Source organism: Argonema antarcticum A004/B2, from assembly GCF_023333585.1.
Lineage (GTDB): Bacteria > Cyanobacteriota > Cyanobacteriia > Cyanobacteriales > Aerosakkonemataceae > Argonema > Argonema antarcticum.
Window position 1 is genome coordinate 1 of record NZ_JAIQZN010000015.1, and the last position, 57671, is coordinate 57671.

The window sequence follows — 57671 nt, forward strand, 5'->3', positions numbered from 1 at the left end:
AAGTCTGTTCTGAGGCATTCTTCTGTGATGTTAGAAGCCCACACTATAATCGCTTCGATTTAGTGTGGGTAGTTCACGGATCGATAATAAACTCCCAAATCTGCCCTTGGGAACTGCCAAACTTTAGCTGGATGCCGGTTTCCAAGAGAGCTTCTTGGTAATGAACTTTTCGCCAACCTGAAGCTCCCAAAATGAGAGTGCCGAAACGAGAAAAATCGCGCAGGAAGTATGTCGGCCCAGCTACACTATCTAAAGGATCGCCGCGACAAATAATTTCTGCGTGTCGTTGAGAAACCCACTTTTCGGAGATTACCAAGTCGTTTTCTTGCTGGCGGCGTCCTACTCGCATCAGTCCACCACGAATCCGCCAGATCGTAGTTGTCGATTCTAAGGGACGCAGGAAGGCCGCTCGTTCGCGTCCTATCCAAGTTAGGGAACTTTCTGGTAGCTCAGTGATACTTTCTGCCAAAGGCTGAAGCAATTGGCCGTCAAATTCTGGATGCAAATAGAGAACTGGTAAAGTCCAGGCAGGTTGATTGAACTTATATAGCGTCAACAATTGCTGCCTAGCCACAGCCACAGCCCGATCGATCGGCATCCGCTCCGCTAAAGCGCGGGAAAAAGCCTTGATAAAACTAATTGCTTCCTCGTCAGCAATAGCATCGCGCATTGCCAAAACAGCTGGTACGCCGTGATGAAGCAGCACTTCTGCCAAACTGCTGCGTGCGATCGCGCGATCGTTGTGCCGAGCCGATTGAGCTCCCCAACAAGCGTTAAAAACCGCTAGCGTCACCTGAGTGCGAGTCAGTACCTGCGCCAATTCAGTACCGTTCATAGTCACATCAGGCCCCAAAAACAGCAAGCCTCCGTCTGGTGCCGGTACACCGTGACCGGCATAAAACAGGATGTTGTAAGAGTTACTTTCTAGGCATGAAGTCAGTTCGGCGATAGTTGGCATAACCAGCGTATCTACAAGGCAGGGTACGAGGGTGGCAGTACCGTTAGGACTGACATTGCCGCTATTTTCAAGAATTTTAGCTAGAGCAACAGCCTCCTGTTCTAGTTTTAAAGTGCCATTTCTTGAGGTTTGCGTTGGGGCATTTTGTTGTCCTAAAACCAGCAGGATGTTTAGGTTTTGCTCTGGCTTAAGCGGTGGTAGAGGAGCGATATCGCTGGTAGTCCGACTAAAGAGCAATTGCTGAGAGAGAGAAACTGCCTGTTTCCCAGCTTGGGGTTGCATAATTTCCCAAGGCAGAGTGATTAAGTCTGGGTCGCGAATCTCCAGGCGCAGCCGCAGAGGTTGATTTTGCCCAATCGCGATTCCTTGGCTGTGATCGAGACTGCTTTGAATTGGCCCTTCAAATAGCCACTGCCAGAGTTGAATTCCCAACTGTTGCATCAGACGACCACCATAGCTGGTTGTCGAACCTAAAGGCGAAGATACCACTAAGGTCGTCGGCGCTAAAGCTAGTTGGACTGCTGGCATATTAGGAGAGAAAGACAAGCTTCGCGGGGAAAACATCTCCTGCCAAGCAAGCCAGGTCTGCGTTAAGGTTTCTGGCCAAATGCAGTCGTGGTGGAGATATCCACCGGGATAGGGGGCTTTTAAAACCCAGATGGCAAAGTGTTCTGCCTCAGCAGCTACCAGGCGAGCTACGCTTAAGTTAAGGCAAGGACTCTCAGATGGCGACATTCAGAACCCTTAAACTAAACCTGACTGGAGCAATTTTTTTTAACCTGTTTTCTATCAGTCTATAGTTAAAGGTTGTACGAGGCAAATATGACACTTGCCCACTCCAACCTTTTTGTATCCGTTCATTGTCTAAAAAAGAACACTTAGAAGTGTAACTTTCTTGTATAAGCTTCACGGTGATTTCTGCTAACCGCGCTTTATAATTTAACATTTCGATAAACCTCGCATGAGGTATGGCCACGAAATTTTAAATTGCGTCTGCCCAGATTTATTTCCTGTTTCCATCGATCTTTTTGCCTTTTCCCTAGTGTGCCGATGCGGTTGACTTCCACTTGGGGCTTAGGAAGAGTGGGAGAGGGGGGGAGTGGGGACTGGGGGAGTGGGGACTGGGGGAGGCTGGGACTGTTTTTGTACTCAGCACTCAGCACTTTGCTATAAGTCTTTGCTCGTTAAGAGTTCTCCTTTCCTGTGCCAATTTGAAATCTAAAATTTGAAATTATTTTAATTTGGGGCAACGAGGGGCGTGGAAGTGCTTCCAGGATTACATTTTGGCAGCCCAGCAGAGTCTTGGATGGAATTTTGCCTAATGTATGGTTCAAGATCTGCTTGCCGAATCCATCCTTCTTGGCTTGGTTTAATTAGATTATAGGTTCCCGGAAGCCGATCGGAGCTGATAGCACTGGGAATTGAGCATAATTTAAGCTTTAGCCATCTGTCTTGCTCTATAAGAGCTTTACTTTTGATTTCCAAAACGCTATTTTCTGGAACCATTCCTAGAGCAGTTTGTTTTTGAGGTGCTTCGTACAGCAAAAGGGGAACTTTTGGAATGGCCGAGTTTTTTGGCGATGAACTTCTAACCAGGATAACCGAACCCGGACTTAAGGATGGGACAGAGGCGGAACTCTTAACGGGACTTTCTAAGGATGGACTGTGTGGTTTTGGTTCGGGACTTTGCGCGGGATTCAAGATGGGGCTATCGCCCCATTTACCCAAAGCCAAATAGGCCAATGCCCCTCCCAACACCAACAGGAGAGCGATTCCTCCCAAGAGCGGTAACAAGCTTGGTTTCTGAAGTTGGGTCGGAAGCAGCCGGGTTTTGAGTGGGTGGGGAGTTTCACTCTGAGGGCTAACTGTTGAGCCAGTCCAAAGCAATTCCGCTACAGAAGAAGTTTCTGAAGTTATGCTAGTTGACTCGCCGCCGGTTACCCGGCAGTAAACTAAAGCGACAGTGACATTATCGTGACCGTTTTGGCTGTTGCCAATTTCGATCAGGTTTGCAGCCGCTGTGGGCAGGTCTAGTTTTCCCTCTAAAACTGGCAGAATTTCAGTATCCCAGTATTGCTCTACGCGATCGTTATCGCTTAAACCATCGGAGCAGAGGAGAAAAATACAGTCTTCATCGATGACGAACCTTTGGACTGTGGGATGCAGGCTTTTTGAGGAACTCATCCCCAATGCCTGAACCAAAGACCCAGATCCCAGTTGTTGTAGGGCTTCCCGATATAGAGCGTAGCCCAGCCGCACTTCCCGACTGGCGATATCATCGTCTAAGGTAACTTGATGGCAACCCGTGCGGGTAATCCAGTAGACTCGACTATCCCCAATATGAGCAATGTAGATCTCGTGGGCTCTTGCTGCGGCCATTACTAACGTTGTGCCCATGCGTTGTCTGTCGTATCGCCCTTCGATATCGTTTAATTCGCTGATGCGATCGTTGGCTTCACAGACTGTATGTTCTAATTCTGCTAGAGCATTAAGGTTGCTGCTCTCCAGCAAGAGCGGCTCGTTCTGCCAGCCTTGCGCTTGAGCTACCACTGTTTCTATTGCTAAGTTAGAAGCTACATTACCGCCCTCATGTCCCCCAATGCCGTCGCAGACCACCGCTAGAGCTTGCCCACCGGTGGGGATTTTGGAAAAGCTCTCACTTGACGGGTAGCAGGCATCCTCATTGCGTAATCTGGTGGGGCCTGTGTCTGTGGAGGTGGCGATTTGATAGGTGCCAGATTGCGATCGTCCTATTGTAAACAGGGCTCGATCTAATTGAGCTACCAATTCTTCAGGAAATACTTCTCCTTGGATCGTTTGCTGACATAATTGTTCCAGAAAACCCGCGATCGCAGGTTTTGCCTCTTTTACCCATTGCAACCACATCTGACCCAAATCGCTTAGGGTTGGTTCTTCTCGATCCTGCCGCAATTCCAATAACCGCACTAGAGGCCCTTCTACCCGCAGCAGCTCATCTGACAGCAAGCTAGTCGCCACACCCGCGTTCTTAAAAGGTTGCCACAGTTGGGCAATCTGCCACAACCAATTTAGCTGGCGCATACCGGTTGCGTTTTTCCAAGCAGCCCCTAATTTTGGCATTAAATTAGGCAATGAGCTTTTTCGATCGCCTAAAATGGGAGCTTGCTCTAGCAACAAGATTGCTTCCTTTTGATTTTTCTTATGAGGCGGTAAGAGTCCGTAAACTTGGGGAACTTGGAGCCGATAGGGAAACAGCCGCAAATAAGGTGCGATCGCATCCGTTATATCTTGCGGAAATGATGGTGTAAAGCCCGGTTTGGTATCCAGCAGAATTCTGTCCCGTTTGACTGCGTAGCGCTGGGCCAAAATTTGACCGGGTTTATAGCCTTCTTTGCCAAAGCCCACAGCCCACAAATAGCGTTTTGGTACAGGGGTACCACATTGCTGGCAAAACCTGTTAGTCTCTGGATTGGGAGCCTGACAGTTTGGATTTGGGCAAGTAATTTTAGCAGCGTCTGCCATGAAGATTCTTTCACTCCAAGCCTTCAGGATTTGGCGGGCGATATGCAGCGCCGAGCATTAAAGCTGAGTTGTACTCAAATCGTCAAATCGTTTGACGAGCGGCGATTTGAGGGCCAGACTCTCAACCAGTTTTTAACCCTATCATAAAGCCGATCGTCTACTATCTTGGCTTCTCATTCTTCAACGCTATCAGGTGTAGATTGCAGATACTGAGACGACAGGGGTATGCTGCTGTCTCTCATCAGTTGGGGCCAGATGATTAAAAAGAAGCCCATCCACGTTAACACGGGCAGGGAAATCAGAACGGTGACCCAAATAGTGTTCCATAATAGCCAGCTTGAGCCAATTAGTGCAATACCCGTTAGCAGTATTGACCAAGGCTGGCACCACCAAGGTTTGTATGTCCAGGGGTTCATATCGATTTTCGTTTTTGGATATTGTTCAACCATGCTAAATATGCAGTCACCAACTGAACGCAATCTCGGTAAAGTAGGGGTTTCACCCCGCTTGAGCTAGATCTGTAGAACCTCTAAATTTAAAAATCGTCATCTGCCCATCTTTCAACCGTCGAGCTATCCACCTCCCTGATTTCCGGCTCTTAAAGTGGATCTTAGCGGATAAAGCTTTCATCCTAGAACAAGCAACGATCGTGTTTTCCTGCTTTAGGAGTAGCTCGATATAAGTACAAATACGTTTTTTGGTGATTTTTATGCCCAACCCTATATTCAACCAACCTCTAGATCGAAAAGTCCCGGCTTATGAATCGCCTGCTACACAGGAAATCCATCAACGGCTGGCCAGCTTAAAAAAATCTCAGACTATGCTTTACCGGATGATGAACCTTGAGACTTGGGCAATTGTCGGCACTATGGAGGAATTCGATCCTGGGTTTTGGAATCGCTTTATGACTAATCGTCAACTAGCTTTTAAAAATTTTTTAGCCCAAAAAAAAGCTCAGCGCTCCTAAGTTGCCTCCTCTGTTGTACGACCGATTCCCTTTAACCATCCGCTAGTCCAAATCCCAAACTGCCATCCCCTAAAGGTATATTATCTAAATTACACCATCAGAAGGAGGCGATCGCGCCTCTACTTTTTTAAGATAGCTTTATAAAAGTCAAAAAAACAAGTAATTAGGTATTACATGAATAAGCCAAAAGAAGATACTACCCATCGGGCAACAAATCCAGGGGACAGAATTGCGGACGAGCCACAAACCATTGAAGAAAAATCCCAACAATTAGCTGTAGATGATGTTCCCGACATCACTGGCGATCGCATTACAGTTCCCACTTACTTTGTTGTCGAAGAAGATGGTGAAAAAAAGGCACTACACCATGTAAAAGATGCAGAAGAAATTTCTGATGTAATTAGACAAGCTCGCGTTGACGAAAACGGAAATAGAATTTGGTCGTAAGTAAACCCAAAATATTTTTCTTCGTCTTCCAACGAAAAACCCGGTCACTTTCCCACCTAATTTTATCTTTTATAATTAGATGAAAAACCGGGTTTTCCCAAAGCTCTCCTATTATCAAAAGGAGCCTTGATTAATCATTTTTGGGTGGGGATGGGAGTGGGTGCAACTTGAGGTAATCCCATACTGTAATTGAGGACACGACCGTCAAGATTGTAACTTATTTCGCCTTTTTGGAGAAGCGATCGCACAAGATGTTCCAGATCGGAACCAATCCGACGAAGGTTATATTCGGTCAAGTCTTCTCCGCTATAAGACTCAACTAACTCATCAAATTTCCGATAAACTTTTTGCACAGCTTCATCGTTCCAATTCAATTCATTGTCTGGATCGATATCTAAAGTTAATACGCTGTCACTGGGAACTAGCTCGTTGTTCTCAACTTCAGCGGTAAAGATACGGATGTGGCGGGTTGTAGACTTGAGCAGCATAGTGGCGGTGTTCTAAAGCAAGGACTTTCTTACTTTAATTTTAAACGTTTGTAAAGGCAATTCCTGTTTTAACTCAGATTGGCAGATCCTACAGATCTGATACCTGGTTGGTTTTCAGCGGGGAATCATCCCAGCTTCACGCGCATAAGCAAAAATTCCTCCAGCTTCAATCACCGGGCCTACTTCTCCTATAGGCTTAAGAGTGTATGTTTTGCCTTGGGTGTGGTTGATCAATTGATTTTGGGCGAAGTCGATCGAAACTTCCTGACCCGTTTCAAACAAATCGCACAGCCGCTCGACCGATTCCCACGGGTAAAGTTCGCCTGTAGCCGAGCAGTTGCGGAAAAATATCCTGGCGTATGACTGCGCCACTACAGCTTCGACCCCAGATGCTCCCAAAGCAATAGGTGCGTGTTCCCGTGAAGAACCGCAGCCGAAGTTTTCCCCCGCGACAATTATAGGGTAGCGCGTCTTAATTTCTCCAGTCGCTATAAATTTACTGTAGCGATCGGGTAAGCCTACAAGAGCATAACTGCCCAGCTTTTCGTACTCATCAGGCTTAGAAGGAACCAGAGTCAGATATTCTGCTGGAATGATTTGATCGGTGTCAATATTGTCATCCAAAACAAAGATCGGGCCGCGAATCACTTTGCTCATAATTAATCCCCTCTTTGGCCTCAGCAGTTTGTGACTGAGCTAACTCTACTTCCATAACATCATACCTTAAAAAGCGCCCACTACTTACATTCTAAGTTTACTCTCATTTTTGAGGCAGGATAAAAACTAATTTCTTTCGTCATAGCAGTGGTTAGTTAGACTAATATTTTATCTCTTGTCGAAATGAAAAAACTATATTTACTTTAAGATTGGGAAAGTTCAATTTGGGTATAATGTTCGCGGTCACAAGCCTTGACACTCATCTGAAAAATCCAGGCAAGAACTATAAAATTATACTTAAAACAGTAAAGTATCATTGATAAAAAGTTAAAATTTGTAATTTACTGTGCCTGACTCCTCGATTGAGGTAATATCATAGAAGTTTGTTGCTAAATAGCGATAAATTTCATCAGATCCAACCAGACCCATTCCGATCTTCTATAACTTTTTGGCTGTGGTTTTTAGCTAAATAAGAAGTTATCTGATGTAATGTGTTTTGACGAATGTTGGCTACTCGTTGATGAGCGCGGACTAACTTGTGTCTGGCTTTTGACCAATTTTTTCACGGTTGGCGGTTGGTTAGGCCAGATCGATCGGCTTCACCGCACAATCTTAGCGCCCAGTTGTAGATCCACCGACTGTAACTAGCGTGTCGGGCTATGACAGTGGCTTGCCGGTCGGAAAGCTCAAGTCTGGTTTGAAACGAGCGCAGCATTTTCCTTGTGCTGCCTTGATGTCCAATTTATCCTAAAAAATGGCGATTAGTAATCAGGTCCCCACCTCAATAACTGGAGTGAGTCTCTTGCAGGCTAAAGTCTGTGAAGCAAATATTTTAGCAGAAGCCAGACTTAGCCCTCGGGCAGCACTCCAGGCAGAAGGGATGCTGAATAAGCGTAAAAGCCATGACAAACTAGATATAGCTAACCAGCATCTTTGAAGTAAACCATAACTGACTTACAAAGAAACTTATGAAAGGATCTGCAAACCGTCTAATTTCCGCGCCAGCTGCTTTGATTTCAAAGCTTGTAGGAACAATTTTGATTTTGTCTTTTCTGCTGGACACTGTAACGCTTTTAATTCCCTCTAGCCCACCCTTTAGCCCTCTGGATAGAGGGTGGCAACTGACTGCGACTACCCAGCTAGTTGAGCGAGGATTCATTCCTATGCTGGGTATGGCCTTGCTGTTCCTGGGGTCTTGGATGGACGATCAGGTAGACGGGCAAGGAAGCGGTCAACCGTGGCAATTGGTGAAATTAGGGGCTCTAGTGCTTTCAGGGATTTTGGGGTTGGTCTTTTTGCTAGCAGCTCCGTTACACATTAACAATGTTCGTCTGGCTAGCAATGAGGGGCTCCAGCGAATCCAGCAGCAGGCTACTCAAGCCGAAACTCAGCTTAGCAGTCCAGATTTTAGGGCTCAAGTGGAACAGCGAAGAACCCAAATTAAAACCCAAATCGGCGATTTGCTCAAAGACGACCAGAGGCTAAACCAAGCACTTCAAAGCGGGCAAGTCCCCGACCAACTCAAAACCGTTCTCCAGCAATCTAAGGACAACCCAAGCGTGCTGGACAATTATCTGGAACAGCAAGCCAAAGACTTTAGCAATCAAACGCTCACCCAAGTTCGCGATCGCAAGCAACAACTGGAAAAACAGGCCAAGATGGGAGCATTGAAATCCCAGGTGCAAATTGGCCTTAGCAGTTTGTTCTTGGCGATCGGTTACTTTATCATCACCGGGACTGGATTGAGCGGTGTGCTGTCATCTCCAAAAATCGGGCCTCGGAAAGCGCCCAAGCGTTAGGTGGCTTTTCTTGGATGTGACGCAATTGCCGATCGTCAGGAGAACCTTGGAATGTTTATGTATCCAATGAGATCTCGTTCTTTTCCCTAACTCTTAAGTTTTTCATGTTCTCGATTTATATCCTGACCTACAACGAAGAAATTGATATCGCAGCTTGCATCGAGTCGGCTCTCCTGTCAGACGATGTTATAGTAGTCGATTCTCTCAGCAGCGATCGCACCGTCGAGATTGCCAGCCGCTATCGGGTCCAGACGGTGCAGCACCGTTTTGAAAGCCACGGACTTCAGCGGACTTGGATGCTGCAATCCGTTCCCACCAAACACGAATGGGTCTACATCCTGGAAGCGGATGAGCGGATGACTCAAGAGCTATTTCAAGAATGTCTCAAAGCAATTGAGAGTCAGGAATATATCGGCTACTATGCAGCCGAGCGAGTCATGTTCATGGGTCAGTGGATTCGGCGCTGCACCCAATACCCCCGTTACCAAATGCGCCTCTTCCGCAAGGACAAAGTCTGGTTTACCGATTACGGTCACACAGAACGGGAAGTTTGTGATGGCAAAACGGGCTTTCTGAAAGAAACCTATCCACATTACACCAATAGCAAGGGATTAAGTCGCTGGATAGAGAAGCATAATCGCTACTCCACGGACGAAGCCAGAGAAACCCTGCGCCAGCTGGAGAACGGAAAAGTCAATTGGCGAGAGTTGTTTTTTGGCTCTTCCGAAGTGGAAAAACGGCGAGCCCTCAAAGATTTGTCGCTGCGTTTACCTGGACGACCCCTATTGCGCTTTTTCTATATGTATTTTCTACTGGGCGGCTGTCTGGATGGGCGGGGGGGATTTGCTTGGTGTACTTTGCAAGCTTTCTACGAATATCTGATTTTACTCAAGGTCTGGGAAATGAAGCATCTGCCTACCCCTTACTTAGACCAATCGGGGAAGCTTTCTGCCGATCGAGAAGGTAAAATTATCGATCCGGCTGAGGTTAGTCCTTCAACTTAGGCAAAAAACAGTATGCGGAAAAATGTTAATTCTGATACCATCATCTCCAGCCCCTGTATGCTGTAAGTTTTTCCCAAGCGCCGGATGAAGGAAACTTTCACGTCCGGTTTTGGCTAAGGTGAGGGAGGCGACTCCCTCACCTTAGCCAGCGAGTGTCAACGTAGGGTAAGTTAGGGTAAGGGATAAGGGTCGCTGTGTCGGCTATATAATTTTCCCATCTGGTTAAAAGAGAGTGGGCTATCTGTGATCCAACGCTTGAAGCAGGACTTAAAAAATGACCTGATTGCAGGTCTTTTGGTAGTAATTCCCCTGGCTACCACAATTTGGCTGACGATTACGATCGCGACTTGGGTGATCAATTTTCTCACCCGCATTCCGAAGCAACTCAATCCTTTTGACGATCTCCATCCTATTTTGGTCAACCTGCTGAATCTGGCTGTGGGACTGATGGTACCCCTGCTGTGTATTCTGCTGATTGGCTTGATGGCCAGGAATTTTGCTGGGCGATGGTTGCTAGATGTTGGTGAGAGGATACTGCAAGCAATTCCGTTGGCTGGCTCTGTTTACAAAACCCTCAAACAACTCCTAGAAACCTTACTGAAGGATTCTAACGGGAAGTTTCGCCGCGTAATTTTAGTGGAATACCCACGTCGAGGGATATGGGCTCTAGCCTTTGTCACTGGAGAGCTAAGCAGCGATATGCAGGCTCGCCTATCCAGATCGACGATGATCAGTGTTTTCATCCCAACTACCCCCAACCCCGCCACAGGTTGGTATGCGATCGTTTCAGAAGATGAAGTTGTAGATCTCGCCATCTCTGTGGAAGATGCCTTCAAAGTTATTATCTCTGGTGGTATCGTTAGTCCCAGTCCCTTAACTCCTATGTCATCCCTTCCGCCTTTGCAAGATCGGAAGGTGGAACAGCCTATGCTTGAAGAAAGATGAAGTTCAGAAAGTTCAGCTTGGTAATTGACTAAAGGGAATTTAAAATTGCAGATTTAAAATCGTCAATTCAAAACAAATCTAAAATCTAAAATCTAAAATTCCCCATTCCCCATGATTTATTACAAAAAAAATAATGCAATCTCGACGAATTTCTCGCGAACTGGCGCTTCTAAGCCTCTCTCAGCTATCTGCAAATGCAGAGAAACTTTCCGAACAGCAAATACCCGAACTGATTGTGGCGGCTATCCGCACTTTGAGTACGGAAGTTAAAGATGGTTTGGAAGCTGCGGCTGGGGAACTGCAACGCGGGAGCGATCGCCTCTTAAATAGCGAAACCCGCGCCATAGATGTACAAAGTGCTAGGGCTATGATAAAAGAGGCTATAGAACTGACTCAAACCGCAATCAACCGCGTTGGTGCATCTGTAGAGTTGCCAGAATTTATCCAGCTATCCAATCAAAAAGATGTTCGCCACTACGCGGTGCAAATTATCGGTACAGTTAATGCCGAGAAAGCCGAACTCGATGAGGTCATAACTCAAGCAATGGTCGATTGGCAATTAAATCGTCTAGCTCGGATTGACAGAGATATACTCCGAATCGCAGTATGCGAAATGAAGTATTTAGGGATTCCCGAACCAGTCGCCATTAATGAAGCGGTAGAGCTAGCTAAACGCTACAGTGGTGAGGAAGGCCATCGTTTTATCAACGGGGTTTTACGTCGAGTGAGCGATCGAGTCAAAGTACAATCCCCCTTGAGTTAAAAGCAGCATTTCACCAGTTCTGCCAACCCGTAAAGTAGGTGTTATGGTTTTTAATTGGTTCCGCCGCCAGTATAGCGACAGTAAAGAACAACCGCAGGATAAAGCGGCTTCATCCGCACAGCCAGAACCGCAACCCGAATCAGATACATCCGATCGGCCTGAAGAGCAATCTCAGCAGCAAGTTGCTGAAGACTACTTGGCTTGGGCAAAAGCCGCCTATAAAAATATCCAAGCTAAGCAACAAACACAAACCGCCACAACAGCGATAGAACCTCAGCCAACGGAAGAGATAGAGGGGCAGAGGAGCAGAGAGGCAGAGGAGTCTCAAACAATACCGACGCAACAAGAAACTTCCGAAGTAGAAATTTCGACAACAGTTGCCTTAGACGCTGTAACAGAAGAACTGGAACTCCTTGAGACAGTAGTAGCCGCAGAGGTAGCAACTCCCGACACTGATACGCCTGAAGTAGAAAAAGTGGCTACGGTTACAGAAAACGCAGAGGCAATTGCTCCAGAAACTGCCCTAGAGTCACCGGAAATTCCTCAACCTTCACAGCAGGAAGCCGTCGCCCAGGCGTCACCCGCAGAAGAACAGGTAAATCTTCCAGATTCGTCACCCCAAGAGGCAGACGTTGCAGCCACAGTAGCACCAGTACCTTTTTGGGCGCGGGATGACCGACAAGCACGCTTAGAAAGGCTCAAAGCGACAGCAATTGAAGAATCAGAACCGGAAGTCCAGCCAGTCGTTGCAGTCACTGGGTCTGCAACAGAAGAAGAAATTCCGGGAGTCTTTTTTGATGACGGGTTCCTATGGTCGGCGGAAATTCTCGCTTCCCAAGGTCGTCGCCCTGAAGATGTTTCTGTAGAAGAAATTACCTGGCTCAAGAAGCTGCGACAAGGCTTAGACAAAACTCGCCGTAACCTGATCAATCAGCTAAAAGCGATCGTCGGTCAGGGGCCCCTCAATCAAGATGCGGTCATGGAGATCGAGTCTTTGCTGTTGCAAGCCGATGTCGGCGTAGAAGCAACAGATTATATCATAAAATCGCTACAAAACAAGTTGCGCGAGCAAGCACTACCACCTGATGCAGCGCTTGCCTACCTCAAGCAGATCCTGCGGGATATGCTCAATGCCCCCCTCCATAAATCATCTTATCAAGCCACCTTTGCACCAGAAAAAGAAACTTTCAATATCTGGTTGATTACCGGGGTGAACGGTGCCGGGAAAACTACAACAATTGGCAAAATTGCCCATCTCGCCCAAAAATCTGGCTATAAGTGCCTGATTGGGGCAGCGGATACCTTCCGGGCAGCAGCAGTACAACAGGTGAAGGTATGGGGTCAGCGGAGTGGGGTGGAAGTGGTAGCCAATCCGGGACAAAATACAGACCCAGCCGCTGTGGTATTTGATGCGATCGCAGCAGCCAAAGCGCGGGGCACAGAATTGCTGCTAGTGGATACCGCAGGCCGTCTCCAGAACAAGAAAAACTTGATGGAGGAACTCACCAAGATTCGCCGCATCATTGACAAAAAAGCTCCAGAGGCTCACGTTGAATCTCTCCTGGTTTTAGACGCCACCTTGGGTCAAAACGGTCTGCGCCAAGCCCAAGTTTTCTCAGAAGCAGCAAAACTAAGCGGCGTCGTGCTGACTAAACTGGATGGAACTGCCAAGGGTGGCGTTGCCTTAGCAGTCGTGCAGCAATTGGGTCTCCCCATCCGCTTTATAGGTGCCGGTGAAGGCATTGAAGACTTACGTCCCTTCTCCAGCTATGAGTTTATCGAAGCCCTGCTGAGCGGTTAGCCTACAAGAGTTCTCAGTTGTGAATTAAGAATTATAAAGACTATTGGCACAACAGCTTATTAGCGGTATGATGGCGGCTCTAATACCTAATTTCAGATTTCAGATTTAAAATTCAAACAAATTTGAAATCTAAAATCTGATATTCTTCCTTAGCCCGGTCAGAGGCTCTAATACCTAATTTAAGATTTCAGATTTAAAATTCAAACAAATCTGAAATCTGAAATCTGAAATCTGAAATTCTTCCTATGCTTGATTAATTACTCTTAACCGCCGAGCCAATGACTGCTGTGCCCCTGCCAAGACCTTCCTCTCAATCGTCTGACGACCATAGCGACGCCTCTGGTGAAGTGACACCAGTCTTTGCCCTCAAAGAACTGGTGGCCCGGTTGCATCGGGAACAACACAAAATTCAAGATTTGTTAAGTTCATTAGGGTTTGCGCTGCGAAGTTTTAACAATCTAAATCAGTTTTTGGAATTGATACCCTTGATGGCAATGCGAGTCACAGATGCCGACGGGAGTGCCTTAGTGCTTCTAAAACCGAACGGTCAAGTTAGACTAGAGCAGCTGCATTGCCAAGGTAATCTTCGAGGTGCCGATATACGGAAGGCGATAGAAACAGCAACTAATAAGCTTCGAGAGACCAACCTAAAAACATCGCCGCAGACACCCGCAGCGCTGGCAAACTTTGATGTCAAGGAAACATCCACCCAAGACAGAGGACTGGCTATTCTTGATGAGCAGGTGACCCAGTACTTAGGGCCAGATATACATTTGTTCGGGACGGCAATTTTAATCAAGCAAGTGGAGCGGGGGCGTTTGTATGTTTTCAGTCGAGATCCAGAATACACTTGGACGGAAACGCGACAGAAGTTAGTTCGGTTAGTCGCAGATCAAACAGCGGTAGCGATCGCGAACGATGAACTGACGGTAGAATTACGCAAGAAGGAACGCCTCGATCGCGAACTCGAAATTGGGGCTGAAATCCAACAGAGATTGCTCCCCCGCCAGTGTCCTACAATTCCTGGCATCCAACTAGCCGCTCGCTGCCAACCTGCCAACCGCGTCGGCGGAGACTACTACGACTTTATCCCCACTTCACCTCACCACCTGGCAAGCTTCGATCGGGACGAGCAAAGGGACACAGAAGCAGAGAAGCAAAAGAAACTACCCAGTCAAGAGTCCCTAGTCTCCAATCAAGAGCCTCCAAATGGACGTTGGGCTATAGTCATAGGCGATGTGATGGGCAAAGGCGTCCCGGCTGGGCTGCTGATGACTATGACTAGGGGAATGCTACGGGCAGAAGTGCTAAACGGTCACTCGCCATCTCGCATCCTGCAACATCTCAATCAGGTTATGTATGCCGATCTGGAAAATTCCCATCGGTTTGTGACCCTATTTTATTCAGAATATAATCTTCAAACTCGTATCCTTTATTACAGCAATGCCGCCCACAATCCTCCATTCTTGTGGCAGGCATCAACGCGATCGGTTAAGCGTTTAGATACCTTGGGTATGCTGATTGGCTTGGATGCCAATTCTCAGTATGAGGAGGGTCAGGTGCAGTTGGCTCTGGGCGATACTTTAATTTACTATACAGATGGTTTTACAGAAGCGGCTAACGATCGTGGAGAGCGCTTCGATGAGGAAAACTTGCTCCGCGCTTTTGAGCGCGCCTGTCAGCATTGCCAGGGTTCGCAAACAATTCTAGATTACCTTTTTGAGCAAGTTCAGCAATTTATTGGACTGGGAAATCGCAATGGGGACGATATGACACTCGTGGTAATGCAAATTGTTGCACCTGCTAATAGCTGAGTGGGTATTCTCTCATTTGTGCCATAATCTCTAATTTAGAAGGTAAGCTCAGTACCTATATAATCAAAACTCCCTTTACATGAGGAAAGAATAGCGATGGTCGTTAATGCAATTCAAGCAATGACCAATTGGGGGGCTATCCAGGCTCATTCGATCGATTCTGTATTGGTGTTAGTATCCAAGTTGCCGGTTTCGGTGACATTGTTCGCTCAACAAGTCAGCGACCCAGACCTTTTGGGACAGGCGCAAAGAGCTTGGGGTCATTTCATTCAGTCAGGCCAAATCTGGGCGCTGGTAGTGGGGGTGATTGTGGGCTACTTTATTCGAGGGATGGTATAAAGTTACCTAATCTCTGTTCAAAGGCAAAAGCACTCATCCTAATAATTTGCTACTTTTTATTTTCCAAACACGGCTAGTCCTAGAAAAAAGAGGAAAAGTTGGATACCGAACTCACTCAACAACCAGCTGGCGATCCTACAGCCAAAACCTGGAGCCAGAGGTTTGAATCGGCATTACACCCGGCGATCGCTCGTTTCAATGCTAGTATCGGTTTTGACATAGAACTGATTGAGTACGACATCACCGGCTCCCAAGCTCATGCCAAAATGCTGGCTCGCACGGGCATTATCTCTCCTGAAGATGGCGAACAGCTGGTCGCTGGTTTAGAACAGATTCGTCAAGAATACCGTCAAGGGCAATTTCAACCAGGTATAGACGCTGAGGATGTCCACTTTGCCGTAGAGCGTCGCCTCACGGAAATTGTGGGTGATGTTGGTAAAAAGTTACACACAGCCCGATCGCGCAACGACCAGGTGGGAACAGACACGCGGCTTTATCTGCGCGATCGCATTGACCAAATCCGCAGCCAGTTGCGGGAATTTCAAACCGTGCTGATCGACATAGCAGAGGTTAACGTCGAAACCTTGATTCCCGGCTACACTCATCTTCAACGCGCTCAGCCGGTTAGTTTAGCCCATCACCTCCTAGCCTATTTTGAAATGCTACAGAGGGACTACGAGCGATTGGGCGAAATCCAAAAGCGCGTGAATATATCGCCTTTGGGCTGTGGGGCACTGGCGGGTACTACCTTCCCAATCGATCGACATTACGCAGCTAAGGAGTTGCATTTTGACGGTGTTTATGGTAATAGCTTGGATGGAGTGAGCGATCGCGACTTTGCGATCGAATTCCTCTGCGCCGCCAGTCTCATTATGGTTCACCTCAGCCGTCTGAGCGAGGAAATGATCCTTTGGGCATCCCAGGAATTCGGTTTTATCACCCTAAAAGATAGCTGTGCTACTGGTTCGAGCATCATGCCCCAAAAGAAAAACCCCGACGTTCCAGAACTGGTGCGGGGAAAAGCGGGGCGGGTTTTTGGTCATCTGCAAGCTATGTTGGTGCTGATGAAAGGGCTTCCCCTGGCTTACAACAAAGATTTGCAAGAAGACAAAGAAGCCCTTTTTGATAGCGTTAAAACGGTTAAAGCTTGCTTGGAAGCTATGACTATCCTTATACGGGAAGGACTGGAATTTAAGACCGATCGCCTCCGAGAAGCTGTTTCAGAAGACTTTTCCAATGCCACGGATGTGGCAGATTACCTAGCAGCACGAGGCGTACCTTTCCGCGAAGCTTATAACTTGGTGGGTAAAGTTGTAAAAACCTGCCTCGCGGGGGGCAAATTGCTTAAGGATCTTACTTTAGAAGAATGGAAAGCATTGCACCCAAGCTTCGAGGTAGATATTTATGAAGCGATCGCTCCCCAGCGAGTAGTAGCAGCCCGCAATAGTTATGGCGGTACTGGCTTCGACCAAGTAAATCAAGCACTTCAAACAGCTAAGTCTCGACTCGCCTTAAGCTGAGATGCTGTTAAACTGCGGCACTGGGGAGCACTTATATTACCAAATATTCTGTCTGGACTCGCCATCGCCACAAAATTCACGCCCTAACCGAATCTAATCAATAGATAAGGTGTAGGGCTTCTTTTAGATCGAGCTAAAACTGCCGTTGATCGTCTTTCTCAGCGTCATCATCTTGGGCATCAGTTGAACCTTGATTATTCTTCCCAGTTTTCCAGCGCTGGTTTTTGGAGAAACGACCTGTACTCTGATGTTTGCGAAACTTGCGAGCGTAGGCTTTATTGCGCTGCGCCTTTTCTTTTTTGGGGTTGCGGCGCTTGGACATTTTGACCTCATTAATAAACGACACAAAATTACTTTGGGCATTACAGGATTTATTGCCGATGCGATCGGTGCCCAAACACCTGCGGGATGAAATTATCTGAACTCAACCGCTGCTAAAACTTGCAGCGCCGATTCCTTCAGGGAGCGGCGCGGCGACCGCCCAGCGAGAAGCGGTCTAAGAGCCAGATCTAGGTAAGACCCAGATCGTCCTTCTTCGGTTTTGCTTTGTTAACTCGCAATTGACGGCCCATCAATTCTGCACCATCAAGGGCAGATATAGCTGAGTCTTCGTCATCTGGTTTAACCATTGCCACGAAACGAAAGCCACGGGCTTTACCTGTAGAGACTTCTAAGAAACTAAAGCTTCTAGAAACTTCTCAAAACGTACCGTGACAAAGCGAATCCAAAAGTATAATTCCACAACCAAAAGCCTTTGGCGGTGGAATATCTGCCTTCAGGTGGATGAAAAAACATCAAACTGAGTAACCAAGCCTCAAGGCAGCAGGCCGCTACTGACGTAACCGACATTGTATGCGTTCTGTAGATCATAACAGCCTGCGGCCAAAAATCAAAAAGCTTCACCGAGGGATTTCCACGATCCAGATCGGAGAATGCCCAAAAAGGGAAGTGATAGGCCGGGTGCAGTATAATCAACCGGAAACGATCTAACAGAAAAAGCATTTTTTGATGCTTCAGCTGACAAACTATCGTGGACAGTCCAAGTTCCTTCCAGTTTTGCCGCCACCTACCGTGCCTATGCTTCGATTATGGCAGTTTATCCAAACTGTGTTAGGTATTTTGTTTCACCATCCGATCGCCGGGACGACCATCATCCCGATTTTGCCGGATGGCCGAATTGTGCTGATTCGCCGCCGCGATACCGGACAGTGGGGTTTACCGGGCGGCATTGTAAATTGGGGTGAAGACATTCCGCTGACAGTAGAACGAGAGTTGGCTGAGGAAACAGGTCTGGAACTGGTAAAAATCTGCCGGTTGGTCGGTGTTTATTCTGCACCCGATCGAGACCCCAGAGTTCATTCCATTTCCGTAGTGGTGGAAGTAGAAGCGCAGGGAACTATGGAGGTTCGGGATACACTAGAAATCAGTGAAATCCAGGCTTTTGCGATCGAGTCTCTGCCAAAAGGTCACCTCAGCCACGACCACGATCGACAGTTAAAAGATTATCTTGACGGTGTAACAACCATAGCTTAGGCTTAACATTGGTTTTGGCTCTTTGCACTCTCATGGTTGTTTGTTTGGAATACCAGACTAAAATCGTCAAACGACTACGTTATCGGCAGCATTTAAAAATGCCGCGTCGCGTTTCCTCCACCACTTAAAAGATGGTGGTTTCCACGCTCTTTTGAGGCTTAGATGACTCTACCCTTACGCAATTCCCGGCTGAAGTTGTCTTGCGGGAAAATTTTCTGGCGTGAAGTTGGTAAAGGGCCAACTTTGGTGTTTCTACACGGTTCTTGGAGCGATGGCAATCAGTGGCTACCAGTAATTGAGCGTTTGAGTCTGGAATACCATTGCTTAGCACCAGATTTACTGGGGTTTGGGGAATCGGAACAACCAGATGTTCACTATTCGATCGAGCTACAGCTAGAGTTTCTGGCTGAGTACTTGAAGGCGTTGAACTTACAACGGGTTTATTTAGTCGGTCATTCCCTTGGGGGCTGGATTGCTGCCAGCTATGCTCTGAAATATATGGATTGTGTTAGCGGGCTAGTACTGCTGGCACCTGAAGGGGTGAAAGTTGAGGGGGTGAGAAGAAACTGGTGGTGGGCGCGGTGGTTGATGGAACGTGAAAAGTTAGTGTCTTGGTTGTTGCGATCGATCCCGATTCTGGGAAAATTGGCAAAATACAAATTTCTTGGTTGGGTAGAGAAAATTAGGCATTTACTAAGCCCCTTGCAACAAATGCTGGAATCACCGGTAGCCTGCCAGCTACTGTTCCAACGACGTAGCGCAGAAATTGAAGCCGAGTTATTGCAAGATCGATTGCCTTGGCTGAAAATTCCTGTTTTGATTTTGCAAACCGAGCAAGACAATCCCACAGCTTTAGCCCTCAATCAAGCCTACGCCAAGCTTGCTCCCGAAGCGCAGCTAAAGTTGCTGTCTGAAAGCGGAAATGATTTACCCGAACAACTAGCCGATGAGGTGGCGAAGTATATTCGTCAATTTGTCATTAGTCATTCGCAATGACGATCGATCGGATTCCCCAGAAAATTAGGTGGGGATCTCTAACTATTTTCGCAGCTAACTGCGGAAATAGAGCTTGGAGATTGTTGAAAACGAAAGTGCTTGAGCCTCCTGTCAAAACAATCCGACTTTCTGGAAACTCTTGCCACCAAGCCTGCATAAAATCGGCTATTCCAGCTAAAACCGTGTGAATTATACCGCTCTGAATAGCTGATGTTGTATTGAGCGACCATCGTGGCGGTAAAGTTGCGGGTAATTCAATTTCGGGAAGAGCAGCTGTTCCTTTCGCCAAAGACTGTATCTGCAAAGTCAATCCAGGTAAAATCGCCCCACCGACCAGCTGCCGAGCCCCATCTGCACCCGTGAAGGTAAAGGCTGTACCGGCATCCATCACCAGTATCGGCCAACCAAAAGTGACTCCAGCGCCCAAAACAGCTAAAGCGCGATCGATTCCCAGTGTGGGATACTTTCCTTCCAGCGGAATTTGCTCAATAGCGATCGTCCTTACATCGGGATAGTTTTGCCAAATTTCTGTCTGTTGCGGAACAACAGAAGCCAAATACAAAGGCAGTGGGCGATCGCGATCGTGGAAGCCATCGCCAATAGTGTCTTGAACAAAATCCAACTCCCGGATTAGGCTGGTTTTCAAGAGTTCTCTGTTTAATTTACCTCTACCCCAAGGCTGATTCATCTCTTGTATAGCTGCTACTGCCAAATGTTCTGTATCCCAAGCACCGCAAAAGGTTTTGCCCATAAACCAAGCCCAGTGCAGCCGAGAGTTCCCAATTCCTAAAGCCAGCCAAATGTTCTCTCTAAGTTTTAAAGCTTGCCAAATCTCCTTTGCTCTTTTTCTGCGCCAGTTCGTCACACTTTTGCGCTCCTAAACTCATTCATAAGTTTTTTAATAATTCTTCATACTTCAATCATGTAACAATAAAGTCAGACAAAAAACCTGTGGGTTGTCAAGAAGGAGACTAGATATGGTAGCGCTCACCGAAAGAACCCAAAAGCGGTTGACAATGGAGACGAGCGAGGTTGCGCCAGAAACAACAGCGATTCGATCGCTAGACTGGGATCGCGATCGCTTCGACATCGAATTTGGGCTGCAAAACGGCACAACATATAATTCATTTCTAATTCGAGGTGAGCAAACGGCTTTAGTTGACACCTCCCACGCGAAGTTTCGCCAACTTTATTTAGACACTCTTGCAGGTCTGATCGACCCAGCAGAGATAGATTACCTAATTATCAGCCACACCGAACCAGACCACAGCGGTTTAGTCAAAGATATGCTGGAACTGGCTCCCAAAGTCACTGTGGTGGGGTCAAAGGTGGCAATCCAGTTTTTAGAGGATTTTGTACACAGTCCGTTTAAACGGCAGATAATCAAAAATGGCGACAAGCTGGATTTAGGTAAAGGTCACGAATTAGAATTCGTGATTGCACCCAATTTACACTGGCCCGATACCAGCTTCAGCTTCGATCGTAAAACCAGTATCCTCTTTACCTGCGATGCCTTTGGGATGCACTACTGTTCCGATCGCACTTTTGATGAGGATTTGGCAGCGATTAATGAAGATTTCCGCTATTATTACGACTGCCTGATGGGGCCAAATGCCCGTTCCGTGCTATCTGCCTTAAAACGGATGGGGGAATTGCCAGAAATAGGTACGATCGCCACAGGTCATGGCCCCCTGCTGCGCCACCACGTTGAAGAACTGACGGGTCGCTACCGGCGGTGGAGTCAAGCGCAAACTAAAGCAGAGACAAATGTAGCCGTATTTTATATTTCAGATTACGGATACAGCGATCGCCTCTCTCAATCTATCGCCCACGGCATCACGAAAACTGGCGTCGCAGTGGAGATGATGGACTTGAAATCAGCCGATCCGCAAGAAGTACAGGAACTGGTAAGCCGATCGGCTGGCTTAGCGATCGCTACACCGCCAGCATCTAACTCTACAGCCCGATCTGCTTTAGGAACTGTATTAGCAGCTGCCAAAGAAAAGCAAACTGTCGGCATTTTTGAATGTTATGGTGGCGATGATGAACCCGTCGATCCCCTGGTGAGCAAATTTAGGGAACTCGGTCTAACAGTAGGATTCCCAGCCATACGGATTAAAGACACACCCAACGAAGCCACCTATCAACTTTGCGAAGAAGCGGGTACTGACTTGGGACAATTGCTTTCTCGCGATCGCGCTATCAAGCAAAGAAAATCCGTCGATAACGACCTAGAGAAAGCATTGGGACGTATTAGCGGAGGATTGTATATTATAACAGCAAAGAAAGGCAATGTCAATGGCGCGATGCTAGCGTCTTGGGTAACGCAAGCCAGCTTCCAACCGTTGGGCATCACAATTGCCGTTGCCAAAGATCGGGCCATCGAGTCATTGATGCAAGTGGGCGATCGCTTCGTTCTCAATATCTTAGAGGAAGGCAATTACCAAGCCCTAATGAAACACTTCCTCAAACGCTTCCCACCAGGGGCCGATCGCTTTGCTGGCGTCAAAACCCAGACATCTGAAAACGGTAGCCCAATTCTGACAGACGCCCTCGCCTACGTAGAGTGCGAAGTCGCAAGTCGCATGGAATGCAGCGACCACTGGATCGTCTACAGCACCGTCCAAGCTGGTCGCGTTTCCAAAGCCGAAGCCCTCACCGCCATTCACCACAGAAAAGTGGGCAATTACTACTAAAATCAAAGTGTTTACGTAGTTTTTGCATTAATTGCAGGGTGGGAGGATGCCAGAAGACAAGGGAGAACTAGCTAAAAATTTAGATTCTGAATTGCAACCTTCTGGCACTCCTCCTGATGAAACTACAGCTCTTTCGCAGGTTGAGGAGCGTTTAGTAAAAGCAAACTCTTCTGAAGACGTTGTACTTTGGACGCGGGTGCGAGGGGAAATAATTAGACAAAACGGGGAGATATAGCTAGGGACTAGGGGCTAGGGGCTAGGGGCTAGGGAAGAGGGAAGAGGGAAAAGCTTACTCCGTAAGGGATTATGGACTTCATGTAACAGTTGGAGTTGGCTTAATCGCCCTGGCGGTTGCTATAGTTAGACAGAACGAGATTAGTAAGGAGGGCGAACATCGACGCTTTCTCGAAAAAGTACAGGTAGCGCGTAGGCTAGGGCTTTCCATTGGTGCTATTACAATAGGTACAGTGCTTGTTAGCAGTGGGTTCATGTATCCGGGGCTGCTTGTATTAGGAGCAGGACTTTATGAACTTGCACCAGATTTGCTCAAAGAAGCTTTAGGCGGAGGAAAAGGAAGGAATGAAGACAAGTAAATTTCCACAAGCTATAAGTTATCGTAGCTTAATTCTCGGAATGATTCTTACCTCAATTACAGCTTATTTACTTGTTGTAGTTGAGAATAAGCAATTATCTGAAGGAATTAATCAAGTATTAATAATAATTGTAGGAATGACTGTGATTGCTTCTTTAGCTGCTTTTAAACAGTTTATACAAGAGATAAAAATAAATGATGAGTCAATTAATTCAGTTTCGTTTTCCTTTGATGAAGCTTTTGCAAGATTAAGTATTGCTGAAGGGAAAGCAAATGCTTCAAATAATGAAATTATCAACCAAAAGGCTGAAAAAATACAAATTAAATATTCACCGTGGGATTTAAATTTAAATCAGCTATTTGGTCTAGACAACTCATTAGCTTTGGCGAAATTAAGAATGGAAATAGAAGAAGAAATAAGACGAATTGCTTATGAAAATGGTATGGACATTAATGCACGTCCAATAGGTGTTTTAGGTTTAGCTGAGGAGCTTGTTTCTAGAGAATACTTACCAACTAATTGGCTGGGAGTACTAAAGGAAATTATACCAGTTTGTCATGAAGCAATTCATGGATTAGATTTATCTGATGAGGCTGCTGCTTCCATAGTTAGGGTCGGAGGTCAGCTGCTCGAAGAGCTTCGGTTAGTGTCAGTTGCGGCAGAAATAAGGAAAGAAGCCTTTCCACAAACATCAGATCTGGCAGCGATGGAATCATTAGAATCTCAAACAACACATAAAAAACCAGAAAAATAGAGGTTGATAGATGGAATGTAAATAATAAAAACCAATGTACATATCCACTTATTAAAAATTATGAGGCTATGACAGAAACCAAACCTCGCGATGTTCAAGTTTTTCCGATAGGTGCAGAAACTACAGTACTGCGATCGCGCACCTGGGATCGTCTCAAGTTTGAAATCGAATACGCCCTGCAACGGGGTACAACTGCCAATTCTTATGTTATTCAAGGAGATAAAAAAGCTCTGTTTGACCCGCCAGGAGAATCATTTACGGAAATGTTTCTCAAGGCATTACAGCAGCGCTTTGATGTGAAAAAGATAGAGTATGTAATTCTCGGTCACGTCAATCCTAACCGTACAGTAACGCTGAAACAACTCCTAGAATTAGCTCCTCAGATTACTTTTGTTTGCTCTAATCCAGGTGCGATCGCTCTACGTAGCCTCTTACCAGACCAAGAATTAAAAATTACTGTGGTGCGCGGAGAAGAAACCCTCGATTTAGGTAAAGGCCATCAAATAAAATTCATCCCCACACCCAGTCCCCGCTGGCCGGATCAACTTTGCACCTACGATCCCCAAACGGAAATTCTGTTTACCGATAAGTTTTTCGGGGCCCACATCTGCGGAGATCAGGTTTTTGACGAGGGTTGGACGGCTTTCAGCGAAGATCGGCGCTATTATTTCGATTGCCTCATGGCTCCCCACGCTCGTCAAGTGGAAACTGCCCTTGACAAATTAGCTGATTTGTCAGTGAAGTTCTATGCTACTGGTCACGGCCCTCTGGTGCGCTATAGTCTGACTGAGCTAACCCATTCCTATCGGCAATGGAGCGAAAAGCAACAAGCTCAAGATATGACTGTGGCGCTTATTTATGCTTCTGCATACGGCAATACTGCTACTTTGGCGCAAGCGATCGCACGTGGCATTATCAAAGCTGGAGTTGGTGTGGAAACTATTAACAGCGAATTTGCCGAACCATCTGAAATTCAAGCAGCAGTGGAAAAATCGGCTGGGTTTATTATCGGTTCTCCCACGCTTGGAGGTCATGCGCCCACTCCAATTCAAACTGCACTCGGAATAGTGCTATCTACCGCTACCAAAACTAAGCTTGCTGGTGTATTTGGTTCTTTTGGTTGGAGTGGCGAAGCGATAGATTTGTTGGAAGGGAAATTAAAAGACGCTGGCTATCAATTTGGATTTGAACCTATTCGCGTCAAATTCAAACCCACAGATGTAACGCTCAAACTCTGCGAAGAAGCAGGAACCGATTTTGCACAAACTCTGAAAAAGGCGAAAAAAGCCGCAGTACCTAGACAACGGGTTAGCGATTCGCAAGTCGATCGTACAGAACAAGCTGTAGGACGTATTGTTGGTTCCCTTTGCGTGCTAACAGCCAAGCGAGGTGAAGTTACCAGTGCCATGTTAGCATCTTGGGTTACCCAGGCAACTTTTAATCCCCCCGGTCTTACCGTTTCTGTCGCGAAGGATAGAGCGGTTGAATCTCTGACGCATACAGGCGATAAATTTGTTTTGAATATCTTGAGAGAAGGGAAGGAATTGCGGAAGCACTTTCTCAAACCTTTTGGCCCAGGAGAAGATCGATTTGCTGGTGTCGCCACTCAAGAGGCGGGAAATGGTTGTTACATCCTCAATGACGCTCTCGCCTATCTGGAATGCAGTGTGCAAAACCGCATGGAATGTGGGGATCACTGGGTCGTTTATGCCACTGTTGAAAACGGCAAAGTGCTACATCCAGAAGGACTAACCGCCGTGCATCATCGCAAGTCGGGTAGCCACTATTAATTTTAGATTTTAGATTTTAGATTTAAAATTAAATCTAAAATCTAAAATTCCTACATTCGCTTTTCCAAATACTGACCGATCATCAGTTGCTCACCCGCACGAGAGATTATACTTTGCCGCGTGCGGTAGTTTGTACCGATTAGTTTTAATTCTTCCTCAAACACAGAGCCGTTGTACTCTGTCCGCAAACACAATGTTTTGGGATTGGGGAAGTAATATTCGGCGGTGACTGGTTTGGATGTGGCAAAACCGCGATCGCGATATAGTTTTGTTCCCAATGCTCCAAACAGCGTAGAACCCTTAGATTCTTTGCGTTCTGTCACGGAATCTTTGCTTTCCCAACTGACTTTAGCCCCACAATTTAAACACGCTTCATCACTTAAACCATGCAGTTGTGCCAATTGGCCCAGTTCTTCACTTCCTGTTTCCAAAAATTCAATTGTGATGATACTTACCATTTCCTTAGTTTCTCCATCCGGCAGGGTATAGTAGCGTCGTTCAGAACGCCATTTGCCTTCCGATTCCCGGAAAAAGGCTGCAATTAAGGATTCTTCAGCTGTTTGGGAAATTCGTAGTAGTGATGTCACAGAAACCAGTCCTTGTGGAAAGTAATTTAAACTGCGTGTCAAGGTCGCCCAATACTTCGCAATTTTTTCTTGTCGTGAAGTATGTTAGAAATAACTCTCAGCTTCAGTATCCTGCAATACAGGTTTTATACTTGCTGGGATTGATATTAGACGCGATCGGGCGCTACTGCATCCTATTACCACATTGCACCACCAGAATCGGGAACGGTTTCCCCCTAAAGAGGCATTTTCCGTAATTGACAATATTACCTAAGTGTGAATACTCTTAATCAATCAAAACTAACTTGCGAATTAAGGGCTTTTTAGTTTGTTGAGCTAATAAAGCTGATTTTACCAATAGCTTCCAAGCTGGCATAGATAATACAGATGGAAAAGCAATTTTCATCGCACTAATAAACTTTCCTTGTTTGCAAGCATTCCAGCTACATCGCAGTCGTAGATAAGCTCGAAAATTCTGAAAATCCGGCATACTATAGCGGTATTCATTACCGATCGTAGCATAGAGCTTTGCCATTATCCAGATGTTAGTATACATTTGCTTTTGCAGCGAATAATATTGTGGTTTACGGGATAAGATTGCCGCTGCCAAAAGCTGCCAAGCTCCTAGTGAAAAAACCGATGGTAAACAAAGTTTTAGCACAATCAAAAACTTTTTTTCTTTGAGAGCAACCAAAGCCCAATGCAGTTTTAGATAGGATTGAATAACGTGAACTTTCGGAACGATTTTGCGGTGCTTTTCGCTGACTAAAGTATAGATCTTATCCTTCATCAAAATATTGATATCAAGCCGCTTTTCTAGAGTGGATTTTTGATTGTAACCACCAGGCCAAATCGTGCGATAGGCAAGGCACTGATTAATGAAAATGGCATCGCCAAATTGAGCAATTCGTATCCAAGAGTCAATATCATCACAGACATCTAACTTAGTATCCCAAGCACCAGATTTGAGAAAAGCATCACGGCTGAAAGCTACTTGAATTGGAGTGCCGAAAGGAACCATCTCCATGAGCATTCCATAATGGATATCTTCTTGAGGAATATAGAAAACTTTGCCTGGGCCGGTTTTCCTTGTTCGGCTAATTTCGACTTGTTTGAGATCGACTTGAGCTGCTTGAGTTGAGCAGATTACGGCTTGGGGACGCAGCGCTAGAGCTCGCGTCATCTCCTCAATGCAGTTGGGGGCCAGATAATCATCGTCATCCATCGGCTTGATCCAATCTCCACTCGCCGCATTCACTGCCGCATTCATGGTTGCTGCATGACCCATGTTAGATTGATTGCGATGGTAGACAATGCTAGAGCCCAAACTGCGGATATATTCTTCCGTCTCATCTGAGGAACAGTCATCAGCCACCACAACTTCACAACGGACAGTTTGTGCAAAAGCAGAATCAATCGCCCGTTTCAGCAAAGACAAGCGGTTGTATGTCGTAATCGCAATACTGAATTTAATCTGGGCCATCTGTAAACGCCCCATCTATAAAGCTTAGGGGGGGTAAAAAACTGGAAGGGGGTTAGACCCATTTTCCAGCATTCTTACAGAATACGATCGAAAAAGTTACCACCGTCAACTGTCTAAAGAAAGAATAAATGGGGGTACAGGAATCTTTTTATCTATCTCCCTTTAACAGCATTAGCTCAAATCGCCTCAGACATCGGTAGATCCAAAAATTTCTGGTGTAAAACTACCGTGCAAACCATAAGGGATATGATGTTTGAGGTGCAGTCGAGCCAGAGGTCCTTGATTCAAGTCACGAGCATCTAAAATTACCACATCAGAACGATCGCGAATAGAGTCATAAACTACAGTTAGCAACCAACCATCATCTTCCTTATCAGCATTTGACCTTGGCACAAAAACAGGCTCGCTGACAAAGCCTTGTGGTGCTGCACTCCATAGTTGTCTGTCTCCAGAAGTCAAGTCAATTTTAAGGATCGCCTGTAGGGGTGCATTACCCCCATCTGCATGAGCTGCCCCTAGATAAAGATAACGATAAGGCTGCCCTACTTTTGCCGGATGAACAGAAGGAAATTCGCAGCAACGGCTTTCTAAAATCTGACTCCCCACAGTTTTATTTTCAGGTTTCAGTTCAAATCGCCACAACTGCCCAGGGGAGAGAGCCTCAAAATCTGTCTGACGGTAATCTGAATTAGGCTCAACCGTCGGTAAAGACTCATAGCAAATCGAGTCAATATAAATTTTATCGTCCTGCTCAAAAGCATTGGCGTGATGGAAAACAAAACCAGACTGGGTTTCAAAAATCTGCACCTGACGATTTTTGATTAAAGAATCTTCGACATCAGTATGGCGAGGAATGATGATAATGCGGGTGGGTTCGCCGGGACGGAACTTGACGCACTCGCCTGCACCTTGCCAACCCAGCACAAAAGGTAGGGGATTAAAAGTTACTGGGTTTTGAAAGAAGATGCAATAGTTTGGTGTAATGGCAAAATCGTGGATGAAGGCGAAACCAGGAACTGAATGGGCGTGTCGCTGCACAACTTTACCAGTTTCGTCTAACTCGTAGATAGTTATAGTTGTGGAAAGACCGGGTTTGATGGCAAAGTTGACCAATCTGTTGCTGTCAATGCGTGGATGGGCTGCAAAAGCGTCACCGGGCTGCAATACTCCATCCAGGGAGTCTATTCCTAGCGTTTCTAGCGTATGGGGATCTAGACGATGAGGTTCGGCTGCTTCCCACAATGCTAATAGTTTGCCACCCCAGTAGATAACTTGAGTATTAGCAATATTTTTCAGCTTAAAATCAAAAGCATTGGCTAACCAGCCACCTGGTTTTTGGGTGCCAAAAACGCCGCGATAAAGAAATTTTCCGGCTTTTTCTTCTTCCACAAAGCCAGCTGTGCGGACGTAACGGTTGCGGAAGTGGGCGCTACCGTTTTGAAATGCGATCGCACAAATCATCCCATCCCCATCAAAAGGATGCTGCACGCGGTGATTGTTGCGATCGAATAAACCGGGGCCGTTGCGAAATAGCGTACCCTGTAGCTCTTTCGGAATTTGTCCTTCTATATCATCAATCCAATAATCAAATTCTTCTTTGAGAGATTCATATCCTCCTTGCCAATCTGCACGATTGTATGACTTTACTGGAAATGTAGAGGCGTGTTCGTCAAGTTGAAAAGTCTGCATAGGTCGTAATTTGTCAATTATCAGTTGTCAGTTGTCAGTCTTCTGTTATGAGTTGTTTTTCCTTTGCCTCTGACTGGTGACCTTTAACTATTGACAACTCAGACATCAAGTCTGGTAAGAAAGGTTGCGCCAGATGCTTGGAAGTTATAGAGTCGATCTCCAAAGCGGGCAATGTTTGTAAATTTGGTGTTTGAATCTGTGTTTGCAGGTCTGCCTCTGCTAGCCAACCCAGGAACGGCAATGGCAACAGCGTCGTGAGATTGGTAATGAGAACTAACAGCCAGAGGGCGTCAAAGTTGGTTGCGCTAATTCCCAACCAGTGCATCAAGATTGCTCCAAATTGAGAGGAGAGAAGCGATGCCAAATTTGTCACTGACATCAGGAGAGCAAATAGTGTGGCTTCTACACCAGGTGGGCAAAGCCGCGCTGCCAGCACCAAGATGGGCATATAGGCAATTTCTCCCATAACGGTGAGGATGAGGCTGTCTCCTATACTGAACCAGCGATCGTCAATTCCCAAACTGCGGTTAGTGTGGGTAACAAGCAAAAGCACGGTCATGCCCAAGATTGTAGAGAGGACGATCGTCCAACCGAAAATCGTCCGAAAGGGTATTGTTTTCAAGAAACGCTGGAACAGCCATACGCCAACCAGAGATGCCAAACTCGTTACCAGGCGCACTCTTCCCAGAAATTCCGGTTCAAATCCCAGCTCGTTGGTGGTGAAGAAGAAGAAGGCGACGTCAGCTGATGGGGTGGCTTGCAAAATGAATAGAAAAACTGTAGGCATCCAGATTGCTTTCTGGCTGAGAGCTTTCCATAATTTGTCTACTTGGTTCCCGACATTGGAGAGATGGGGAGACTGACTCGCTGGTTCTTCCGCAATTAACCAGGCGATCGCAGATACAATTAGCGGAAAAGTGGCTGTAATGCCAAATACGGTGTGGGTACTGAAATGCTCTAACAAAAATCCACTTAAGTAGGCAGTTATCAAACCTCCCAGCGCTGTGGAACCCCAGGCAAGGGATTGCAGCGAACCTGCTTTGCTTAGAGTCTCTTCTCTTGCTCGTTCTACGATTAGCGAGTCGGCAATTACGTCACTTACCATCGAAGAAAGGGAACTGAGGACGATCGCAATTGTCGCCGCCCAAGTACTGTGAACCACAGTTGCCAGACTTACCCAAGCAGCCGATCCCAGTAACCCTGCCAAAACTAGGTAAGGACGCCGCCGATATCCAAATATCGGCAGTCCATCGGATATAAAGCCAAACAGCGGTTTGACTACCCAGGGCAGGGCGGCTATTCCCATCAGGACTGAAACTTCAGCCGGACTCAGCCCCAATTCATCTTTGAGGAAGAAGCTGATGGCTAGGCGTGCCAACCCCAAAATCCCCCTCACTAGGTAAACCAGTAAAATGGCTATTAGATCTGGACTTGCTTCAATACCAAAAAAAACTCTTTTTGTCAAGAATTCTTTGAACCCGGACTTGCCAGAGGGAGAACTAAGCATTGATAAAGGTTAAAAAACGTTAAGAATTATGACTCTTATAACATATATACCTTGGTGGCCGACGCCTGTCTCTGGGCCGATCGCAAAGTGCAAAGTGCTGAGTGCTGAGTGCTTTAGTACAAACACAGTCCCGAAAACAATTAAAGAATATGATTACTTTAATCGAGCGCTACTATTTTCTTGTCGCAATTCAGCCGGAGAAATATTCCTAGCTGTTTGGGTGCATGAAACAGAAGATTTTGAACTGTATCTTTGCGTTCCAATTTCCCAGCAAAGACTTACAGAGGTAGAAACGGGAGCGCTTGATGTAAGAGATGCTTTCAAGAAAGCAGAATTAGGCTTGGTTTATGAAGTAAAAATTCCTCATGAAAATAGCCCTGATATGATTGAAACTATTCCTTGTGAAAAACTCCGTGAGGAGTGCTTACCTAAAGCTGGGTATCTTCTCAAATCTGACGCTAAAACTCCTCCTGTTTTAACAAAGTGATGCTTAAATGAGCGATCGCTTCCCTCTCCCCTACCCTCTGTTTAAATCTACAAAACTCCCTTAGAACTGGGAATCGTACTAGCACGGCGCGGATCTATTTCCACCGCCATTCGCATCGCCCTAGCAAACGCCTTAAATGTTGCTTCAATAATGTGGTGGGAATTAATACCATCCAATTGACGAATATGCAGCGTCATCTGGCTATGATTTACCAACGCCACAAAAAATTCCCGTACTAGCTGAGTGTCATAAGTACCAACTCGCTGCGTCGGAATCTCCAAACCATAACTTAAATGAGGGCGTCCCGAAAAGTCTAACGCCACCTGAATTAAAGCTTCATCCAAAGGCGCGAGGAAATTACCAAAACGGACAATGCCTTTGCGATCGCCTAACGCTTTCAAGAGCGCCTGTCCCAATGTAATCCCCACATCTTCATTCGTGTGGTGATCGTCTATTTCCAAATCTCCTGTCGCCTCGACTTGGAGATCGAACAATCCGTGAGAAGAAATTTGGTGCAGCATATGATCTAAAAACGGAATTCCCGTTTTAGCTATGCAAGCACCTGTACCGTCAAGATTGATAGTCACTTGGACATCGGTTTCGCCAGTAGTTCGTTTAACCGAAGCAGTTCGAGCAGTTAAAATTTGCTCTGGGGGGTGGGGATGTGAAATTTGGCGATCGCGTATTTGCATTGTCAATTAAAATCTAGCTACATTCCCATTATTTCGTACCCAGCATCCACATACAGGATCTGACCTGTAATGCCGCTGGCTAAATCGCTGCAAAGGAAAGCAGCAGCATTCCCCACTTCCGTCTGAGTTACAGTGCGCCGCAGCGGTGCCAACTCTTCAACATGGTGAATCATATCCAGGATACCACCAACAGCTGAAGAAGCCAGAGTGCGGATCGGGCCTGCCGAAATCCCATTTACCCGAATATTCTGCGGGCCAAGTTCAGACGCCAGATAGCGGACATTCATTTCCAAAGCCGCTTTGGCGATCCCCATCACATTGTAGTTGGGAATCACTTTCACACCGCCCAGATAGGTTAAAGTGACGATACTGCCACCTTCGGTCATCAAGGGTTTAGCAGCCCCACTTAGCTGGATCAGCGAGTAAGCGCTAATATCAAGAGCCAGGGAAAATCCTTGCCGCGAAGTTTGGCTAAAATCACCTGATAAATCCTCTTTGTTAGCAAAAGCAAGACAATGGATCAGGATGTCTAATCTACCCCACTTTTCGCGGACAGCCTCGAAGGTAGCTTGAATCTGGGCTTCATCCTGGACGTTACAGGGCAAAAACAAGCTAGGATTGAGCGGTTCTACCAGTTCCGCCACTTTCTTCTCAAATCTACCTTTCTCATCGGGTAGATAGGTGATGCCAAGATTAGCACCAGCTTTATGGAGTTGTTGGGCAATGCCCCAAGCGATCGAGCGATTGTTGGCAATGCCGGTTACAAGTGCGTTTTTTCCGGTTAAATTCAGCATAGTGGTTCATTATATCGAACTACGTGCGGCAAAGACAGGCTTCGATCGCACCTGGGTGCGGTCATAAGTAGTTGGTTGAAACGAAAAGCTTTTCTTCTGGGCCTTGTCCCCCTTGTCCTCCTTGTCCCCCTTGTCCTCCCTATCACCAACTGTTTTTGACCACACCCATCGCACCTTCTACAGTCCCCCATAAATTTTTTTAGGGATATATAAAATATTTATTTCGGATTATGTAATAATTATGTGCTATAGTACACAAAAATTTTATGGATGCAATGCTATTGGCAGAAGCGGAAGCGAAACTAGAAGAAAACACCCAGCAGTTCCTGGCAATTGACAAAGCCAACAAAAACGTTGATTTTTATAGGAATGAAGCGCTTCAGTACTGGTTTAAGGGCAAGAGTTATGCCAGCATGATCTGAACAAAGACAGTGCTGTCTTGTGTCAAACTTTATTCCAAAATGAGAGAAAAAATCTATTGGGTCTGGAGAGAGGGTAAGGAATATGGTGATGATACAAGATAGACCGCTAGCAGTTGTATTTCGTCAAATGGGTAGTGGGGCGTTTCCACCAGTCGTGGAAAACTTTGAAAGAGGAAAAACCATATTTTTCCCAGGCGATCCGGCTGAACGAGTATATTTTCTGCTTAAGGGTGCCGTAAAACTTTCCAGAGTTTATGAAGCAGGAGAAGAAATTACGGTGGCGCTGCTGCGAGAGAATAGCGTTTTTGGCGTCTTGTCACTGATTACGGGGAATCGGTCCGATCGGTTTTACCACGCAGTTGCTTTCACCCCAGTCGAGCTGCTGTCAGCGCCGATAGACCAAGTGGAACAAGCGCTCAAAGACAATCCAGAGTTAGCAATGTTAATGCTGCGGGGTCTTTCATCTCGGATTCTGCAAACCGAGATGATGATCGAGACGCTGGCGCACCGAGATATGGGTTCCAGATTGGTGAGTTTTCTGCTCATTCTGTGTCGCGACTTTGGGGCTTCCGGCCCAGAAGGGATTACGATCGATCTGAAACTGTCCCATCAAGCAATCGCAGAAGCGATCGGTTCTACCCGCGTCACCGTTACCCGTTTACTGGGGGATCTGCGGCAAGAAAAAATGATCTCAATCAACAAAAAAAAGATTACCGTCCACAACCCAGTTACTTTAAGTCAACAGTTCACTTAGGTGACAGGAATATTACGGTGAAAAGAGTCGGTGCGGTGATAAGATCGAGCCAGTAGTGTGGGGTAAGACGGGAATTAAAACTTGACGAGTAAGCCGATCGACTCAAGCAAACTCTGCAAGACCTGGTACTAAAAGCCCCAATGCTGATATTCACAGGCAGAATCGGCCTAAAAATCCCATCCCGATAGTGAGGATCGGGAATGTCAATGTAACTGAATATGACCACCGGCTTAATCCTGATTGCGGCAATTTTGGTGTTGGGGGGAGTGATCGCATCGGTGGGTGATCGCATAGGGACGAAAGTTGGTAAAGCAAGGCTGAGCCTATTTAAATTACGTCCCAAAAACACGGCGGTGTTGGTCACCCTCTTGACAGGCAGCCTAATTTCTGGCTCCACGTTGGCGATTTTGTTTGCTGCCAGCGAACAATTACGCACGGGCGTATTTAAACTGGAAACAATTCAGAAAAGTCTTAAAAACGCCCGCCAAGAGATAGAACAAACTAAAACTGAGAAAAACCAGGTAGAGGCTGAAAAAAGTCGGGTAGAGGATGAGCTAGCCCAAGCAAAATCACAGCAGGCAACAGCTCAAAAACGCCTGGATTCAACCAATCAAGCTTTACAGCTGGTACTGGCGAAGCTAGCCGAAGCCTTCGCCAAACAGGCCCGTACAGAAGGGCAACTGAATCAGACTCAGGGCCAATTGAGCCGCACCGAAACTCAATTGAGTCAAACTCAAGGCCAGTTGAATCAAACTCAAGGCCAGTTGAGTCAAACTCAGGGCGAATTAGATCGAACTGGGCAGCAGTTGAAAACAGTCTCTGGGCAGGCTCAAGAACTTCGTTCGGAAATTGAACGACTTCAAGCGGAAGGAAAAGATCTGATCGCCCAGCGTAACCAGGTCAAAGCCCAGATTACCGAACTGAAAAAACAGCTAGATCGGCGGGACGAGAAAATTGCAGATCGCGATCGCACGATCGATCGAAAAGACGAGAAAATCGCCGTTCAAGACCAAGCGATCGCCCAGCGCGACCAAAAAATTGCGGTTCAAGATCAAACTATTTCTCAGCGCGAGCAAGAAATTAACCTGCGCGACCAACGAATCGCGACGCGAGACCAAGTTATTGCACAGCAAGAAACTCGCTTTAAACAACTACAACAACAACTCACGGAACGCGAGCAATTACTCGCCCAAAGGGACACAAAACTATCTGAGCAAAATCGAAAACTTTTAGATCAAGATAAAAAACTATCAGAACGCGAACAAAAACTAAATCTTTTACAAAAAGAAGTAGCAAGCTTGGAGCAAGACTATCAACAATTGTTTCAAGGGAACGTCACCGTGCGACGCGGCCAAGTTCTTTCGGCTGGCGTTTTTCGGATTGTGGAACCGACCGCCGCTCGTCAAGCAGTCGATCGCCTATTGTTGCAAGCAAATCGAGTGGCTCTAGAACGCACTCGCCCCGGCAACAAGACTAATAAAGAACAAGTGATTGCGATCAAACCATCGGAAGTCAATAAGTTGATCGAACAGATTGATGACGGTAAAGACTACGTGGTGAGAATTATTTCGGCTGGCAACTACGTCGCCGGAGGAGAATCTCCCGTGCAAGTGGTTGTCGATGTGGCTCCCAATCGCGTTGTATTTCAAGCTGGAGATGTCGTAGCGTCAACTTCTGCCGATCCCGCGACAATGACAGAAGACCAACTTCGGGAAAAGCTAGATCTGCTGATTGCAGCTTCTCTATTTCGAGTCCGTCGCGCTGGCATTGTGGCTGATAAAATCCAGATCGGAGACGATCGCATCGAAACTCTGACGCACTTTTTAGAACAACTGAAACAGTCTAAAAAACTCATAGACGTTCAAGTCGTCACATCAGATATAACTTACACGGCTGGGCCAGTAAAAATGGATTTGATAGCCATTCAGGGCGGACAGGTGATTTTTAGGACGCAAGCAGCTAGCTAGTGGCGATCGTTTTTTGCCAGACTGAAGACTAAATTTATAGCCAGATGGCACAAACAAGCTATGTTTTCTCGTGCTAACCCTGCTCCCGACTCGGATTTGACCCCTGACCAGCCGGTAATATTAGGCTTCGATCCAGGCCGTCAGAAGTGTGGTTTAGCCGTGATGGCAGTGGATCGCAAACTTCATTATCATCAAGTCATTGCCGCAGACCAAGCGATCGCCACCATTCAAAGCTTACGTCAAAAGTATCCCATTTCTGTGTTGGTAATGGGCGATCAAACTACAGCTAAAACTTGGAAACACCAACTAACTCAAGACTTACCAGAGCCACTGCGGATAATTTTGGTCGATGAACGCTACAGTACTTTGGAGGCACGCGATCGCTATTGGCAAATGTACCCACCCAAAGGTCTTTATCTCCTCATTCCAAAAGGAATGCGACCTCTACCGCGTCCTGTAGATGACATTGTTGCCATCCTCCTGATCGAAAGATACTTAGAACGCTTATCAGGGACATTTTAGATTTTAGATTTTATTTGAAATCTGAAATCTAAAGCCCCTACGATTAGTGAATAGGTGTTCTAGCCCCTATTTTATTTTGACTTTTGACTTTTGACTTTTGACTTTTGACTTTTGACTTTTTTAAAGTTCAGCCCGGATCGCAAAAGCATAGTCTCCCCCAGGCTCTAGTTGGTAATCCGACTGTTCCAAAAAACGACCCAAGGGCTCCTGAATTAAAGCTCGTCCCAGAGATGGCTGGACAGACAACTTGCCTTGTCTAAAACACCACTGGAACTGCCAATCATACTCACCCGCCCTTACTTCTCCTTCAATTTTGCCTTGTTGCCAACACTGTCCCGTAATTCGGACATAGGCAATAGTTTCTGGTAGACGTTTAGAACTCACAATCCTACCGTGCCGCTTGAGCCTTCAACTTTCATAGTGAACTACCTACACTGACCTTGCGGTACAGTGTAGGCTTCCCAACTCATTGGGGATTGCCTCAGACTTCGTAGATTTTTTACGTCCAGAAGTCTTTGGTCTTACATCCCCTCCTTGGGCAGAAGCGCTAGTTCCTAACGCCAAAAGTCGCAAACCTTCATTTTTTATATTGACCGCAGCATTGATGTCTCTATCGTGCTGCAATGAGCAGTGCGGACAATCTACAAACCTTACACCCAAAGAGTTATAACCGTTTTGCAACATTGGGATTGGTAGTAGAGTTTCGCTACAAAGCTGAGATGAGGGAAAGAAACGATTTATTTCTTGATAAGTATGCCCAAATCTCTCAGCTTTATATTTCAGCATAGTCAGAAATATTCCCCATCCTTGGTCACTGATAGCTTTCGCCAGGTTAGGGTTCTTCACCATGTTTTTAACTGCCAAATCTTCCACACAAATTACTTGGTTTTTGTATGCTATTTTGCGAGATAGCTTGTGGAGAAAATCTTCACTAACTCTAGCTATTTTGCTAGATACTTTCGCCACTAAGCGTTTAGCTTTTTGGCGTTTATTAGATGTCTTATCCTTTTTTCTAGCTAGTTTTTTCTGTTTACGCTTTCTATTTTTCTCTAGTTTTGCTAATCGCTTCTTAGGTAGGTCATATTTTGAACCGTCAGAAGTGACTGCAAAATTCTTTAACCCAAGGTCAACACCAATAGCTTCATTAATAGCAACTACTGGTTCATCTTCTTGATTAAACAGAATAGAAGCGTAGTATCTACCATCGGCATTTTTGGATATAGTTACAGTTGTGAACTTGGCCGAGGGTAGTTCTCTGTGAAACACGGTTTTTATCATACCCAAATTACCAGGAAACTTAATCACAGAATCCTGTGGCATAAGTTTCACATTTTGAGGATACTGAATCGATTGTTTACCATGCTTGGATTTGAAGTTGGGATATTTAGCACGTCCTTCAAAGAAATTGACAAATGCACTGGAAAGATTGAACGTTACCCGTTGTAACACTTGGCTATAAGCAAGTCCTAACCATTCATATTCTTTCTTTAATCCTGGAAGCAACTTATCCATTGCCGCTTTAGAAAGCCCTTTTTCCGTTTCTCTATACGCAACAGTAGTGGCGTTAAGCATATAATTCCACAACCATCGAGTATTACCAAAACATTGAGCCAGATAGGACTCTTGCTCATCAGTAGGATAAATTCTAACTTTGACTGCGCTATACATGGCATCGACCTTTACCGTGTTCACTTATTTGTGATAACACAAAAACTCACAGTTAGTCAAGATGTACGAATTGTTCGTTTCCTCCATGTTTTCCTTCCTCGCTTTCAGCATTGGTAGGAAAACTGTCGTCAACTCACGCGCAATTCATCTCACATCCTACCCTTCGGGTAGGATGTGAGATGAATTGCTGTTTAAGGTAAACTCGTCGCGATTCGAGTCAATATGACTAGGATCGAAGAAGTATCCCAGTGGCGATCGATTGACAAAGCTTTCGCCACCCCCTGTCGATCGCCGGAGGTTATCCTTTGACTTCAAAAATGCCCGATCCTCCTTCTGCTGAAAAGCATGAGCAAGCTAACTCCTCAAATACTCCAGATTTAGGGGAACTAGACAGCGCCATTTTCACCTTTGGCGATATTCAGGCAGAACTCAACTACAAACAAGCGCAAACTGCCCTGCGAGACATTGTAACCAACCTCGATCTGACGCCCCAAGAAAGAACAGGACTAGAACCAGCTATCGAGGAACTAGCGGTGATGCTGGACAAATTAGAACGATCGATCGTCCTGATTGCCGTCTTTGGTATGGTAGGGCGGGGTAAATCGTCTTTGCTCAACGCCTTGGTGGGTGAAAAGGTATTTGAAACTGGCCCAATTCATGGCGTCACTCGAACCAGCCAACGGGTAAATTGGTGCTGTAGCCGAGAAGCAGTCGGTAATAACAATACCGAAGTGTTGCGAGTTTCCTTTTCTGCAAATGGTAATTCCCAGGTTGAATTAATCGATACTCCCGGATTGGATGAGGTGGACGGCGAAACCCGCGCTGCATTAGCTCGCGACGTTGCCAAACAGGCCGATCTGATCCTGTTTATCATAGCTGGTGACATGACCAAAGTGGAACACGAAGCGCTTTCAGAACTGCGGAAAGCAGGTAAACCAATTTTGCTAGTATTCAACAAAATTGACCAGTATCCCGAAGTAGACCGGATGGCGATTTATGAGAAAATCCGAGATGACCGAGTGCGGGAATTGCTTTCGCCGGATGAGATTGTGATGGCAGCGGCTTCACCCCTTGTAGCGCAAGCATTGCGTCGCTCCGACGGCAGTTTGGGAGTGCAGTTGAAACCTGGAACGCCCCAAGTAGAGGATCTCAAGCTGAAAATACTGGAAATTTTGCACCGAGAAGGTAAATCTTTGGTTGCGCTCAATTCCATGCTGTATGCGGATGAAGTGAACGAGCAGCTGGTGGGGCGCAAAATGGCGATTCGAGACAGCAGCGCCAATCGGATCGTTTGGAATGCGTCTATTACTAAAGCGGTTGCGATCGCACTCAATCCCGTCACTGCGCTTGACTTGCTCAGCGGTGCTGTAATTGACGTTGCCCTAATATTAACTCTGTCCAAGCTTTACGGCCTCCCCATGACGCAACAGGGAGCTGTATCTTTATTGCAAAAAATCGCCCTGTGTATGGGCAGCTTGAGTGCTAGCGAACTTGTCGCCACTCTGGGACTCAGTTCCCTCAAAAGCTTATTGGGTATAGCAGCACCAGCAACAGGCGGTGCATCTTTAGGTGCTTATGTATCCGTAGCATTAACGCAAGCAGGTGTAGCGGGTGTTTCTTCTTACGGAATCGGACAAGTAACTAAAGCTTATTTAGCTAATGGGGCTTCTTGGGGTGCCGATGGCCCAAAAGCAGTTGTGAACCGGATTTTAGCTTCCCTTGATGAAACTTCTATTCTCAACCGCCTCAAAGATGAATTGCGGGCAAAGCTGGATTTTCGAGAAGAGGTGCGGAATGTAGGTTACGGCGGCTTGCAGTCGGATGAAGTACAAGCCAGAAACCCGGTTTCTTAAAGAAACCGGGTTTCTATGTACCTCACCGATCCGAACGGCGCTGTAAATACCGAAACTCTTCTACCCAGTCACCAGTCATATCATGTCCGGTGGCATCGGTTGTCTAAAAAAAATAACTCTCTTATCTGTGTTCATCTGTGTTCATCTGTCTTCATCTGTGGTAAAAATTTAACCCTGGATTCAAACAGACAATTTCTCGCATCACGCTTACGCTACCGATACAACCGGACATGATATCACCAGTCAAGAGTCCCCAAAAATTCGTGGTGTGACATTTGAGGGTGCGGAATATAGGTTTAACTCAGAATTTAGCCATTCCTATCTTCTGGGTAAATTTGAATGCCAAGCACATCTGCGGACATCTGGCGGATTAGATCGCCGTAGGAAGATATCTGGTTTTCTAGAGAAAGACAAGGCGGTGAAGAAGAAGGAGACAGCCACAATTGGTCGAATTCTGTCCATACATGGCGTAACTCCGGGTTAATGGCGCTGTCGGCTAAGATTGCGATCGCAACTTGGTGTATACCTAAGATCTCTTTTAAACTACCGCGCAGGTAAATTTTATCAGTCGTCACTGCCGCATCTAAGGTCAACCTGCCAGAAATTATGTCTCGGAGAGTTTCGGCTTCGCTGCGAAAATTGACTGACTCCAGTACCACCGGATATTCGCTCTCAATCTGGAGTTGTTCTCCACCATCAGCCCGCAGTCGCAACTGTATCCCATCTAAGTCGATCGCAGCCGTTTTTTCCGAAACTGTTTGCACCAAGGCTTCCCAGGTGGAACCTCCTTGGATTCGCAGGGTTTCTACCAGCCGGTGCAGCCATTGAGCTAACTGGGCGTGGCGTTCTAACGATTGATTTTGCATCACCAATTCATCATGTTGGGGCGAATTTTTTGGGGACAGCTATTACAGCACATATTCTCCATAAAGTAATCCCTTTGCGCGCAGAGTTTCTCCTCCGAGAAAAAGATTAATTTCAACAGTGCCTGTTACTTCCTCAATGAAAGTATATTGACGGTTTTGATTATCAGGTACTACTAACTCCATTGCCGTCTCAAAATTGACATTGAGTAACAATCGATCGCCTCGATCGTCAGCTTCTACCTGCAAGGTTTTAGGGACTTTTAAAGTGCGATCGGCAAACAGCGAAGCCATAATTCCAGGGAGACGCACTGGCATAACTGGAGAGGGTGACCACTGCCAATTAACAACTAAGGTAGAACCGAGAAAAATTTTGTGTAAATCGTTATCGAGATATACAAAAATATACGGTAATGCTTTGACAGAATGGTTTTTGTTGGTACGTTGGTCTAATACTAAAGTAAGTTGCCTGCCGTCATCGCAAACGGCAAAAGCGACAAACCATTCCCAACCGATATCTTCACCCCAACGAAAACGACCAAAGTTGCGATCGTGATAGGCAAACCAATCGCGATCGATACTAAAGTTTTGCCCGCCTACAGATAACTCTCCAATTACTTGTAAACCTGGCACTAAGCCCCAACCGATGAAACCGCTGCCAAAAGGCGAATCCTCCGTCACCAAAAGGGGCGTGGCTTTCGCCTCTCCTTGGCAACGTATAGATAACTGCATCCTTTCATCTTGGACTTGCAGTGTCGAGTGCTTGCCATCGATTTCCAGCAATACCCCGTTTCCCTGGATGCAAAACGGGTTTCGACGCACCATGTCGGGTTGCCATTCCAAGCTAAAAGCAGTGCCAAAGGTTGCCATAGGGGCGTCCCCCCGGTACTCTGGAGCTATGTATTCGCTGGCTAAGTTTACCAGGAAGCTTACTTGAATCTCTCCCTGTTCTGGTTTGCCCATCAGGTTCATGTTGACCAGTATCCGTATTTTTCCCCGTCTATCCAAGAGAACTAAGTGATACCAATCTTTCCAATCGATGGGGCAGGTGGGGTCATCGAAGGGGATGCGTAGGGCTTCAACGCGGGCGAGGAGTTGTTCGTCGATCGTCATCGCTGTAGCGATCCCCCTTCTTGGAAAACATCGTTGAGTATCGTCTCTTGGGAAGGCGTTGGGAGGGGAGAGGGTAGGCTTTTGCTTTCTGCGATCGCGTTCAAAGTAGCCGCAATTCTCGGCGATACCAAGGCGAGTCCCAGAATAACGCAACCAAACCAGCGTTCTGCATCCATACCCAAGGATGCTACGAAAGCATCTGTTGCGGTGTCCGATACCGAGAGTTCAGTATACCTCTGACCTACATTTGAGTCTGTTGGCATCAAACTCCACATCCATTGTTCGCCCAACTCAAGCCAACCACTTTGCTCTGGGACAGAGCCAACAGAACTACGATAAGCAGATGCTGCTTGCTGACTAATAGCTAACCAACGAGGAAGTTGAGCAGCCGCGAAAGCGAGTACACCATTGTTTAAAAAATGGGTGGGTTTTAACTGAGCCAGTAATTGGCTACCTGTTTGGGTGCGAGCGTATTCGTCACCTTTTTGGGACAGCAGGAGTAACAATTCTACTACTAGCCAACGAGCCGGGAATATATCCAAACCTGGTAGTGCGGTAAGCAGACTTTTGGTTGCAACGGTTGTGCGATCGATCTCTAACTCAAACACTTCGCCAGAGGCGAAATCTTTCATTTTGGTAGCAATTTGAGGCGAGATTTGCGCCAGTCCCAAGAGGATGCCCGCCAACCAGCGATCGGTAGAGCCGCCTAGCTTTAAGATAAAGCTTTTTGCTAATAAAAGAGGAACATACATTTCCCCTTTTTTCGGCGCAGCTTCCACATTGGACGGAACCAGCTTTAACAGCCATTGCTCCCAAAGATACAGCAAACTATAACCGCCTAAAATTGTGTTCTCGCTTTTAAGGTTATCCGCAATCCAGTTGGGAATTTGAGCGGCTCTAAAGGCGATAACTCCATTCTTAAAAAAGCGCGTTAGCTTGAGTTGATTTAGTAACTGCTGACCCGGTTCAGTTTGGCCGTATTCCTCTCCTTTTTGACACAAAATCACTAAAATTTCAGCCACTAGCCAACGAGATGGAATTTTATCTAGATCCATCAAACCTGACAACAAATCAAAGGTTGCGTCTGTTGTTCGATCTACAGCATTCGACAACCTGTTTCCCTCTGGGGAAGTAAAGGGCAAAGTAACTGGCAAGGAAACTTCCACAACTTGAGATTTATCTTTTTCCGGTTCTGGTAATAAAATCTCCAGCTCGATAGCAATACCTTCTTCCTGAATTCCCGGAAAGCGTAACCAACTCTTAATTATCTCTCCAGGTTGGAGTAGAAAAGGAATTGAGAGTTTAATTTTTTGGCTAAGTTTGCTCTCCCTATCTAGATAAAGGTAAGGGGGAGAAATACTGCTAGATACGGAGATAATGTTGCCGTTATCTACTATCCAATCATCTAGGGTAGGACGGAACAATAGGGCTTCACCTATCTGGCTATAAAGTAACAGGTTCACAACCAAGATTGAACCTGGATAAACTTTAATTTTTAGGTGAGTAGAATTGTCTAAACTTAAGGTAATTTCACTCATTGATTTTTATGTACAAATTCACACATTTCTATAAATCACATAATTGATTAGTTCTTTGAGAACTCGACGATCGTGGATGGAGCATCCCCATTTTTCTTCTAACCGTAGCGGAGTTTCTGGTTGAAGAAAATCTAAGCTTTCAAAAATTTCGGCTGCTTGGTTTGCCAGCGATCGGGCCACTTTCCAGCCGTGTTCGATGCTACCGCAACGCTGCATTTGATCCATAATAAAAGCGAGTTGATCGGGAGTTTTTTTCTCGCGTGGTAAGGCGAGAATTTCCAGAATCTTTTCAGACTGATCTCCACTATGTGCCAATACATGATTCAGCATTAAGGTGCGTTTGCCTTCGTAAATATCGCCGCCAATTTCCTTACCATATGATTCAAGTTGACCTTGTAGATTCAACAAATCGTCTTGGATCTGAAACGCAATTCCCAGAATCATCCCAAATCGGCTTATGCCTGCCAACTCTTTAACCAGATCGCGATCGCTTGCTGATGGATATCCGACGATTAAACCAATTCGACATGGAGTAATAAACGAATACCAGCAGGTTTTTTTTACGCACATCTTAAAATAATCTTGGTCGGTTAGATTTGAGGTATTGGTAGCAACCCAATCTAGTTCCATTGCCTGTCCTTCGACAGATTGCTGCGCCATAAACTCGATTTCTTGCAAAACTTTGAGCGCTTTGGCAACTCCGATAACTGACAAATTTTCTAACAATAAACCTACTGCCAAGACGTTCGTTGCATCGCCTACATTAATGGCGCGAGGAATTCCAATCATTTGGTGTAAAGTCCCCTTACCCCGCCGAGATTCAGAACCATCTTCTATGTCATCGTGAATCAGAAAAGCATTGTGATAAAGTTCTAGAGCAGATGCCGATGTCAAGGCATCGTGTCCCATTCCTCCAACTGCCCTAGCCATACTAATACACATAGTTGGTCGCAGCATCTTGCCAGAGCGGAAGGGGTAATCTATTAATAAGTCATACAAGGGTTTATAGGAACCTGTAATGTTACTTTTAGTTTCAACAAATTCTAGGATTTTTTTTACTACTGCTAATCGGCATTCTTGTACTGCTTCATTGATAATTTTTCGATCGTACATTAACTGTTCTTGGACACCGTTTGTAGCTTCCCCAACCTTATGGTTTTCTAGGGTTTCTCCATTTAATAGATTTGTAGGGATGTTGCTACGAGACGCGATCGCAACTCCCCCCTGAGAAGCTAATGGCGTTGAGTTAATGCTTTGGGCAAACACAGGTAGTGTTGTGGGGTAATTCTCTGAGTATTTGTTGCTGTTTATCTTATTACCATTTAGCTTATTTCCATTTTTTTCAAAAGCAGGGCTAGAAGCAGGCTGCTCCAACTGCTGGTAGCTTAGAGATTTATTTTCACTACTGTTGCCAATATTGACTTCTACAGCTAGTAATGATTGATTTTCTTGTTGTTCATTTGGGAGCGCAGTGAAAATTTTAATAACTTCCTGTTGTGCAAGTTCTTTTGGTTGACTTACTGTCTCGCGATTAGAAGAATTTACTAACAAAACCAAGAAACAAAAACATACCACAAATAAGAAAATTGCAAACATTAAATTTCTCTATTCCTGAAAACGTTTAAGTCATTAGATACCAAGCGAGTCAGAGTTTTGTAGCTGCTCTTCAAAACTGGTTTAGGTGGGGCTTATTGACAAGATTAACCCTATTTCTATACTACAACTTATCTCAATCCCCACCCAAGTTAGCTTTTGACGCGGTTGTCATCTAGTCAGGGTTACCGTCTGGCTGATTTGATATAAACACCCAGGCGAATTAACACATTAGGCTCGCCGCCGTAGGCACCAAAAAAGCCTATTATTTCGTAACCTTGAGGTGCTTTAAATGTAAAAGATTCAACTTCTTTTTGGCTATGGCTTCCCCCAAATACCTCGGATTGAACCCCGTTCTGGGTTTTAAATTGTAAGGTTACAATATCCTGCTGCGGATACTCAGGCGCTCTTTTCCCCCACGTTCCTAAGATTTCTGTCAGATAATCTCCCGCTTCTACGCAGAATTCACCTACTTCGCCACCTGTTCCACCTGCTACTATTGACTCATATGTTTCAGGTGGGCTGGTTGCGAGATTTTCATACTGAACTTGAATGCTGTCTATCGCCCAATCAGAATGAACACGCACGGTTTTTATTTTCGATTGAGGCGTTTCGTTTTTTGGTTTGATCTCAAAATCTGCTGCCTTAATAAAGCTGCCTTGCGGCCCTTGTGTCAGAAAAGACACGGATGCTGCTGAACTTTTCTCTGGAACGGGGACAAGTTCCCATTGCTGATTAGGCGTACCGTAAGTACCGTTGACCGGGTGGGTAACAATGGGGGTCAAGGGTTCTATACCGCCCCCGAAAATATCCAGCACGAAGTCATTGAGCTTACTTTTTATCAACCCTTCCTCAGTAATTGTCCATTGCTGATTAGGCGTACCATGAGTACCGTTTACTGGGTAAACAATTACTGCGGTAAAAGGGTCTCTTTTGCTTCCTGGAATATCTATTACGAAGCCATTAAGCCTACTTTTTATTAACCCTTCCTCAGTAATTGTCCATTGCTGATTAGGCTCTCCATGAGTCTCCTTGATTGGGTAAACAACAAGGTGGGTCTTGGATTCCGGGTTGTTGCCAGCAACATCCAGCACAAGGCCATTGAGTTTGCTTTTTATCAGAAAGTAACCACTACTAGACTGCTCTGTAGCGGAACTAGGTGCAATCATTATTTGCTCCTTCATTAATAAGTTTTATATTTTAATATATTACCATATTTATTCATGAATATTTTTACTTTTTTTTCTTTTCCCTGCTCCCCCTGCTCCCGAAACCATAGTAAAAACGGAACAGCCGTAATTATAGGGTAGATATGGCTCACCAATTGCCACATTAAGATGGGCGGTCTCTACCCTACATTGGATTTGCCAACAGTATATTTAGTTACCGCATTCCTCCAATATCACTTCACCTGCTGAACTTACTGAGGAACGGGGACAAGTTCCCATTGCTGATTAGGGGTACCGTGAGTACCGTTGACCGGGTGGGTAACAATGGGGGTTAAGGGTTCTATACCGCCCCCGAAAATATCCAGGACTAAGCCATTGAGCTTACTTTTTATTAACCCTTCCTCAGTAATTGTCCATTGCTGATTGGGCGTACCGTGAGTACCGTTTACCGGGTAAAGAACCACCGCTGTAAAAGGGTCTGCACTGCTTTCTGGAATATCTATTACTAAGCCATTGAGCCTACTTTTTATCAATCCATTTTCAGTAATTGTCCATTGCTGATTAGGCTCTCCATGAGTCCCCTTAATTGGGTAAACAACAAGGTGGGTATGGGACTCCGCGATGTTGCCAGCAACATCCAGCACCAAGCCATTAAGTTTGCTTTTGATCAGGAAGTAGCGACTGCTAGACTGCTTTTCTGTGGTGCTGGGTGGGCTAATCTTTTCTTCTTTTTTAAGAAGCTTGTCTATGTTTTTTTTAAAGAATCCTTTGGCCATAGTACTCTTTTGAAGTAAAGGTTGTTTTGGTTTAATAAAACTACTACTTTTCGATCTAAAATTACTTCATCAATGGAGTAAGGTGGCTTGAAAAGTAATAGATACAAAAACTAGGAAAGCTAAGGGAAAAAGAGTGAAGGCAAAGACACTACCTCACTTAATCTAATGAACAGTTGTTAATTAATTTAGCCAAAATAGCGGCATCAAACCATGATACATCAGCAAGGCAGCGTTTCATCTAGTTTACAGAAAGGAAAAAAAATAAGCAAGCATATTCTGATCGCTACTTTTGGTTCGCTTGGGGATTTATATCCTTACATGGCGATCGCAAAGGAGATGCGGACAAGGGGCCATCGGGCTGTCATAGCTACCAACGAGATATACCGCCAGATGATCGAATCGGAAGGAATTGAGTTTCGGGCTATCAGACCTAACGGGTTAATCAACGTGGAAGAAGAAGGGGAGTTTATCGAGTTGCTCAGAGATTCCCAACAAGCGCTTGACTATGGTGTCAGCTATCTGATCGGGCCTCATTTGCGGGCAACTTACAGCGACTTGCTGGAACCAGTACAAGAAGCGGACTTGCTGCTAACGCACCACCTTGCTTTTGCAGGAACTCTGGCGGCTGAAAAAACTGGGACTCCCAGGGTATCCACCGCCCTGGCACCGATCTCGTTCATGTCTGTCTACGATTTGCCGACGCTTTCACCGCTGCCGACATCTGCTTACGAAGCTGCCTTGACGCTGGTGGCTAACGACGCTAAGCATCGTTTTTTTCGGTGGAAAGCACGCTTTTGGAGTGCGCCAGTGCGGCAACTGCGGGCTGAACTGGGTTTAACGCCTTCATGCGATCCCGTATTTGAAGGTCAGCATTCACCTGAATTGGTGCTGGCTTTATTCTCCCAGATTCTGGCTGCTCCTCAACCCGACTGGCCGCCCCAAACTCGCGTGACTGGGTTTCCTTTTTACGATCGCCAAGAACATCAAGCTTTGTCTCCCGATCTGGTGAAGTTTCTGTCAGCGGGGCCCCCTCCTATTGTGTTCACTTTAGGCTCGTTAATGGTGTGGACGCCAGGGAACTTTTACTTAGAGGGTGCCATTGCCGCCCAAAAGTTAGGCTACCGCTCGATCTTGCTGATGGGACAAGCAGCGCATAGCATTCCCGCGCACCAGCTACCAGAAGGTGCGATCGCGGTTGACTACGCCTCCCACTCGGCTCTTTTTCCTCATGTAGCTGCGATCGCCCATCACGGTGGTGTGGGAACAACAGCCCAGGCGCTGCGTGCGGGTCGTCCCATGCTGGTGGTTCCCTACGCCTACGATCAGCCGGATAACGCCGCCCGTTTGGTGAGGTTGGGAGTAGCCAGGACGATCGAACGTCAGCATTGTACAGCCGATCGTATTGCTGCCGAACTCAAACTGCTGCTGTTTGACCCCAATTATGCTGCCAAAGCTACAGAAGTCGGACATTTGCTACAGGCGGAAGATGGTGTTGGGGCGGCTTGCGATGCGATCGAAGCTTTTTTAAACGACGAGATGGGAAGGCGATCGGATAAGTCCTGACTCTTTGTGGCCCAGGATGGTTTTACAGCGGCTTGCAGTCGAATGAAGTACACAAGAGAAACCCGGTGAGAGCAGAAGTTACCGGCTTTCTCTGTACCTCACGGGCATTCTGAATTCCTGAAACATTGGCGGATTCTAAACCCTTCTGACCCTAGTCCCTAGCTATAACTTTGGTTGGAAACTGCCAATAAAAATCTCTCCCCACTTTCCCCATTACTCCTAATTGGATATCGGAGGGTTGGGAGTAATCAAGCTAATCAGCAGCCAAAGTACCATTACCGAAACTAAAACTAGCACTATAAGAATAAACGACCCTGCTCCCAATTGTGGGTAAGCTGAAGCTGGGCGAACTTTTTTTACCGCTAGCGATACTCCGCCACGGTTATCTGGGAGAAGATCGTCGCCAATGAAAAAGCTAACTTGGCGATCTGATGTTAGGGTAAATGATGTATTTTGAGCCTTAGCCAACGCCTGTTCGGGCGTTGAATATTTGCTAGTAGCAGGAATAGCGATCGTAAATTCACTTGAGGTTATGTTATATTCATTCACCCACCCCGTGATGCAGTTTTCTCCTTTTTCATCACATCCGGTCGTAAAATCCCAAAGACTCCACGCATCATACTGTCCCCCTTCTGATGTGCCGACAAATCTGACTTCATAGGTTCCGGCTTTTAAGAACTGGACGACTGGATTTGCTTTATTGTTGGTCGTTGCATCTACGTTAATAATAGTTGCGGCATCCGCCCCTGTTGATGACGTTTGAGAGGATTTAACTTGCTTTGCCATAAGGGTTTCTCCTGTCTTCTTTCTCTTCCTTAAGACCAACAACCAAATTTAAGATAAATTTGGTTGTTGGCGATCGCTATTAATTCAATGAGTAAATATTGCTATTTTAGAATAAAATTGTCAATAGGTAGCTTGACCCCCTGAAGTTTGATTCTCATTCTCCGATTCTCTATCTAAGTATTTATACTCAAGACTTTGCTCAATCATTTACTTTTACGCTTCTGTGAATGTCTATGTGACAGTTAAGGGTGCGGAATGTGGGTTAAAAAGGCAGCAACACTAACCAGTTCATTAAATAAGCCTCGGTAATTGCAAAGGCTAACACTCGCACTTGCATAACTACCGAGGCTGTAATTTTCCTAATACCTAGTTGTGGTTCTACTAGAAATGAGGCGGTTTATCCTTTTGATTTCTGAAAGATCCCAACCATTCGCGGACTTGATCGGCGGCGATGTCGCGACTGCCCAAACCAAAGGCTAAAGCAATAGCAACTGCGATCGCACCCAGCAGCAATCCAAAGGCCAAATTGACGATATCGCTGGCGATACCCATCTGTTGCAGCGCCATTGCAGAGACTAAAGCAATAATCGCAATTCGCGCTGTATGACCGAGTATCCGGGCTTGCTGACCCCCAGAACTGGTAATCAAATTGAAGGCGAGGTTAGCCAGATACAAACCGATCGCAAACACCACCAACCCAGCCAGAATGCGGCCAGATACGGCAATAATGCTGGTAACAATTGTCGTCAGCGCCGCAAATTCCAGCACCTCGGTTGCTGGCACGATCGCTAAGAGCATAATGCCGACAAGCGCCACAATACCCACAACCTCCGATGGAGTTCGGGTAGTAACAGGTGATGGCTGAAGAACAGTACCTGGTTCCTCTGGTGAGTAAGGAGCTTCATCTGGTACTGGTGCCCCAGATGGAGGGATAATAATCCGACGACGATCTCCTACAGTTACTCCCAGTCCCAACCAGTTGAAAATATTGTTAAAGCCAATGCTAGTCAGGATATTGGTGAGCAAATCTGCCACAAATTTCCCGATGACGTAGGCGACTATCAGAATTAACGCAGCCGTGAAAATTTTGGGAATAGCGCTGAGAATCTGGTTGAGCATTTCGATCGCCGGAGCCGAAATCGCCTCAATTTTCAGGGCGTTAAGGGCTGCGATCGCAGTCGGAATTAAAATTAATACGTAGACAACCGTACCAATTATCCCCGATAGCGATTGTCCCGTTGTCGCTCGATTCACGCCAAACTGGGCCCCCAAGCGATCGGCCCCACTAGCGGTCAACAGATTGGTGACAATGCGGCGTACCACTTGGGCAACTAGCCAGCCTGTTGCGGCAATTACAATTGCCGCAAAGATATTCGGCAGAATGGAAAGAATGTTATTGAGTAGCTGCTGCACGGGTTGTAGTGTCCCCTGCAACTCTAGAGTACTCAATATAGATGGCAAAAACAGCAAAAAGATAAACCAGTAGAGCGTATTGCCTATGGTTTCGCTTAAAGAAAATTGGCTTTGCGCTTCCCCCTCAACTTGCTGATTGAGACGTTCATCCAAACGAAGGACGCGCAGTCCTCTCGTCACCACCAGCTTGATCAGGGTGGCTAGTAACCACGCCACACCCAACAGAATCCCAGCCGCCGCTAACTTCGGCAGGAATATAAAGACCTGATTGAGTAGATTGTTCAGCGGTTCGGAAACTGCGGTCAGCTGGAGTGCCTGTAAAAAGGCCACCAGCGTAAAAATGAAGATCAGCCAAAAAACGGCGTCGGATATCCATTTTTCGATCGGCGGCCCTTCTGTTTCACTCTGACGCCCTGTAATCCAGGCCGCCAGTTTGTTATCGATATTAGTACGATTCAGTAACCCCCGCGTTAGGGCGGCTCCAATGAAGGCGATCAAAACGCCAACTACCAAAATTGCGATCGCGCCCAGCAAATTCGGCACAAACTCGCCAAAATTCCCGGCCATTTGCTGGGAAAATCCATTCCAACTATTTTCCGCTACCCTTCCCGGTGGCGGTGCGGGTGCTGGTCGTCGTTGAACTTGTGCCAAAATCCCATGAGAGAGCATCGGTACGCTCACACCCAAATCTCCTATCCCTTGCCAAATACCATTCATGGTTTTTAGTTCCCTCAGAGTTTACCGACAAAACTATGAAACCTTGTCAGTGAATTTTTGTCTGTAGCTTCTCTGGCAAATTATCACCTAAGACAGCGTGAGATGAATATGGAAAACAATATACCTCGAAAGAGTATTTTTTATCTATCTTTATAGATAATTAAGGCTTAAAAGTCAGCGATTCGGTGATTTTTAATTCCCCAAACCGACCTACTCACCCTTATACCCTTGTTAGGATGTCAGAACATCAAGTTTTTGAACAATCGATTCAAATCAATGCTCCCGCAACCGTGGTTGACAATTGTATCGCAGATCGGGACTTAATGCACCGATGGCTCAATCCAGTCCTGCGTTGCGAACCCGTGGGCGAGTGGAGTACGGATATTGGCAGTCGCAGCCGCTTTGTGATTCAGATTCCCCTGTTACAGCCTACCCTAGAAAGCATTGTGGTGGAGCGGAAACCCGGTCTGATAGTCTGGGGCTTTGAGGGCTTTTTCACAGGACGCGATCGCTGGGAATGCCTACCTGTGGCACAAGGTACTCGCCTGCTGAACCGTTTTGAGTTCGAGATTCCCAACCCCTTGATTCGCTGGGGCTTCAATACCTTTGCCGCCGCTTGGACTCAAGAGGATATGAAAGCGCAACTCCAACGCCTCAAACTGGTGGCTCAAGAGCAATTTTAGATTTTAGATTTTGGATTTTGGATTTTGGATTTTGGATTTTGGATTTTGGATTTTGGATTTTGGATTTTGGATTTTGGATTTTGACTTTTGACTTTTGACTTTTGACTTTTGACTTTTGACTTTTGACTTTTGACTTTTGACTTTTGACTTTTGACTTTTCTAGCCCCTAAAGATCTTGACGCATTCGTGCCACTAACTGGCGTATGGCATCAGCATCTTCAGCGCTGGGAACTTGGACTAGATAAGTCGTAAGGTCTTCACAAGCTGACACCCATTCTCCTAGTTGGTAGTATAGAAGACCGCGATCGCGCAATTCCGCCGATACACCTGGAAACAACAGCAAAAGGCGCTCAATTACCGCCAGCGCTTTGGGTAAATCATTCCGGTTTAAATAAATTAATTTCAGATTCATCAGCATCCGCGCTAAAAAGCGTCGGTTACTCACCGGCTCTATCAGCGATGGTTTCAACTCTACCCGCTGCTGATAAATTTGAGATAGTCGTTCCTGGCAATCTTGCTCAAACAAAATCTCGCCGCGATTGAAGGCATCCACATAAATACCCACATCTTCAAAGTCTGGGCGAATCAGGAAATGCCCCGGCATTCCAATGCCAACCATCGGGAAATCAAGTCGCTGGGCAACCTCCAAGTATACCAGCGAAAGCGAGATCGGAATGCCGGTTCGCCGCTCAATTACTTCATTCAAAAAGCTATTGCGCGAATCGTAATAGTCAACTGTATTACCAGTAAAACCCAAATCCTCGTAAAGGTACTGGTTAATAGTCTGAACAATCCGCAGCGGATACCGTTGGGGTGGGAGACGTTCTTGTATCTCAGATGCCATTGTATCAAGGGCGTTTAAGTATTCATTTGGATCTAATTCTGGATATTCTTCCTGTGCAATATGTAGAGCCGCCTTTGCCAGATTGATTTGTTTATCTGGCTGATGAATTTCCTGGTAAAAATATTGCCGTGCCAGGGGAAAGTCCATAATTGGTTGTTGGTGATTGCGAATTGGGCTTACAGCACTTTTCAGTTGCATAAAGTGTAGCAACAGTACAGCCAAGAAACCCGGTTTCTGGATGTTCAGTTTATTTACGCCCACCTAACTTACAGCGCTTTTTTAGGTGAGTGAGGTACATAGAAACCCGGTAACTCCTGCGAAACCGGGTTTCTGGGTGTTCAGTTTATTTACGCCCACCTATTTATTAACGCAAGTTGCTCGTTATTTGCATAAAGGTATGTTGTTGCGCCTTCTAGCTCTGATTACAACTGGGATAAAAGCGCTAAAGCGTAACTACGTACCTGCATAGCAGCCCTAATCTTAATAACTAGCAACTTACGTTATTACCGAAACCCAAGCACTTCAGAAATTGCCTTCGTAATGTCAAGATAAATGTTGCCTTGCATCTCGCGAAACAATACAAATTGCTGCTGGGGATTGCCGAAAATCGGTCTGATTACCCATCCCAGTTGACTGCCGACAAAGCCGTACAACACTAACCAAAATTGCAATATCTTCGTGCGAGTTCCTTGTCCTTCGGTATCTTCTTCGGAAATTAACTGCATTCCTTTATAAAGGAAGTTAACACCAATCACTCCTGTGAGAATAAAAATCGCCACATTTAACAATTTAAAAAATTGGTAATTGTCGGTGGTGATCAGAAAAAACAGGGTGACTGGTGCAAATCCCAATAGGAGGGCGCTAATTACAGAGGCAGCGGTAAGAACGATGATAAAATGTTGTGTGAGGCTGCGACGGGAACCAAAGAAAATGTTAAAAATGTATAAGGTTGGCAAACAAATCAAAAGGGTGAGTAAGTAGAGGCACGGGAGTTTAACTGCTGCCGACAATGACTGAGGTACGCTATGGTATAAACCGATAATTGCGCCATAGATAGCGAAAAATAGAGAACTGCAAACGAGTAGGGCGATTATTTTACTTTGCAGTCTGACTCCTTGACGAATTTCTTCTAGAAAAGTCTGGCGATCGCGCAGTAAATTAATTAGTACACTAAAGTGGTTTTTCCCCTGAAATTTCTTTTCCATGATTTTCCTTTCCGTTATAGTCGATGATTAGATTAACGAAAGCCTAAAATGTAGGCAAGAGATTGAATTATGCTCACATAAAAGTTTCCTTCTCTTTCTCGGAACAGAGAGAAGGGAGAATCAGGCGTTCCGAAAAAAGGTCTCAGAGTCCATCCCAATTGACAGCCAACAAAAGCATAAAGGAATAACCACAATTGTAAAATTTTTCGCCTGGTATTGCTGCCTTCATTGTCTTGCTCTAAGACTAAATTGGCGGCTTTATATAAGGAAGAAACTCCGATAAATCCAGTTACGCTAAAGATAACAACATTCAACAATATGAGAAATTGGTAATTGTTGGTGCTAATCAAGAAAAACAGCGCGATCGGCCCGAAGCTGAACAAAAGCACGCTAGTTAATGAAACCGCCGTCAGCACCAATGCAAAATGCTGACCTAAAGTGCGTTTGGAGCCAAAAATAATATTAGCAAAATACAATGTTGGCAGACAAATCAGCAGTGTGATTAAGTAGAGGGCTGGAAGTTTAACAGCCGAAGCCAAAGCTTGCATCCAGCTATGATATATACCCATGATACCGCCATAGATGGCCAGAAATATCGAACTGCAAACAAGCATAGAAAATATTTTACTTGGCAATCGGGTTCCTTGGCGAATTTCTTCTAGAAATAGTTGGCGATCGCGCAGTAAACTAATCAGCACTGTAAAGTATTTAATTCCTTGGGATTGCCGTTCCATCATGTTATCCTCAAAAGCAATATTACTAAAATCATCAATGGGAGTAATCGCCGCCAGATCCATACTTCCAAGCATCAATCCAGCGGCGATAATAGTATTGCGATCCTGATGGTTGCATTGTTTGCACTAATTGGTACAAAGCAGCGTAGGCTCCCAAATTGGCATAATGAATTGTCCAATCCAGTAGCGTTGTCAGCCCAACTTGCGGAATTACCTTGACAACTAATCTCGGATGTGAAATTTGTGTACGCAAAAGGGTTTGCGACAGAGCCGAAAACTGCACCACATCTTGAAGAAAGGGTTTTAGTACGTCGTCGCCCAGATGCTCCATTTCCAGAAATACAGCAGACAAAAGCTGATTAATTTGATCTGGATGGATTTTTTGATTTACACCGACACTCATCGCTCGTTGAAACAACCAGGTAACGGCTAAGTTTGGCTGATAAGGTTGTAGTAGCGCCAGAGCATTTTTAGCAAGTCGATCGCATTGTAAAGCTTCGTTAATTCCATTTGCCAAACGCTTCAGATGACGCACCATTGCGCCAAAACCACCAAAACTCAGGGGAGATTGAGCGCCACTGGAGTCTCCCACTGGCAAAATGCGGCTCCACGGCATCTTTAGGGGACTTTGCCGATAACTTGGAAAGAAGCCAAACAGCGCTCTTTGAAATTGCAATTGTGCCAATTCCACATTTTGATATTGCGGTAGGAGGCGCAGGTAATCCTCAAAGAGTGTTTCTAAACTGGGGCGCTGCGGGTGAGCATCCATATACGTAAACAAGTAGGTGGTTCTACCATCTCGTGCTGGGAAGGCTTCCCAAAAGTACTGGCATTGATTTTTTAATGGCGTAAATGATACCAACAAATCGCCTGTGTCATTTTTCGGAAAACCTTGGGCGCAACTTCCTACCACCAAGCATACAGCATCTGGCTTTTTTCCTTGTCTTGCTTGCTGGACAATGGGAGAAAAATGTCCCATTGCGTCGATTAATAACCGAGTTTTCAGGGATTTTGGATTGTTAGATTGCTCATCATCCTGACGAGTAGCCCCCAATCCAAGATCGATCGCAACGCCATCTGGATGAACAACTGCACCTTGAAAGGGTATCTTTTCAAACAGTTTACCGCCAGCTTTGAGAAATTTGGACTTGAGGGCGTCCAGTAGGAAAACTGGGTCAACACCGATGTTGAGTACGTCTCGCACCCAGTGTTCGCGATCGCCTAAAAAGCTGATGCGAGCTGGGTTATACTGGGTGGCGATCGCAGAAAGGAGTTCCGATTCCTCAAGCAGATTCAATTCCAAAAACACTTCCAATTCTTTGCGGGAGATGTTCCACTCTTGTTCTCTACCGCGTAGAATGCCCCGTTCGATTAAAGCCACTCGCCACCCCATCCCAGCTAAGGCAGCGCCGATTAAAATACCTAATGTACCACCGCAGATCACAACGTCCAAATCCACTTCTCCCAAAGGCTGCTGGCTTTCTTTCACAGACATGGGTATCGCTGCGGTGTCCTCTTTCAGGGATTGCCAAATGCTAGAGGCTTTACGCAGTCCTCCCAGGACATCCCCAGGTAGTTGGGAAAGAATTTGCTCTGTGAGGGTCATGAATGTTGATTTATCCAGAGGCTTGCAGTTAATGACATCATAGTAATCGATCTGGAAGAAGTAGCAAATTCGTCTGTCCTTAATTTATTGATTAATACGGGGTAAACGAATGTAAAAAGTAGTACCTTCATCGGAGTTGGACTGAAAAGAAATTTGTCCACCATGACCTTCGATAATTGATTTGGCTATCGAAGTTCCCAATCCCGTACCTCCACGTTTTCCATAGGTCACAAATGGATCGAATAACTTCTCCCGAATCGCTTCGGGAATGCCAGGGCCATTGTCGGAAATTGTAAGTTCTGCCCATTTATCTTTCGCCCAAGCCGATATCTCGATCCGCCCGCCTCGACCGTTAAAAGCTTCGACTGCGTTACCCACTAAGTTTTGCAAAACACGCATTAGTTTGTTTTCATCAACGTTCGCGACTACATCTGTCGCTTTAAACGCAAACTCTACTTTACTATCTTTAAAATAAAGACGATTTAGCTTTTCAAAATGTTGGACAAACAAAGTAAGGTTAACAGGTTCTTTATTAACCAAGGCATTGCCGTTAGCAAATTCCAACGCTTCTTCTGCCATACCCAACATTCGCTTAACTTGGGCTTGAATTATATCGCACCATTCAATTGTTTCTTCATCGGGATGCTGTTCTTTGAGCATTACACTAGCTAGATGTATGCCGGTAACAGGACTTCTGAAATCGTGAATAATGGTGTTGACCATCTCTCCCACTAATGCCATTTTTTCTTGGTGAATCATTTGATTGACATATTGCGATGTTGTAGCTCGTAACTGCTGGACAATGTAACCAAGCAGTTTGAGAACTACCCTACCTTTTGTGTTATTCAAAATTTCCATCAAACTGTCGCGGGGAATTTTTGCCAAAGTTGCTTCACCGCAAACAATCGCTTGAGCGCTACGGGGTTGTCCATCCAATACCCCAAATTCCCCAAAAAACTCGTTAGGTTTAGCTAAAGCAAATGTTTGATATTTTTCGCTAGGAGAAATCTTTCTAAATTCTACTTGACCTGCTAAAATTAGATACAAAAAATCTGGTATTTCGCCTTCTTCAAAAATTATTTTTTGAGCATGAAAATTTTCTACAATAGCCAGCCTACAGAGTTGGGCGGCTTGCTCCGGTTCAAAATAGGAAATAAACTGATGTTCTTTCAGATCCATGCGATAATACCTGCTTTATTAACATAAAAAAGTTGTCTTATCTTATCTTAAGGCAGATGTGGTGTGGGGTAAGACCCTACATTTCGTTATTATCAACCCGGAAACAGGCGATCGCAACTG

At 45.7% G+C, this 57671-nt stretch carries 56 protein-coding genes and 2 pseudogenes (1 of these 58 running past the window's edge); 25 read left to right on the top strand and 33 right to left on the bottom strand.

The features are described 5' to 3' along the window. Window positions 1-73: 73 nt before the first annotated feature. The 4 genes from LAY57_RS09010 to LAY57_RS09020 form a co-directional block, all read right to left on the bottom strand. Window positions 74-1693, bottom strand: coding sequence for a CHAT domain-containing protein (locus tag LAY57_RS09010; RefSeq protein WP_249066077.1), 1620 nt, complete (start codon window positions 1691-1693; stop codon window positions 74-76). Continuing rightward, window positions 1680-1904, bottom strand: coding sequence for a hypothetical protein (locus LAY57_RS36445; protein WP_420839076.1), 225 nt, complete (start codon window positions 1902-1904; stop codon window positions 1680-1682). Before LAY57_RS36445 ends, LAY57_RS09010 begins: the two co-directional genes overlap by 14 nt. 290 nt (window positions 1905-2194) lie before the next feature. Then, on the bottom strand, window positions 2195-4459 hold the full coding sequence (locus LAY57_RS09015; RefSeq protein WP_249066078.1) for a protein phosphatase 2C domain-containing protein: 2265 nt from the start codon (window positions 4457-4459) through the stop codon (window positions 2195-2197). Window positions 4460-4632: 173 nt separating this feature from the next. After that, a complete protein-coding gene (locus LAY57_RS09020) occupies window positions 4633-4908 on the bottom strand; it encodes a DUF6737 family protein (protein ID WP_249066079.1) in 276 nt (91 codons plus the stop codon). 260 nt (window positions 4909-5168) lie between these two features. On the opposite strand from LAY57_RS09020, the gene LAY57_RS09025 reads away from it, so the two are divergent. Together LAY57_RS09025 and LAY57_RS09030 are read left to right on the top strand one after the other, a co-directional pair. Continuing rightward, the gene (locus tag LAY57_RS09025) at window positions 5169-5426 is read left to right on the top strand and encodes a hypothetical protein (protein ID WP_249066080.1); all 258 of its coding nucleotides are present in this window, start codon (window positions 5169-5171) and stop codon (window positions 5424-5426) included. A 174-nt stretch (window positions 5427-5600) separates the two neighbouring features. Continuing rightward, complete coding sequence (locus tag LAY57_RS09030; protein WP_249066081.1) at window positions 5601-5873, top strand: hypothetical protein; 273 nt, start codon at window positions 5601-5603, stop codon at window positions 5871-5873. A 134-nt stretch (window positions 5874-6007) separates the two neighbouring features. Here LAY57_RS09030 and LAY57_RS09035 read toward each other — a convergent pair whose 3' ends face one another. The 4 genes and pseudogenes from LAY57_RS09035 to LAY57_RS36450 form a co-directional block, all read right to left on the bottom strand. Then, window positions 6008-6361 (bottom strand): NAD(P)H-quinone oxidoreductase subunit M, encoded by a 354-nt coding sequence (locus tag LAY57_RS09035; protein ID WP_249066082.1) that lies wholly within the window; start codon window positions 6359-6361, stop codon window positions 6008-6010. A 114-nt stretch (window positions 6362-6475) separates the two neighbouring features. Continuing rightward, entirely contained in the window at window positions 6476-7018 is a 543-nt protein-coding gene (locus LAY57_RS09040) for a LeuD/DmdB family oxidoreductase small subunit (RefSeq protein ID WP_249066083.1), read from the bottom strand. Window positions 7019-7430: 412 nt separating this feature from the next. Beyond that, a pseudogene (locus LAY57_RS09045) lies at window positions 7431-7580 on the bottom strand (transposase); the annotation flags it as partial. Next, window positions 7581-7733, bottom strand: coding sequence for a helix-turn-helix domain-containing protein (locus tag LAY57_RS36450; protein ID WP_420839074.1), 153 nt, complete (start codon window positions 7731-7733; stop codon window positions 7581-7583). 253 nt (window positions 7734-7986) lie between these two features. Between LAY57_RS36450 and hpsJ-B the strand changes: the two genes are divergently transcribed. From hpsJ-B to argH, 8 genes are all read left to right on the top strand, one after another. Then, entirely contained in the window at window positions 7987-8817 is an 831-nt protein-coding gene (gene hpsJ-B, locus LAY57_RS09050) for a hormogonium polysaccharide biosynthesis protein HpsJ (protein WP_249066084.1), read from the top strand. 104 nt (window positions 8818-8921) lie between these two features. Further along, entirely contained in the window at window positions 8922-9821 is a 900-nt protein-coding gene (locus LAY57_RS09055; RefSeq protein WP_249066085.1) for a glycosyltransferase family 2 protein, read from the top strand. Between the two features lie 243 nt (window positions 9822-10064). Then, window positions 10065-10766 carry a DUF502 domain-containing protein gene (locus tag LAY57_RS09060; protein WP_249066086.1) on the top strand — a complete coding sequence of 234 codons (702 nt, stop codon included), beginning with the start codon at window positions 10065-10067 and terminating at the stop codon, window positions 10764-10766. A 133-nt stretch (window positions 10767-10899) separates the two neighbouring features. Further along, complete coding sequence (nusB, locus tag LAY57_RS09065; RefSeq protein ID WP_249066087.1) at window positions 10900-11529, top strand: transcription antitermination factor NusB; 630 nt, start codon at window positions 10900-10902, stop codon at window positions 11527-11529. A 43-nt stretch (window positions 11530-11572) separates the two neighbouring features. Continuing rightward, window positions 11573-13330 carry a signal recognition particle-docking protein FtsY gene (gene ftsY / locus LAY57_RS09070; RefSeq protein WP_249066088.1) on the top strand — a complete coding sequence of 586 codons (1758 nt, stop codon included), beginning with the start codon at window positions 11573-11575 and terminating at the stop codon, window positions 13328-13330. Between the two features lie 278 nt (window positions 13331-13608). Beyond that, on the top strand, window positions 13609-15144 hold the full coding sequence (locus LAY57_RS09075; RefSeq protein WP_249066089.1) for a PP2C family protein-serine/threonine phosphatase: 1536 nt from the start codon (window positions 13609-13611) through the stop codon (window positions 15142-15144). Window positions 15145-15240: 96 nt separating this feature from the next. Further along, window positions 15241-15483, top strand: coding sequence for a hypothetical protein (locus LAY57_RS09080; RefSeq protein ID WP_249066090.1), 243 nt, complete (start codon window positions 15241-15243; stop codon window positions 15481-15483). A 98-nt stretch (window positions 15484-15581) separates the two neighbouring features. Further along, window positions 15582-17003, top strand: a complete 1422-nt coding sequence (gene argH, locus LAY57_RS09085; protein ID WP_249066091.1) for an argininosuccinate lyase — start codon at window positions 15582-15584, stop codon at window positions 17001-17003. 133 nt (window positions 17004-17136) lie between these two features. Here the strand turns inward: argH and LAY57_RS09090 are convergent, their stop codons facing one another. Further along, the gene (locus tag LAY57_RS09090) at window positions 17137-17325 is read right to left on the bottom strand and encodes an Asl3888 family RNA-binding protein (RefSeq protein ID WP_249066092.1); all 189 of its coding nucleotides are present in this window, start codon (window positions 17323-17325) and stop codon (window positions 17137-17139) included. Window positions 17326-17512: 187 nt separating this feature from the next. Next, window positions 17513-17662 (bottom strand): annotated as a pseudogene (locus LAY57_RS09095) (hypothetical protein); the annotation flags it as partial. Between the two features lie 418 nt (window positions 17663-18080). On the opposite strand from LAY57_RS09095, the gene LAY57_RS09100 reads away from it, so the two are divergent. Both LAY57_RS09100 and LAY57_RS09105 read left to right on the top strand, forming a co-directional pair. Continuing rightward, complete coding sequence (locus LAY57_RS09100; protein WP_249066159.1) at window positions 18081-18536, top strand: NUDIX domain-containing protein; 456 nt, start codon at window positions 18081-18083, stop codon at window positions 18534-18536. Window positions 18537-18698: 162 nt separating this feature from the next. Further along, on the top strand, window positions 18699-19532 hold the full coding sequence (locus LAY57_RS09105) for an alpha/beta fold hydrolase (protein ID WP_249066093.1): 834 nt from the start codon (window positions 18699-18701) through the stop codon (window positions 19530-19532). Here the strand turns inward: LAY57_RS09105 and LAY57_RS09110 are convergent. Beyond that, the gene (locus tag LAY57_RS09110) at window positions 19516-20397 is read right to left on the bottom strand and encodes a pantothenate kinase (protein WP_249066094.1); all 882 of its coding nucleotides are present in this window, start codon (window positions 20395-20397) and stop codon (window positions 19516-19518) included. The genes LAY57_RS09105 and LAY57_RS09110 overlap by 17 nt on opposite strands. A 112-nt stretch (window positions 20398-20509) precedes the next feature. On the opposite strand from LAY57_RS09110, the gene LAY57_RS09115 reads away from it, so the two are divergent. The 4 genes from LAY57_RS09115 (at window position 20510) to LAY57_RS09130 (ending at window position 25365) form a co-directional block, all read left to right on the top strand. After that, entirely contained in the window at window positions 20510-22228 is a 1719-nt protein-coding gene (locus LAY57_RS09115) for a diflavin flavoprotein (protein WP_249066095.1), read from the top strand. Window positions 22229-22274: 46 nt separating this feature from the next. Beyond that, entirely contained in the window at window positions 22275-22463 is a 189-nt protein-coding gene (locus tag LAY57_RS09120; protein WP_249066096.1) for a hypothetical protein, read from the top strand. Between the two features lie 344 nt (window positions 22464-22807). Further along, window positions 22808-23575 carry a hypothetical protein gene (locus tag LAY57_RS09125; RefSeq protein WP_249066097.1) on the top strand — a complete coding sequence of 256 codons (768 nt, stop codon included), beginning with the start codon at window positions 22808-22810 and terminating at the stop codon, window positions 23573-23575. Between the two features lie 68 nt (window positions 23576-23643). Next, window positions 23644-25365 carry a diflavin flavoprotein gene (locus LAY57_RS09130; protein WP_249066098.1) on the top strand — a complete coding sequence of 574 codons (1722 nt, stop codon included), beginning with the start codon at window positions 23644-23646 and terminating at the stop codon, window positions 25363-25365. Window positions 25366-25415: 50 nt separating this feature from the next. Here the strand turns inward: LAY57_RS09130 and LAY57_RS09135 are convergent, their stop codons facing one another. From LAY57_RS09135 to LAY57_RS09150, 4 genes are all read right to left on the bottom strand, one after another. Beyond that, the gene (locus LAY57_RS09135; protein ID WP_249066099.1) at window positions 25416-25952 is read right to left on the bottom strand and encodes a phycobiliprotein lyase; all 537 of its coding nucleotides are present in this window, start codon (window positions 25950-25952) and stop codon (window positions 25416-25418) included. A 265-nt stretch (window positions 25953-26217) separates the two neighbouring features. Beyond that, window positions 26218-27414, bottom strand: coding sequence for a glycosyltransferase family 2 protein (locus LAY57_RS09140; protein ID WP_249066100.1), 1197 nt, complete (start codon window positions 27412-27414; stop codon window positions 26218-26220). A gap of 186 nt (window positions 27415-27600) precedes the next feature. After that, window positions 27601-29103, bottom strand: a complete 1503-nt coding sequence (locus LAY57_RS09145) for a carotenoid oxygenase family protein (protein WP_249066101.1) — start codon at window positions 29101-29103, stop codon at window positions 27601-27603. 34 nt (window positions 29104-29137) lie between these two features. Next, window positions 29138-30610, bottom strand: coding sequence for a folate/biopterin family MFS transporter (locus LAY57_RS09150; protein WP_249066102.1), 1473 nt, complete (start codon window positions 30608-30610; stop codon window positions 29138-29140). A gap of 28 nt (window positions 30611-30638) precedes the next feature. Here LAY57_RS09150 and LAY57_RS09155 point away from each other — a divergent pair, with 28 nt between their 5' ends. Continuing rightward, on the top strand, window positions 30639-31097 hold the full coding sequence (locus LAY57_RS09155; protein WP_249066103.1) for a DUF6575 domain-containing protein: 459 nt from the start codon (window positions 30639-30641) through the stop codon (window positions 31095-31097). A 47-nt stretch (window positions 31098-31144) separates the two neighbouring features. On the opposite strand, the gene hisB is transcribed toward LAY57_RS09155, so the two are convergent. Together hisB and fabI are read right to left on the bottom strand one after the other, a co-directional pair. Next, window positions 31145-31789: an imidazoleglycerol-phosphate dehydratase HisB gene (gene hisB / locus LAY57_RS09160; protein ID WP_249066160.1), complete on the bottom strand. Its 645-nt coding sequence runs from the start codon at window positions 31787-31789 to the stop codon at window positions 31145-31147. Window positions 31790-31806: 17 nt separating this feature from the next. After that, window positions 31807-32583: an enoyl-ACP reductase FabI gene (gene fabI, locus LAY57_RS09165; RefSeq protein WP_249066104.1), complete on the bottom strand. Its 777-nt coding sequence runs from the start codon at window positions 32581-32583 to the stop codon at window positions 31807-31809. Window positions 32584-32849: 266 nt separating this feature from the next. Between fabI and LAY57_RS09170 the strand changes: the two genes are divergently transcribed. The 4 genes from LAY57_RS09170 (at window position 32850) to LAY57_RS09185 (ending at window position 36248) form a co-directional block, all read left to right on the top strand. Further along, entirely contained in the window at window positions 32850-33005 is a 156-nt protein-coding gene (locus LAY57_RS09170; RefSeq protein ID WP_249066105.1) for a hypothetical protein, read from the top strand. An 88-nt stretch (window positions 33006-33093) separates the two neighbouring features. Continuing rightward, window positions 33094-33759 carry a global nitrogen regulator NtcA gene (ntcA, locus tag LAY57_RS09175; RefSeq protein WP_476727010.1) on the top strand — a complete coding sequence of 222 codons (666 nt, stop codon included), beginning with the start codon at window positions 33094-33096 and terminating at the stop codon, window positions 33757-33759. 218 nt (window positions 33760-33977) lie between these two features. Then, entirely contained in the window at window positions 33978-35726 is a 1749-nt protein-coding gene (locus LAY57_RS09180) for a DUF3084 family protein (RefSeq protein ID WP_249066107.1), read from the top strand. A 60-nt stretch (window positions 35727-35786) separates the two neighbouring features. Next, on the top strand, window positions 35787-36248 hold the full coding sequence (locus LAY57_RS09185) for a pre-16S rRNA-processing nuclease YqgF (RefSeq protein WP_249066108.1): 462 nt from the start codon (window positions 35787-35789) through the stop codon (window positions 36246-36248). Window positions 36249-36368: 120 nt separating this feature from the next. Here LAY57_RS09185 and LAY57_RS09190 read toward each other — a convergent pair whose 3' ends face one another. The 3 genes from LAY57_RS09190 to LAY57_RS09200 all read right to left on the bottom strand — a co-directional run bounded on the left by LAY57_RS09190 (window position 36369) and on the right by LAY57_RS09200 (window position 38231). Beyond that, the gene (locus LAY57_RS09190; RefSeq protein WP_249066109.1) at window positions 36369-36632 is read right to left on the bottom strand and encodes a DUF3146 family protein; all 264 of its coding nucleotides are present in this window, start codon (window positions 36630-36632) and stop codon (window positions 36369-36371) included. Between the two features lie 45 nt (window positions 36633-36677). After that, window positions 36678-37916, bottom strand: a complete 1239-nt coding sequence (locus LAY57_RS09195; protein WP_249066110.1) for an RNA-guided endonuclease InsQ/TnpB family protein — start codon at window positions 37914-37916, stop codon at window positions 36678-36680. A gap of 156 nt (window positions 37917-38072) precedes the next feature. Beyond that, window positions 38073-38231 carry a hypothetical protein gene (locus LAY57_RS09200; RefSeq protein ID WP_249066111.1) on the bottom strand — a complete coding sequence of 53 codons (159 nt, stop codon included), beginning with the start codon at window positions 38229-38231 and terminating at the stop codon, window positions 38073-38075. Window positions 38232-38233: 2 nt separating this feature from the next. On the opposite strand from LAY57_RS09200, the gene LAY57_RS09205 reads away from it, so the two are divergent. After that, window positions 38234-39769, top strand: a complete 1536-nt coding sequence (locus LAY57_RS09205) for a GTP-binding protein (protein WP_249066161.1) — start codon at window positions 38234-38236, stop codon at window positions 39767-39769. 308 nt (window positions 39770-40077) lie between these two features. Here LAY57_RS09205 and LAY57_RS09210 read toward each other — a convergent pair whose 3' ends face one another. The 6 genes from LAY57_RS09210 to LAY57_RS09235 form a co-directional block, all read right to left on the bottom strand. Next, complete coding sequence (locus tag LAY57_RS09210) at window positions 40078-40635, bottom strand: hypothetical protein (RefSeq protein WP_249066112.1); 558 nt, start codon at window positions 40633-40635, stop codon at window positions 40078-40080. 42 nt (window positions 40636-40677) lie between these two features. Next, the gene (locus LAY57_RS09215) at window positions 40678-41745 is read right to left on the bottom strand and encodes a hypothetical protein (protein ID WP_249066113.1); all 1068 of its coding nucleotides are present in this window, start codon (window positions 41743-41745) and stop codon (window positions 40678-40680) included. Then, on the bottom strand, window positions 41742-43283 hold the full coding sequence (locus LAY57_RS09220; protein ID WP_249066114.1) for a hypothetical protein: 1542 nt from the start codon (window positions 43281-43283) through the stop codon (window positions 41742-41744). Before LAY57_RS09220 ends, LAY57_RS09215 begins: the two co-directional genes overlap by 4 nt. Window positions 43284-43301: 18 nt before the next feature. After that, complete coding sequence (locus LAY57_RS09225; protein ID WP_249066115.1) at window positions 43302-44879, bottom strand: polyprenyl synthetase family protein; 1578 nt, start codon at window positions 44877-44879, stop codon at window positions 43302-43304. A 182-nt stretch (window positions 44880-45061) separates the two neighbouring features. Continuing rightward, on the bottom strand, window positions 45062-46045 hold the full coding sequence (locus tag LAY57_RS09230; RefSeq protein ID WP_249066116.1) for an RICIN domain-containing protein: 984 nt from the start codon (window positions 46043-46045) through the stop codon (window positions 45062-45064). Window positions 46046-46296: 251 nt separating this feature from the next. After that, window positions 46297-46821, bottom strand: coding sequence for an RICIN domain-containing protein (locus LAY57_RS09235; RefSeq protein ID WP_249066117.1), 525 nt, complete (start codon window positions 46819-46821; stop codon window positions 46297-46299). 210 nt (window positions 46822-47031) lie between these two features. Here LAY57_RS09235 and LAY57_RS09240 point away from each other — a divergent pair, with 210 nt between their 5' ends. Continuing rightward, complete coding sequence (locus tag LAY57_RS09240) at window positions 47032-48384, top strand: glycosyltransferase (protein ID WP_249066118.1); 1353 nt, start codon at window positions 47032-47034, stop codon at window positions 48382-48384. 219 nt (window positions 48385-48603) lie between these two features. Here LAY57_RS09240 and LAY57_RS09245 read toward each other — a convergent pair whose 3' ends face one another. Beyond that, the gene (locus LAY57_RS09245) at window positions 48604-49170 is read right to left on the bottom strand and encodes a hypothetical protein (RefSeq protein WP_249066119.1); all 567 of its coding nucleotides are present in this window, start codon (window positions 49168-49170) and stop codon (window positions 48604-48606) included. 381 nt (window positions 49171-49551) lie between these two features. Next, window positions 49552-51300, bottom strand: a complete 1749-nt coding sequence (locus LAY57_RS09250) for a mechanosensitive ion channel (RefSeq protein ID WP_249066120.1) — start codon at window positions 51298-51300, stop codon at window positions 49552-49554. A gap of 236 nt (window positions 51301-51536) precedes the next feature. Here LAY57_RS09250 and LAY57_RS09255 point away from each other — a divergent pair, with 236 nt between their 5' ends. Then, window positions 51537-51983, top strand: coding sequence for an SRPBCC family protein (locus LAY57_RS09255; protein ID WP_249066121.1), 447 nt, complete (start codon window positions 51537-51539; stop codon window positions 51981-51983). A 166-nt stretch (window positions 51984-52149) separates the two neighbouring features. On the opposite strand, the gene LAY57_RS09260 is transcribed toward LAY57_RS09255, so the two are convergent. The 5 genes from LAY57_RS09260 to LAY57_RS09280 form a co-directional block, all read right to left on the bottom strand. After that, entirely contained in the window at window positions 52150-52974 is an 825-nt protein-coding gene (locus LAY57_RS09260) for a SirB1 family protein (protein WP_249066162.1), read from the bottom strand. A 356-nt stretch (window positions 52975-53330) separates the two neighbouring features. Then, the gene (locus LAY57_RS09265; protein WP_249066123.1) at window positions 53331-54032 is read right to left on the bottom strand and encodes an actin-binding WH2 domain-containing protein; all 702 of its coding nucleotides are present in this window, start codon (window positions 54030-54032) and stop codon (window positions 53331-53333) included. 32 nt (window positions 54033-54064) lie between these two features. Beyond that, a complete protein-coding gene (locus LAY57_RS09270; RefSeq protein ID WP_338022383.1) occupies window positions 54065-54829 on the bottom strand; it encodes an actin-binding WH2 domain-containing protein in 765 nt (254 codons plus the stop codon). Beyond that, window positions 54801-56372: an FAD-binding oxidoreductase gene (locus LAY57_RS09275; RefSeq protein ID WP_249066124.1), complete on the bottom strand. Its 1572-nt coding sequence runs from the start codon at window positions 56370-56372 to the stop codon at window positions 54801-54803. Before LAY57_RS09275 ends, LAY57_RS09270 begins: the two co-directional genes overlap by 29 nt. An 84-nt stretch (window positions 56373-56456) precedes the next feature. Continuing rightward, window positions 56457-57551: an ATP-binding protein gene (locus LAY57_RS09280; RefSeq protein WP_249066126.1), complete on the bottom strand. Its 1095-nt coding sequence runs from the start codon at window positions 57549-57551 to the stop codon at window positions 56457-56459. A 32-nt stretch (window positions 57552-57583) separates the two neighbouring features. Here LAY57_RS09280 and LAY57_RS09285 point away from each other — a divergent pair, with 32 nt between their 5' ends. After that, on the top strand, window positions 57584-57671 hold the 5' portion of the coding sequence (locus tag LAY57_RS09285) for a hypothetical protein (protein ID WP_249066127.1). It continues 158 nt past the right edge of the window; 88 of the gene's 246 nt are visible here — the first part of the coding sequence; it begins with the start codon at window positions 57584-57586; its stop codon lies beyond the right edge, outside the window.

Bases quoted from the DNA above. Each gene is read 5' to 3' on its own strand.
- LAY57_RS09010 (WP_249066077.1), bottom strand. From the start codon at position 1,693: ATGTCGCCATCTGAGAGTCCTTGCCTTAACTTAAGCGTAGCTCGCCTG.
- LAY57_RS36445 (WP_420839076.1), bottom strand. From the start codon at position 1,904: ATGTTAAATTATAAAGCGCGGTTAGCAGAAATCACCGTGAAGCTTATA.
- LAY57_RS09015 (WP_249066078.1), bottom strand. From the start codon at position 4,459: ATGGCAGACGCTGCTAAAATTACTTGCCCAAATCCAAACTGTCAGGCT.
- LAY57_RS09020 (WP_249066079.1), bottom strand. From the start codon at position 4,908: ATGGTTGAACAATATCCAAAAACGAAAATCGATATGAACCCCTGGACA.
- LAY57_RS09025 (WP_249066080.1), top strand. From the start codon at position 5,169: ATGCCCAACCCTATATTCAACCAACCTCTAGATCGAAAAGTCCCGGCT.
- LAY57_RS09030 (WP_249066081.1), top strand. From the start codon at position 5,601: ATGAATAAGCCAAAAGAAGATACTACCCATCGGGCAACAAATCCAGGG.
- LAY57_RS09035 (WP_249066082.1), bottom strand. From the start codon at position 6,361: ATGCTGCTCAAGTCTACAACCCGCCACATCCGTATCTTTACCGCTGAA.
- LAY57_RS09040 (WP_249066083.1), bottom strand. From the start codon at position 7,018: ATGAGCAAAGTGATTCGCGGCCCGATCTTTGTTTTGGATGACAATATT.
- LAY57_RS36450 (WP_420839074.1), bottom strand. From the start codon at position 7,733: ATGCTGCGCTCGTTTCAAACCAGACTTGAGCTTTCCGACCGGCAAGCC.
- hpsJ-B (WP_249066084.1), top strand. From the start codon at position 7,987: ATGAAAGGATCTGCAAACCGTCTAATTTCCGCGCCAGCTGCTTTGATT.
- LAY57_RS09055 (WP_249066085.1), top strand. From the start codon at position 8,922: ATGTTCTCGATTTATATCCTGACCTACAACGAAGAAATTGATATCGCA.
- nusB (WP_249066087.1), top strand. From the start codon at position 10,900: ATGCAATCTCGACGAATTTCTCGCGAACTGGCGCTTCTAAGCCTCTCT.
- ftsY (WP_249066088.1), top strand. From the start codon at position 11,573: ATGGTTTTTAATTGGTTCCGCCGCCAGTATAGCGACAGTAAAGAACAA.
- LAY57_RS09075 (WP_249066089.1), top strand. From the start codon at position 13,609: ATGACTGCTGTGCCCCTGCCAAGACCTTCCTCTCAATCGTCTGACGAC.
- LAY57_RS09080 (WP_249066090.1), top strand. From the start codon at position 15,241: ATGGTCGTTAATGCAATTCAAGCAATGACCAATTGGGGGGCTATCCAG.
- LAY57_RS09090 (WP_249066092.1), bottom strand. From the start codon at position 17,325: ATGTCCAAGCGCCGCAACCCCAAAAAAGAAAAGGCGCAGCGCAATAAA.
- LAY57_RS09100 (WP_249066159.1), top strand. From the start codon at position 18,081: ATGCTTCGATTATGGCAGTTTATCCAAACTGTGTTAGGTATTTTGTTT.
- LAY57_RS09105 (WP_249066093.1), top strand. From the start codon at position 18,699: ATGACTCTACCCTTACGCAATTCCCGGCTGAAGTTGTCTTGCGGGAAA.
- LAY57_RS09115 (WP_249066095.1), top strand. From the start codon at position 20,510: ATGGTAGCGCTCACCGAAAGAACCCAAAAGCGGTTGACAATGGAGACG.
- LAY57_RS09120 (WP_249066096.1), top strand. From the start codon at position 22,275: ATGCCAGAAGACAAGGGAGAACTAGCTAAAAATTTAGATTCTGAATTG.
- LAY57_RS09125 (WP_249066097.1), top strand. From the start codon at position 22,808: ATGAAGACAAGTAAATTTCCACAAGCTATAAGTTATCGTAGCTTAATT.
- LAY57_RS09130 (WP_249066098.1), top strand. From the start codon at position 23,644: ATGACAGAAACCAAACCTCGCGATGTTCAAGTTTTTCCGATAGGTGCA.
- LAY57_RS09140 (WP_249066100.1), bottom strand. From the start codon at position 27,414: ATGGCCCAGATTAAATTCAGTATTGCGATTACGACATACAACCGCTTG.
- LAY57_RS09145 (WP_249066101.1), bottom strand. From the start codon at position 29,103: ATGCAGACTTTTCAACTTGACGAACACGCCTCTACATTTCCAGTAAAG.
- LAY57_RS09150 (WP_249066102.1), bottom strand. From the start codon at position 30,610: ATGCTTAGTTCTCCCTCTGGCAAGTCCGGGTTCAAAGAATTCTTGACA.
- LAY57_RS09155 (WP_249066103.1), top strand. From the start codon at position 30,639: ATGACTCTTATAACATATATACCTTGGTGGCCGACGCCTGTCTCTGGG.
- hisB (WP_249066160.1), bottom strand. From the start codon at position 31,789: ATGCAAATACGCGATCGCCAAATTTCACATCCCCACCCCCCAGAGCAA.
- fabI (WP_249066104.1), bottom strand. From the start codon at position 32,583: ATGCTGAATTTAACCGGAAAAAACGCACTTGTAACCGGCATTGCCAAC.
- LAY57_RS09170 (WP_249066105.1), top strand. From the start codon at position 32,850: ATGGATGCAATGCTATTGGCAGAAGCGGAAGCGAAACTAGAAGAAAAC.
- ntcA (WP_476727010.1), top strand. From the start codon at position 33,094: ATGATACAAGATAGACCGCTAGCAGTTGTATTTCGTCAAATGGGTAGT.
- LAY57_RS09180 (WP_249066107.1), top strand. From the start codon at position 33,978: ATGACCACCGGCTTAATCCTGATTGCGGCAATTTTGGTGTTGGGGGGA.
- LAY57_RS09185 (WP_249066108.1), top strand. From the start codon at position 35,787: ATGTTTTCTCGTGCTAACCCTGCTCCCGACTCGGATTTGACCCCTGAC.
- LAY57_RS09195 (WP_249066110.1), bottom strand. From the start codon at position 37,916: ATGTATAGCGCAGTCAAAGTTAGAATTTATCCTACTGATGAGCAAGAG.
- LAY57_RS09205 (WP_249066161.1), top strand. From the start codon at position 38,234: ATGCCCGATCCTCCTTCTGCTGAAAAGCATGAGCAAGCTAACTCCTCA.
- LAY57_RS09210 (WP_249066112.1), bottom strand. From the start codon at position 40,635: ATGCAAAATCAATCGTTAGAACGCCACGCCCAGTTAGCTCAATGGCTG.
- LAY57_RS09215 (WP_249066113.1), bottom strand. From the start codon at position 41,745: ATGACGATCGACGAACAACTCCTCGCCCGCGTTGAAGCCCTACGCATC.
- LAY57_RS09220 (WP_249066114.1), bottom strand. From the start codon at position 43,283: ATGAGTGAAATTACCTTAAGTTTAGACAATTCTACTCACCTAAAAATT.
- LAY57_RS09225 (WP_249066115.1), bottom strand. From the start codon at position 44,879: ATGTTTGCAATTTTCTTATTTGTGGTATGTTTTTGTTTCTTGGTTTTG.
- LAY57_RS09230 (WP_249066116.1), bottom strand. From the start codon at position 46,045: ATGATTGCACCTAGTTCCGCTACAGAGCAGTCTAGTAGTGGTTACTTT.
- LAY57_RS09235 (WP_249066117.1), bottom strand. From the start codon at position 46,821: ATGGCCAAAGGATTCTTTAAAAAAAACATAGACAAGCTTCTTAAAAAA.
- LAY57_RS09240 (WP_249066118.1), top strand. From the start codon at position 47,032: ATGATACATCAGCAAGGCAGCGTTTCATCTAGTTTACAGAAAGGAAAA.
- LAY57_RS09245 (WP_249066119.1), bottom strand. From the start codon at position 49,170: ATGGCAAAGCAAGTTAAATCCTCTCAAACGTCATCAACAGGGGCGGAT.
- LAY57_RS09250 (WP_249066120.1), bottom strand. From the start codon at position 51,300: ATGAATGGTATTTGGCAAGGGATAGGAGATTTGGGTGTGAGCGTACCG.
- LAY57_RS09255 (WP_249066121.1), top strand. From the start codon at position 51,537: ATGTCAGAACATCAAGTTTTTGAACAATCGATTCAAATCAATGCTCCC.
- LAY57_RS09260 (WP_249066162.1), bottom strand. From the start codon at position 52,974: ATGGACTTTCCCCTGGCACGGCAATATTTTTACCAGGAAATTCATCAG.
- LAY57_RS09265 (WP_249066123.1), bottom strand. From the start codon at position 54,032: ATGGAAAAGAAATTTCAGGGGAAAAACCACTTTAGTGTACTAATTAAT.
- LAY57_RS09270 (WP_338022383.1), bottom strand. From the start codon at position 54,829: ATGGATCTGGCGGCGATTACTCCCATTGATGATTTTAGTAATATTGCT.
- LAY57_RS09275 (WP_249066124.1), bottom strand. From the start codon at position 56,372: ATGACCCTCACAGAGCAAATTCTTTCCCAACTACCTGGGGATGTCCTG.
- LAY57_RS09280 (WP_249066126.1), bottom strand. From the start codon at position 57,551: ATGGATCTGAAAGAACATCAGTTTATTTCCTATTTTGAACCGGAGCAA.